At 68.8% G+C, this 56080-nt stretch carries 51 protein-coding genes, 1 tRNA gene and 1 riboswitch (1 of these 53 running past the window's edge); of the genes, 35 read left to right on the top strand and 17 right to left on the bottom strand.

The features are described 5' to 3' along the window. The first annotated feature begins 160 nt into the window (after positions 1 to 160). Positions 161 to 2116 (top strand): ribonucleoside-diphosphate reductase subunit alpha, encoded by a 1956-nt coding sequence (locus GRI72_RS12075; protein ID WP_407675123.1) that lies wholly within the window; start codon positions 161 to 163, stop codon positions 2114 to 2116. Between the two features lie 122 nt (positions 2117 to 2238). On the opposite strand, the gene GRI72_RS12070 is transcribed toward GRI72_RS12075, so the two are convergent. Next, positions 2239 to 2496 (bottom strand): DUF2171 domain-containing protein, encoded by a 258-nt coding sequence (locus GRI72_RS12070; RefSeq protein ID WP_160734168.1) that lies wholly within the window; start codon positions 2494 to 2496, stop codon positions 2239 to 2241. Between the two features lie 111 nt (positions 2497 to 2607). Next, positions 2608 to 2877 (bottom strand): hypothetical protein, encoded by a 270-nt coding sequence (locus tag GRI72_RS12065; protein WP_160734167.1) that lies wholly within the window; start codon positions 2875 to 2877, stop codon positions 2608 to 2610. Positions 2878 to 3043: 166 nt separating this feature from the next. On the opposite strand from GRI72_RS12065, the gene GRI72_RS12060 reads away from it, so the two are divergent. From GRI72_RS12060 to GRI72_RS12050, 3 genes are read left to right on the top strand one after another with little or no spacing between them, the layout of a single operon-like run. Then, complete coding sequence (locus tag GRI72_RS12060; RefSeq protein ID WP_160734166.1) at positions 3044 to 4111, top strand: ribonucleotide-diphosphate reductase subunit beta; 1068 nt, start codon at positions 3044 to 3046, stop codon at positions 4109 to 4111. A gap of 46 nt (positions 4112 to 4157) precedes the next feature. Beyond that, the gene (locus GRI72_RS12055) at positions 4158 to 4799 is read left to right on the top strand and encodes a hypothetical protein (RefSeq protein ID WP_160734165.1); all 642 of its coding nucleotides are present in this window, start codon (positions 4158 to 4160) and stop codon (positions 4797 to 4799) included. 50 nt (positions 4800 to 4849) lie between these two features. Further along, complete coding sequence (locus tag GRI72_RS12050; RefSeq protein ID WP_160734164.1) at positions 4850 to 5176, top strand: excalibur calcium-binding domain-containing protein; 327 nt, start codon at positions 4850 to 4852, stop codon at positions 5174 to 5176. A 4-nt stretch (positions 5177 to 5180) separates the two neighbouring features. Here GRI72_RS12050 and GRI72_RS12045 read toward each other — a convergent pair whose 3' ends face one another. Next, positions 5181 to 5840, bottom strand: a complete 660-nt coding sequence (locus GRI72_RS12045) for a thermonuclease family protein (RefSeq protein ID WP_337191188.1) — start codon at positions 5838 to 5840, stop codon at positions 5181 to 5183. 91 nt (positions 5841 to 5931) lie between these two features. Here GRI72_RS12045 and GRI72_RS12040 point away from each other — a divergent pair, with 91 nt between their 5' ends. From GRI72_RS12040 to GRI72_RS12030, 3 genes are read left to right on the top strand one after another with little or no spacing between them, the layout of a single operon-like run. Further along, positions 5932 to 7053 carry an 8-amino-7-oxononanoate synthase gene (locus tag GRI72_RS12040; protein ID WP_160734163.1) on the top strand — a complete coding sequence of 374 codons (1122 nt, stop codon included), beginning with the start codon at positions 5932 to 5934 and terminating at the stop codon, positions 7051 to 7053. 8 nt (positions 7054 to 7061) lie between these two features. Continuing rightward, on the top strand, positions 7062 to 7673 hold the full coding sequence (gene bioD, locus GRI72_RS12035) for a dethiobiotin synthase (RefSeq protein WP_337191187.1): 612 nt from the start codon (positions 7062 to 7064) through the stop codon (positions 7671 to 7673). Then, on the top strand, positions 7670 to 8917 hold the full coding sequence (locus tag GRI72_RS12030; RefSeq protein WP_160734161.1) for an adenosylmethionine--8-amino-7-oxononanoate transaminase: 1248 nt from the start codon (positions 7670 to 7672) through the stop codon (positions 8915 to 8917). The genes bioD and GRI72_RS12030 overlap by 4 nt, the downstream gene beginning before the upstream one ends. A gap of 51 nt (positions 8918 to 8968) precedes the next feature. Here GRI72_RS12030 and GRI72_RS12025 read toward each other — a convergent pair whose 3' ends face one another. After that, complete coding sequence (locus GRI72_RS12025; RefSeq protein WP_237487126.1) at positions 8969 to 9700, bottom strand: 2-keto-4-pentenoate hydratase; 732 nt, start codon at positions 9698 to 9700, stop codon at positions 8969 to 8971. A gap of 212 nt (positions 9701 to 9912) precedes the next feature. On the opposite strand from GRI72_RS12025, the gene GRI72_RS12020 reads away from it, so the two are divergent. The 5 genes from GRI72_RS12020 to GRI72_RS12000 all read left to right on the top strand — a co-directional run bounded on the left by GRI72_RS12020 (position 9913) and on the right by GRI72_RS12000 (position 15197). Next, complete coding sequence (locus GRI72_RS12020; RefSeq protein WP_160734159.1) at positions 9913 to 10938, top strand: LacI family DNA-binding transcriptional regulator; 1026 nt, start codon at positions 9913 to 9915, stop codon at positions 10936 to 10938. Between the two features lie 154 nt (positions 10939 to 11092). Then, positions 11093 to 11725, top strand: a complete 633-nt coding sequence (locus tag GRI72_RS12015) for an RpiB/LacA/LacB family sugar-phosphate isomerase (protein WP_160734158.1) — start codon at positions 11093 to 11095, stop codon at positions 11723 to 11725. 124 nt (positions 11726 to 11849) lie between these two features. Then, positions 11850 to 12623 (top strand): 2-dehydro-3-deoxy-D-gluconate 5-dehydrogenase KduD, encoded by a 774-nt coding sequence (gene kduD, locus GRI72_RS12010; RefSeq protein WP_160734157.1) that lies wholly within the window; start codon positions 11850 to 11852, stop codon positions 12621 to 12623. Positions 12624 to 12631: 8 nt separating this feature from the next. Next, positions 12632 to 13642 (top strand): PfkB family carbohydrate kinase, encoded by a 1011-nt coding sequence (locus GRI72_RS12005; protein WP_160734156.1) that lies wholly within the window; start codon positions 12632 to 12634, stop codon positions 13640 to 13642. After that, positions 13629 to 15197 (top strand): carboxylesterase/lipase family protein, encoded by a 1569-nt coding sequence (locus tag GRI72_RS12000; protein WP_160734155.1) that lies wholly within the window; start codon positions 13629 to 13631, stop codon positions 15195 to 15197. Before GRI72_RS12005 ends, GRI72_RS12000 begins: the two co-directional genes overlap by 14 nt. A 31-nt stretch (positions 15198 to 15228) precedes the next feature. Here the strand turns inward: GRI72_RS12000 and GRI72_RS11995 are convergent, their stop codons facing one another. Next, on the bottom strand, positions 15229 to 15579 hold the full coding sequence (locus GRI72_RS11995) for a cupin domain-containing protein (RefSeq protein ID WP_160734223.1): 351 nt from the start codon (positions 15577 to 15579) through the stop codon (positions 15229 to 15231). An 83-nt stretch (positions 15580 to 15662) separates the two neighbouring features. Further along, positions 15663 to 17009 carry a pectate lyase family protein gene (locus tag GRI72_RS11990; protein ID WP_160734154.1) on the bottom strand — a complete coding sequence of 449 codons (1347 nt, stop codon included), beginning with the start codon at positions 17007 to 17009 and terminating at the stop codon, positions 15663 to 15665. 172 nt (positions 17010 to 17181) lie between these two features. Between GRI72_RS11990 and GRI72_RS11985 the strand changes: the two genes are divergently transcribed. From GRI72_RS11985 to GRI72_RS11960, 6 genes are all read left to right on the top strand, one after another. Further along, positions 17182 to 19938: a TonB-dependent receptor gene (locus tag GRI72_RS11985; RefSeq protein WP_160734153.1), complete on the top strand. Its 2757-nt coding sequence runs from the start codon at positions 17182 to 17184 to the stop codon at positions 19936 to 19938. Between the two features lie 37 nt (positions 19939 to 19975). Next, positions 19976 to 20977, top strand: coding sequence for an alpha/beta hydrolase (locus GRI72_RS11980; RefSeq protein ID WP_160734152.1), 1002 nt, complete (start codon positions 19976 to 19978; stop codon positions 20975 to 20977). A 5-nt stretch (positions 20978 to 20982) separates the two neighbouring features. Continuing rightward, complete coding sequence (locus GRI72_RS11975) at positions 20983 to 22590, top strand: family 43 glycosylhydrolase (RefSeq protein WP_160734151.1); 1608 nt, start codon at positions 20983 to 20985, stop codon at positions 22588 to 22590. A 119-nt stretch (positions 22591 to 22709) separates the two neighbouring features. Continuing rightward, complete coding sequence (locus tag GRI72_RS11970) at positions 22710 to 23624, top strand: TRAP transporter substrate-binding protein (RefSeq protein ID WP_237487124.1); 915 nt, start codon at positions 22710 to 22712, stop codon at positions 23622 to 23624. A gap of 2 nt (positions 23625 to 23626) precedes the next feature. Further along, on the top strand, positions 23627 to 24094 hold the full coding sequence (locus tag GRI72_RS11965) for a TRAP transporter small permease (protein ID WP_160734149.1): 468 nt from the start codon (positions 23627 to 23629) through the stop codon (positions 24092 to 24094). Further along, complete coding sequence (locus GRI72_RS11960) at positions 24094 to 25377, top strand: TRAP transporter large permease (RefSeq protein ID WP_160734148.1); 1284 nt, start codon at positions 24094 to 24096, stop codon at positions 25375 to 25377. Before GRI72_RS11965 ends, GRI72_RS11960 begins: the two co-directional genes overlap by 1 nt. 4 nt (positions 25378 to 25381) lie before the next feature. On the opposite strand, the gene GRI72_RS11955 is transcribed toward GRI72_RS11960, so the two are convergent. Then, entirely contained in the window at positions 25382 to 26878 is a 1497-nt protein-coding gene (locus GRI72_RS11955; protein WP_160734147.1) for a UxaA family hydrolase, read from the bottom strand. A 154-nt stretch (positions 26879 to 27032) separates the two neighbouring features. On the opposite strand from GRI72_RS11955, the gene uxaC reads away from it, so the two are divergent. Both uxaC and GRI72_RS11945 read left to right on the top strand, forming a co-directional pair. Next, positions 27033 to 28433, top strand: a complete 1401-nt coding sequence (gene uxaC / locus GRI72_RS11950) for a glucuronate isomerase (RefSeq protein WP_160734146.1) — start codon at positions 27033 to 27035, stop codon at positions 28431 to 28433. Next, the gene (locus GRI72_RS11945; protein ID WP_337191186.1) at positions 28430 to 29782 is read left to right on the top strand and encodes a mannitol dehydrogenase family protein; all 1353 of its coding nucleotides are present in this window, start codon (positions 28430 to 28432) and stop codon (positions 29780 to 29782) included. The genes uxaC and GRI72_RS11945 overlap by 4 nt, the downstream gene beginning before the upstream one ends. A gap of 21 nt (positions 29783 to 29803) precedes the next feature. Here the strand turns inward: GRI72_RS11945 and GRI72_RS11940 are convergent, their stop codons facing one another. Then, on the bottom strand, positions 29804 to 31366 hold the full coding sequence (locus GRI72_RS11940; RefSeq protein WP_160734145.1) for an acetyl-CoA acetyltransferase: 1563 nt from the start codon (positions 31364 to 31366) through the stop codon (positions 29804 to 29806). Between the two features lie 109 nt (positions 31367 to 31475). On the opposite strand from GRI72_RS11940, the gene GRI72_RS11935 reads away from it, so the two are divergent. The 10 genes from GRI72_RS11935 to gcvPB all read left to right on the top strand — a co-directional run bounded on the left by GRI72_RS11935 (position 31476) and on the right by gcvPB (position 43026). Continuing rightward, a complete protein-coding gene (locus tag GRI72_RS11935; RefSeq protein WP_160734144.1) occupies positions 31476 to 32090 on the top strand; it encodes a flavin reductase in 615 nt (204 codons plus the stop codon). A gap of 63 nt (positions 32091 to 32153) precedes the next feature. Further along, complete coding sequence (locus GRI72_RS11930; protein ID WP_160734143.1) at positions 32154 to 33137, top strand: ArsR/SmtB family transcription factor; 984 nt, start codon at positions 32154 to 32156, stop codon at positions 33135 to 33137. Continuing rightward, positions 33134 to 34063 carry a methylenetetrahydrofolate reductase gene (gene metF / locus GRI72_RS11925; protein ID WP_160734142.1) on the top strand — a complete coding sequence of 310 codons (930 nt, stop codon included), beginning with the start codon at positions 33134 to 33136 and terminating at the stop codon, positions 34061 to 34063. The genes GRI72_RS11930 and metF overlap by 4 nt, the downstream gene beginning before the upstream one ends. Then, positions 34060 to 35106, top strand: coding sequence for a homocysteine S-methyltransferase family protein (locus GRI72_RS11920; RefSeq protein WP_160734141.1), 1047 nt, complete (start codon positions 34060 to 34062; stop codon positions 35104 to 35106). Before metF ends, GRI72_RS11920 begins: the two co-directional genes overlap by 4 nt. A 5-nt stretch (positions 35107 to 35111) precedes the next feature. Next, positions 35112 to 35630 (top strand): GNAT family N-acetyltransferase, encoded by a 519-nt coding sequence (locus tag GRI72_RS11915; protein ID WP_160734140.1) that lies wholly within the window; start codon positions 35112 to 35114, stop codon positions 35628 to 35630. Further along, complete coding sequence (gene metH, locus GRI72_RS11910; RefSeq protein ID WP_160734139.1) at positions 35627 to 38242, top strand: methionine synthase; 2616 nt, start codon at positions 35627 to 35629, stop codon at positions 38240 to 38242. Before GRI72_RS11915 ends, metH begins: the two co-directional genes overlap by 4 nt. A 57-nt stretch (positions 38243 to 38299) precedes the next feature. After that, positions 38300 to 38395, top strand: a riboswitch (glycine riboswitch). A gap of 143 nt (positions 38396 to 38538) precedes the next feature. Next, the gene (gene gcvT, locus GRI72_RS11905) at positions 38539 to 39675 is read left to right on the top strand and encodes a glycine cleavage system aminomethyltransferase GcvT (protein WP_160734138.1); all 1137 of its coding nucleotides are present in this window, start codon (positions 38539 to 38541) and stop codon (positions 39673 to 39675) included. Then, complete coding sequence (gcvH, locus tag GRI72_RS11900; RefSeq protein ID WP_160734137.1) at positions 39675 to 40046, top strand: glycine cleavage system protein GcvH; 372 nt, start codon at positions 39675 to 39677, stop codon at positions 40044 to 40046. Before gcvT ends, gcvH begins: the two co-directional genes overlap by 1 nt. 47 nt (positions 40047 to 40093) lie before the next feature. Then, positions 40094 to 41455: an aminomethyl-transferring glycine dehydrogenase subunit GcvPA gene (gcvPA, locus tag GRI72_RS11895; protein ID WP_160734136.1), complete on the top strand. Its 1362-nt coding sequence runs from the start codon at positions 40094 to 40096 to the stop codon at positions 41453 to 41455. Next, on the top strand, positions 41452 to 43026 hold the full coding sequence (gene gcvPB, locus GRI72_RS11890) for an aminomethyl-transferring glycine dehydrogenase subunit GcvPB (protein ID WP_160734135.1): 1575 nt from the start codon (positions 41452 to 41454) through the stop codon (positions 43024 to 43026). Before gcvPA ends, gcvPB begins: the two co-directional genes overlap by 4 nt. 30 nt (positions 43027 to 43056) lie before the next feature. Here gcvPB and GRI72_RS11885 read toward each other — a convergent pair whose 3' ends face one another. Next, a complete protein-coding gene (locus GRI72_RS11885; RefSeq protein WP_160734134.1) occupies positions 43057 to 44322 on the bottom strand; it encodes a lipopolysaccharide biosynthesis protein in 1266 nt (421 codons plus the stop codon). A 17-nt stretch (positions 44323 to 44339) separates the two neighbouring features. Beyond that, positions 44340 to 45134, bottom strand: coding sequence for a molybdenum cofactor guanylyltransferase (gene mobA, locus GRI72_RS11880; protein ID WP_337191185.1), 795 nt, complete (start codon positions 45132 to 45134; stop codon positions 44340 to 44342). A 73-nt stretch (positions 45135 to 45207) separates the two neighbouring features. On the opposite strand from mobA, the gene GRI72_RS11875 reads away from it, so the two are divergent. Further along, the gene (locus tag GRI72_RS11875; RefSeq protein WP_160734133.1) at positions 45208 to 45942 is read left to right on the top strand and encodes an Nmad3 family putative nucleotide modification protein; all 735 of its coding nucleotides are present in this window, start codon (positions 45208 to 45210) and stop codon (positions 45940 to 45942) included. Here the strand turns inward: GRI72_RS11875 and mmsB are convergent. The 7 genes from mmsB to GRI72_RS11840 form a co-directional block, all read right to left on the bottom strand. Beyond that, positions 45929 to 46795 (bottom strand): 3-hydroxyisobutyrate dehydrogenase, encoded by an 867-nt coding sequence (gene mmsB, locus GRI72_RS11870; protein WP_160734132.1) that lies wholly within the window; start codon positions 46793 to 46795, stop codon positions 45929 to 45931. The genes GRI72_RS11875 and mmsB overlap by 14 nt on opposite strands. A 216-nt stretch (positions 46796 to 47011) precedes the next feature. Further along, positions 47012 to 47809, bottom strand: coding sequence for an enoyl-CoA hydratase-related protein (locus GRI72_RS11865; protein ID WP_160734131.1), 798 nt, complete (start codon positions 47807 to 47809; stop codon positions 47012 to 47014). 109 nt (positions 47810 to 47918) lie between these two features. Then, on the bottom strand, positions 47919 to 48968 hold the full coding sequence (locus GRI72_RS11860; RefSeq protein WP_160734130.1) for an enoyl-CoA hydratase/isomerase family protein: 1050 nt from the start codon (positions 48966 to 48968) through the stop codon (positions 47919 to 47921). A gap of 29 nt (positions 48969 to 48997) precedes the next feature. Then, a complete protein-coding gene (locus tag GRI72_RS11855) occupies positions 48998 to 50143 on the bottom strand; it encodes an acyl-CoA dehydrogenase family protein (RefSeq protein WP_160734129.1) in 1146 nt (381 codons plus the stop codon). Positions 50144 to 50254: 111 nt separating this feature from the next. Next, on the bottom strand, positions 50255 to 50545 hold the full coding sequence (locus tag GRI72_RS11850) for an I78 family peptidase inhibitor (RefSeq protein ID WP_237487122.1): 291 nt from the start codon (positions 50543 to 50545) through the stop codon (positions 50255 to 50257). Continuing rightward, the gene (locus GRI72_RS11845; protein WP_160734127.1) at positions 50545 to 51039 is read right to left on the bottom strand and encodes a hypothetical protein; all 495 of its coding nucleotides are present in this window, start codon (positions 51037 to 51039) and stop codon (positions 50545 to 50547) included. Before GRI72_RS11845 ends, GRI72_RS11850 begins: the two co-directional genes overlap by 1 nt. A gap of 57 nt (positions 51040 to 51096) precedes the next feature. Then, complete coding sequence (locus GRI72_RS11840; protein ID WP_160734126.1) at positions 51097 to 52593, bottom strand: CoA-acylating methylmalonate-semialdehyde dehydrogenase; 1497 nt, start codon at positions 52591 to 52593, stop codon at positions 51097 to 51099. 104 nt (positions 52594 to 52697) lie between these two features. On the opposite strand from GRI72_RS11840, the gene GRI72_RS11835 reads away from it, so the two are divergent. The 4 genes from GRI72_RS11835 to GRI72_RS11820 form a co-directional block, all read left to right on the top strand. After that, positions 52698 to 53594: a LysR family transcriptional regulator gene (locus tag GRI72_RS11835; RefSeq protein WP_160734125.1), complete on the top strand. Its 897-nt coding sequence runs from the start codon at positions 52698 to 52700 to the stop codon at positions 53592 to 53594. Between the two features lie 41 nt (positions 53595 to 53635). Continuing rightward, positions 53636 to 53709, top strand: a tRNA-Gly gene (locus tag GRI72_RS11830). 167 nt (positions 53710 to 53876) lie between these two features. Then, entirely contained in the window at positions 53877 to 55190 is a 1314-nt protein-coding gene (locus GRI72_RS11825) for a sugar MFS transporter (protein ID WP_160734124.1), read from the top strand. 58 nt (positions 55191 to 55248) lie between these two features. Continuing rightward, positions 55249 to 56080, top strand: the 5' portion of a protein-coding gene (locus tag GRI72_RS11820) for an MFS transporter (protein WP_160734220.1). It continues 368 nt past the right edge of the window; only the first 832 of its 1200 coding nucleotides appear in the window; it begins with the start codon at positions 55249 to 55251; the stop codon falls past the right edge of the window.

The following is a 56080-nucleotide window of genomic DNA, read 5'->3' as shown; positions in this document are numbered from 1 at the left end:
TTCGCAACGGCGCGAAAGTGGGTGGGCAACGATGGATTTCAGGACCGGAGACGAAGCGGCAATGGGTCTCGACCGGCAGGATGCGGGCGATCTTTCCGAAGAAACGGCGGCCGGCAGCCGGCACGAGGACCAGGCCGGGCATGAGAAGGCAGCAGTGACGATGGAACAGGCAGACAAGGGCAGCGAGCAGCTGGTGGACGCATCCGCCGGCGAGGCAGCGGTCGCCGACAAGGCGAACGCCGCGCTGGCGCAGGCCGTCGCCGCGGCTGCCGAAGCCAATGCCGAAAAGCCCGACAGCAAGAAGATCCTCGACCGGCGGTTCGACATCGTGACCGACGAATCGCGCGATGCGAACCTGACCGAGTTCGGCAAGGAAACGCTGATCGACCGCTACCTGCTGCCGGGCGAGAAGTTCCAGGACCTCTTCGCCCGCGTCGCCGATGCCTACGCCGACGATCAGGACCATGCCCAGCGCCTGTACGACTATATTTCGAAGCTGTGGTTCATGCCCGCAACGCCGGTTCTGTCGAACGGCGGCACCAACCGCGGCCTGCCGATCTCCTGCTACCTCAACAGCGTGGAGGACAGCCTGGAGGGGATCGTCGGCACCTGGAACGAGAACGTCTGGCTTGCCAGCCGGGGCGGCGGCATCGGCACGTACTGGGGCCAGGTGCGCGGCATCGGCGAACCGGTCGGCCTCAACGGCAAGACCAGCGGCATCATCCCCTTCGTGCGGGTGATGGACAGCCTGACGCTCGCGATTTCGCAGGGTTCGCTGCGGCGCGGATCGGCCGCCTGCTACATCGACATCTCGCACCCGGAAATCGAGGAGTTCCTCGAAATCCGCAAGCCGTCGGGCGATTTCAACCGCAAGGCGCTGAACCTGCACCACGGCGTGCTGCTGTCGGATGCCTTCATGGAGGCAGTGCGCGAAGGGGCCGAGTTCGATCTCGTCTCCCCGCGCGACGGGAGCGTGCGCAAGACCGTCGATGCGCGCAGCCTGTTCCAGAAGCTGGTCGAAACGCGGCTGGCGACGGGCGAGCCCTATATCGTCTTCTCCGACACCGTGAACCGCATGATGCCCAAGCATCACCGCGACCTGGGGCTGAAGGTTTCGACCTCCAACCTCTGTTCGGAAATCACCCTGCCCACCGGGCGCGACCACCTGGGCGAAGATCGCACCGCGGTCTGCTGCCTCTCCTCGCTCAACCTCGAGAAGTGGGAGGAGTGGGAAGGCGACAAGCAGTTCATCGAGGACGTGATGCGTTTCCTCGACAACGTGCTGCAGGACTATATCGATCGCGCGCCGCCCGAAATGGCGCGGGCGAAATACTCGGCCATGCGCGAACGCAGCGTCGGCATGGGCGTGATGGGCTTCCACTCCTTCCTGCAGAGCAAGAACATCGGCTTCGAAAGCCCGATGGCCAAGGTGTGGAACCTCAAGATGTTCAAGCACATCAATGCCAAGGCGAACGAGGCATCGATGATGCTGGCCAAGGAACGCGGCCCGTGCCCGGATGCGGAGGAAATGGGCGCGATGGAGCGGTTCAGCTGCAAGATGGCGATTGCGCCCACGGCCTCGATCAGCATCATCTGCGGCGGCACCAGCGCCTGCATCGAACCGATCCCGGCCAATATCTACACGCACAAGACCCTGTCCGGGTCGTTCGTGGTCAAGAACCCCTACCTGGAAAAGCTTCTGCGCGAAAAGTCGAAGGATTCCACCAACGTGTGGAACTCGATCCTCGAACGCGGCGGTTCGGTCCAGCACCTCGATTTCCTGACCCCGGAAGAGAAGGCGACCTTCAAGACCAGCTTCGAGATCGACCAGCGCTGGCTGCTCGAATTCGCGGCGGACCGCACGCCCTATATCGACCAGGCGCAGTCGCTGAACCTGTTCATCCCGGCCGACGTCGACAAGTGGGACCTGATGATGCTCCACTTCCAGGCGTGGGAGAAGGGGATCAAGTCGCTCTATTACCTCCGCTCGAAATCGGTCCAGCGCGCCGGGTTCGCCGGCGGCGTGGAAGCAGACAACACGACCGACGCCGCGAAGTACGAGCTGAGCGCCGGCGGCGAGCAGACCGACTACGAGGAATGCCTCGCCTGCCAATAGCAGGCGCGCGGTGGGAACCGCAGCACGCCCCGCATGAAAAAACCCCGGCCGCGCCGTGATGGCGGGCCGGGGCCTCGCTGTCCGCTGTCGTCGGGGAAACGCAGCGGTTGAGCGTAAGCGGGTCAGATCGCCTGAGGGGTGCCTGCCTGGGTCGCATTGGTCCCAAGGCCATCCGGAATCCGTGCGTCTTCCTTCAGGTAGATGCGGTTGTCGTCGATCTTCTCGACTTCGTCGAGCGAGAGGAAGTGATGCATGTCGTCGGCGCTGTCGGAGCGGGTCAGCTTGATCGCGTCGTCCTTGACTTCGTCGACCGTGCCGACGTGCTGGCCCTTGCAGTCGGCCACTTCCATGTGTTCCTTGATGCGCAGCTTCTCGAACATAAAATCAAATCCTTTCAATTGCTTGTCTACCCTACCAACGGGGCGGGGGCGGGGTTCGTTCCGCGTTTCGGCGCACGCCAGCCACGGCTCGCTGGCCGGCGGGCCGATCGGTCAGAGCGGGCGGTCGGCGTCGGCCCGCGCGCGCCGCGCGGGATCGGTGGAGGTTTCGCCGACCACGGTATCGCCGGCCTGGCGCTCGCCGATCGCCCCGGTGTTGAGATCGTGGACGCCGCCTTCCGGCTCGCGGCCCTCGCCGGCGCCTTCGTTCTTCGTGCCTTCGCGGGTTTCGCCCTCGCGCGGGCCGGTGCGTTCGATGCCGCCCGGTTCGTGGCCCGGCTTCAGCGTGACGTTGCGGCTGTCGTTCGGTTCGTATTCGCCCATGGGGATTCTCCTTTCCCCCGATCAACCGGGCAGGGCGGGCCAACGTTCCGGGCGGTCGCCGCAAGGACGGCCCGGCTTATCCCCGCCGAATCGCTATCGCTTGCCTTCGAAAGCGGCACGTGATTGCCTAATAAGAGTCGCCAAGCGCCAAACCGGAGACCACAAGATGTCGTTGCTCGAAGCCCGCAAGACCTACAAGCCGTTCGAATACCCGTGGGCTTACGACTTCTGGAAACGCCAGCAGCAGATCCACTGGATGCCCGAGGAAGTGCCGCTGGGCGAGGACTGCCGCGACTGGGCGCAGAAGATCTCGGAGCACGAGCGCAACCTGCTGACGCAGATCTTCCGTTTCTTCACCCAGGCCGATGTCGAGGTGCAGGATTGCTACCACGACAAGTACGGGCGCGTGTTCAAGCCGACCGAGGTCAAGATGATGCTGACCGCCTTCTCCAACATGGAGACGGTGCATATCGCGGCCTATTCGCACCTGCTCGACACGATCGGCATGCCCGAGAGCGAATATTCGGCCTTCCTCGAGTACGAGGAGATGAAGGACAAGCACGATTACCTGCAGATCTTCGGGGTCGATACGGACGAGGACATCGCCCGCACCCTGGCCGCTTTCGGCGGTTTCACCGAGGGGATGCAGCTGTTCGCCAGCTTCGCCATGCTGATGAACTTCCCGCGCTTCAACAAGATGAAGGGCATGGGCCAGATCGTCAGCTGGTCGGTGCGCGACGAGAGCCTTCACTGCGAAGGCATCATCCGCCTGTTCCACGAATTCGTGCGCGAGCGCGACTGCTATACCAAGGCGGTGAAAGAAGACATCATCGACATCTGCCAGAAGTCGGTGCGGCTGGAGGATAACTTCATCGATCTCGCGTTCGAGATGGGCCCCGTCAGCGGCATGACGGCGAAGGAGATCAAGAAGTACATCCGCTATATCGCCGACTGGCGCCTGGGCCAGCTCGGCCTCCAGCCGATCTACATGGTGGAGGACCACCCCCTGCCCTGGCTCGCGCCGCTGCTGAACGGCGTGGAGCATGCCAATTTCTTCGAAACCCGCGCGACCGAGTATTCGAAGGGCGCCACGCGCGGCAACTGGCAGGACGTGTGGTCGAGCTTCGACAAGCGGCAGAAGGCGAAGAAGGGCGAAGAGGCGAACGACCAGGGCGACGAGGGCCCCGGGCTGTTCGGCGAAGACGGCGACAGCGGCACCGTCGCGGCGGAGTAAGGCCGGCTTGTCTGCCCGGGGGCGAAGGCGGATCGCAACGGGCGCCATGCGCGCGTGGCCCCTTGCCGCCCTGCTGGCCTGCGCCAGCCCGGCGCTCGCCTGTTCGGTCGTCCCCGGTTACCGCATCCCCACAAACCTCGAACTCGTCGCCGATGCCGACCTGATCGTGCTCGGCCGGGTGGTGGCGGGCGACGAGGCGGCGCAGAAGCATCTCGGGCGCCTGCGCGTCGATCCGATCGAGACGCTCAAGGGCGCAATGCCCGGCGGGCCGATCGCCATCGAAGGCGCGCGGGCGGTCGCGGCCGGGCAAGTGGACCTGTCCAATCCCCACGAACTGGCGCATGCTCACCCGGACAGCTTCACCGGCGCCTGCATCCGCCGGAACTTCGCCCGAGGCACGACCGTGCTGTTCTTCCTCCGCCGCGGGCCCGACGGCCGCTGGCACCCCGCCGGGGGGGCGTTTTCGCGCTGGGCCGAGGATGTCCCGATCGAAGGTGCGCCCTGGCCGCGGCTGGTGCGATTCTACGCCGAGGTCGCGGCCGTGCCCGTGCACCGCCGCCGGGCCATGCTGGAGGCGGAGCGCGACCGGCTGCTCGCCGGCGCCGATGACCCCGCGAACGCCCTCCTCGCGGCGGAGATCGCGCGCCAGATCGCGCGCCAGATCGCGCGCTTGCCCGCCCCCCGCTGACCCACGCGCCCGTTTACCTGCCGGCAAGCGGCGGCCGATATGCTGCGGCCATGGCACGTTACGGGCACCTTGTCGGCTGGATACTGGCCGCTGCCGGCCTGGGCGCCATCGCGGCCCTGCAAAGCGATTCGCTCGCCGGGTTCGGCCTGCTCGATCGCTCCAAGCGCTACAATTCGGGCACCGGGCCGTGGGCGCTGGCCGATCCTTCGCTGGAGGCGGCAAGGGCAACCGAGAACCAGGCCTATTACCCCGATTGCCGTGCCGCGCGCGCAGCGGGTGCGGCGCCTATCGGCATTGGCGAGCCCGGCTACCGGCCGGCGCTGGACGGCGATAGCCACGGCGTGGCGTGCGAGCCCTATCCCCGCCGCCGGTGGTAATGGCCTAGCACCAGGCGATGCGCGCGCCGCCCCAGCGTTCCGCCAGCCCTTCGGCCACCAGCCTCTCCCCCAGGCTCACGCCGCCACGGCGAACCTCGCGCAGTGTTCGGCCGAAGCGATCGGTGTCGCGGCCGACCCGTTCGAGCGAGAAGGCCCCCTGGTTCAGCAGTGCCGTGAGGCGCCGGGTCGCCCGTTCGCCCAGCTGCGCCTCGCGCCGGCAGCCGGGATCGGCGATTTCGGGCGCGTCGATATCGGCCACGCGGATCTTCGTGCCGCGATACCAGAACGTGTCGCCATCGACGACGCAGGTTTCGCGCACCGGGCCGGAACAGCGCGCGAAGCGGGCCTGCAAGGTGTCTTCCGCGCCAGCCGACGGCGCGGGACCGGGCGACGCACCGCCCGATGCCCCGATGGCCGGCTGGTCCGCCTCCAGCCGGGCCGGGGTACCGGGCCAGCGCTGCCGGATCAGCGTTTCGCGATCGGGCGCGTCGGCGATCTCGACCGGCTCCGGTCCCGAACCGATCGGCGCGCGCGGCGCATCGCCTCGCCAGAAGAAGACGGCGAGAAAGGTGACCAGGAAGCAAGCCGCCAGGACGCCGGCGAATTTCCACCCCGGCCCGCCGCCCGGGCGGCGATGATCCGAATAACGACGTCGCCCGGCCACGTGCCCCCCATCCCCTGGCTTGCCTGTCCCCGGTGTAAGGCGACCGGGGCCGACTCGGCAAGCGGCGCGATTGCGGCTAAGCGGCGCGGCGATGACGGCACTCGACACCTTGCAGCGCGACCTCGACACGCTCGAACGGAGCGGGCGCCGGCGGGCTCTCGTGCCGGTGCAGGGGCGCGATTTCGCGTCCAACGACTACCTCGGCCTCGCCGGCAGCACTCGCCTGCGCGAGGCCGTGGCCGAGGCCCTGGCGCGCGGCGTCCCGGTCGGTTCGGGCGGATCGCGGCTGCTGCGCGGCAATGCGCCGGAGCACGAGCGGCTGGAGGACGAAGCCGCGCGATTCTTCGGCAGCGAGGGCGCGGTCTTTCTCGGCTCCGGCTATTGCGCCAATGCCCTGCTCTTCTCCACCCTGCCGCAGCGCGGCGACCTGATCGTTCACGACGAGCTGGTCCATGCCAGCGCGCACGAGGGGATTCGCCTCGCCCGCGCGGACGCGGTGGGTTTCGCGCACAACGACCCCCAGGCCGCGGCCGAGGCGATCGCGCGCTGGCGACAGGCGGGCGGGCGCGGGACCGCGTGGATCGCGGTCGAGAGCCTCTACAGCATGGACGGCGACCGCGCGCCGCTGGCCGACTTCGCCGATCTCGCCGAGCGCACCGGGGCGATGCTGCTGGTGGACGAGGCCCATGCCACCGGCGTTTTCGGCCGCGACGGGCGCGGCCTGGCAGGCCGGCTGGACGGGGCGGAGAACGTGATCACGCTCAAGACCTGCGGCAAGGCCCTGGGCTGCGAGGGCGCGCTGCTCCTCGGCCCCGCACCGATGCGCGAGTTCATCGTCAACCGCGGGCGGCAGTTCATCTTCTCGACCGCGCCTTCGCCGCTGATGGCCGCGGCCGTGCGCGAGAGCCTGCGGATCCTGCGCGACGAACCCTGGCGGCGCGAGCGGCTGCATGCCCTGGTCGGCCGGGCGCAGGCCGCGCTCGCAGGGCTGGGCCTGGAGACGAGCGATAGCCCGATCCAGCGGGTCGTCCTCGGCGACGACCGGAAGACGATGGCCGCGGCCGCCGCGCTGCAGGATCGCGGCTTCGACGTGCGCGGAATCCGGCCCCCCACCGTCCCTGTCGGGACCGCGCGCCTGCGCATATCCCTGACGCTCAACGTGACCGAAAGGGATGTCGACGCGCTTGTCGGCGCCCTGGAGGAAATCCTGTGAAGCGACCCGTGATCGTTACCGGAACCGATACCGATATCGGCAAGACCGTGTTTGCCGCCGGGCTCGCCGCGGCGCTCGGCGCGCACTACTGGAAACCGGTCCAGGCAGGGACCGAAGGCGGCGGCGATGCGCACCGCGTGGCGGCGCTGGGCGTGCCGGAAAGCCGGATCCTGCCCGAAGCCTATCGCCTGGACACCCCCTGTTCCCCGCACCGCGCGGCCGAGCTGGAGGGGATCGAGATCGCGGTCGAGCGGCTGGAAGTGCCCCGGGTGGAAGGGCCGCTGGTGATCGAGGGTGCCGGCGGCGCGCTGGTGCCGGTCACGCGGCAGGTGCTCTACGCCGATCTCTTCGCGCGCTGGGCATATCCGGTGGTGGTCGTCGCGAGCACGCGGCTGGGGACGATCAATCACAGCCTGATGACGCTGGAGGCGCTGCGCGCCCGCCAGGTCGGCGTGCTGGGGATCGCCTTCGTTGGCGAGGCCAACGACGACAGCGAGCGGACGATCTGCGAGATCGGCGGGGTTCGCCGGCTCGGCCGCCTGCCGTGGCTGGAGCCGCTCTCCGCCGAGAGCCTGGCGCAGGCCTTCCGCGACAATTTCGAGCTGAGGGACTTCGCATGAGCGGATCGCCGATCTGGCATCCCTTCACCCAGCACGGGCTGGGCGAGCCGATCCCGCAGGTGGAGCGCGCGGAAGGCGCGATCCTCGTCACGGCCGACGGGCGGCGCGTGATCGACGCGATATCGTCGTGGTGGGTGACGACCCACGGCCATGCCCATCCGCGCATCGCCGCGGCCATTGCGCGCCAGGCGGAGCGGCTGGACCAGATCATCTTCGCCGGCTGGACCCACGAACCGGCAGAGGAGGTCGCGGCCGGCCTGCGCGCGATCATGCCCGGCAACCTCACCCGCGTGTTCTTCTCCGATTCGGGATCGACCAGCGTCGAGGTCGCGCTGAAGATGGCGCTGGGATACTGGCTGCACCGCGGGGAACCGCGCCACCGCATCCTGGTGCTTGAGCACGGCTATCACGGCGACACGATCGGGGCGATGTCGGTCGGCGCGCGCGGGGCCTTCAACCGGGCTTACGAACCCCTGCTGTTCGACGTCGAGACGATCCCGTTCCCGCACGATGCCGCGGCCCGGGCGACGCTTGATGCGCTGGAGCGCGCCTGCCGCCAAGGCGCGGCGGCCTTCATCGTCGAACCGCTGGTGCTGGGGGCCGGGGGAATGCTGACCTACCGGCCCGCCGTCCTGCGCGAAATGCACGCGATCTGCGCCCGCCATGGCGTCCTGTTCATCGCCGACGAGGTGATGACCGGCTGGGGGCGGACGGGGACCTTGCTCGCCTGCGAGCAGGCCGATATCGCGCCCGACATCCTGTGCCTTTCCAAGGGGTTGACCGGCGGCGCGATCCCGCTGGCAGTGACGATGGCGAGCGAGCCGATCTTCGCCGCGCACTACGCCCCGGACCGCGCGCGGATGTTCTTCCATTCCTCCAGCTATACCGCCAACCCGATCGCCTGCGCGGCGGCGGCGGCGAACCTCGCGATCTGGCGCGAGGAGCCGGTGCGCGAGCGGATCGCCGACCTGTGCCGCCGGCAGGGCGAGGCACTGGCCGCGCTGGCCGATCATCCGCGGGCCACCGCGCTGCGCCAGGTGGGCACGATCGCCGCGCTCGATGTCGGCGCGGCGGAAGGCTACCTGTCGGATCTCGCGCCGCGGCTCCTGCGGTTCTTCGCGGAGAACGACGTTCTCCTGCGGCCGCTGGGCAACACGGTCTATGTCATGCCGCCTTATTGTATCGGCGACGACGAGCTGCAGCGCGTCTATCGCGTCATCGCGCGCGCACTCGACGAGGTCTGACGGGGCGATCCACGGCCGGGCGATCGCCGCCGGCGATCCGGTTGGCAGGGATTACTGGCCGGCGACGATCCGGGCGTCGAGTTCGCCGAGCCCGGCGAAGCGCGCGGTCACGCGGTCGCCGGGCGCGACTTCGTGCACCCCGGTCACCGCGCCGCTGGAGATCCACCATCCGGCCTGCGGCGCGATCGAGCGGCGCGCGAGATTGGCGAGGAGGAAACGCGCGGCGCCGAACGGCCCGTCGAGCATCGTCGCCGTGGTCGCCCGGCCGACGGTTTCGCCGTTCACGTCCAGCGCGACCTCGATCGAGGCAAGGTCTTCCCAAGCCTCGCGCGCGACAGGGGCGCCGAGCACCAGCCCGGCATTGTTGCCGTGGTCCGACACGGTGACGCAGGGGCCGTCGCTGTTGATCGCGGGATAGGGCGAGGATGCGATTTCCATGCCGATCCGCACTTCGTCGATCCAGGCCATGGCCTCCTCGTTCGTCTGCGGCGGCGGTGCATCGGGGGCGGGGGGCGCGAGGCGGAGCATGAACTCCGCCTCCGCCGCGGCAAACCCGCCGGCGAACACCGGCATCGCAGCCGGCGCGTCGCCGCCCTCGACGATCGTATCGGCCAGGATCGGGCCGGCGAGGCGGTTGGCGCCGAGCACGCCATCGTCGGGTGGGTTGATCTTGCCGACTTTCCAGCCGCCGACGGGGCGGTCCCACAGGGACAGGGCGGCATCCTGCACGGCATAGGCCTCTTCGAGCGAGGCAGGCGCGGTCCCGCCTGGATAGGCGTCCAATGCGCGGCCCGAACGCCGGGCGTTTACAAATACTTCGGCAACTTCACGCGCGGCGACACCCAAGACGGAACCCTCCCCGAAACTGCATCACGGCCCCCGTTACTGGTCTATTAGGAAACCGGTGTCAAAACTTTTGTGGTACGGGGCCCTTTGGTGGCATCGAAACTTAATCTAAGAGGCCGGGGTGCCCCGGCGGGTGGGAGTTGGAGTGGATGGACAAGTCGGACAAGCAACCGACGATCAACGATGTCGCGCGCGTCGCGGGGGTCTCGAAGAAGACGGTGAGCCGGGTGATCAATCGCTCGCCCCTGCTCAAGATGGATACCCGCGAGAAGGTCGAGGCGGTGATCGCCCAACTGGGCTACGTGCCCAATCCGCAGGCCCGGGCGCTGGCCCTGCGGCGCAATTTCCTGCTCGGCCTGCTGCACGACAACCCGAATGCCCAGACGGTGCTCAACTTCCAGGAAGGGGTGCTCGACGCGATCCGCGAGACCGAGTTCGCGCTGGTCGTGCGGCCGGTCGATCGCCATTCGCCCGAGATGCTGGACGACATTCGCAACTTCCTCGAACTCCAGCGCCTCTACGGCGTGCTGATCCTGCCGCCGATTTCGGAAGACGACGAGCTGGCCGCGCTGTGCCGCGAAATGGGCTGCGGCTATGTCCGCATGGGTTCGGCCGCGCTCGACGAGGCGGAGCACCTGGTCCAGTCGAACGACCGCGAGATGGTCGCCGGCGTGGTCGATTACCTGGTAGGGCAGGGCCATCGCCGGATCGGGCTGATCGAGGGGCCGGCCGGCTTCCGCTCCGCTTTCGAACGGCGCGAGGGCTTTCTCTCGGCCATGCGCCGGCACGGCCTGGCGGTGCCGGACGAGGCGATCGTGCCGGGCAACTACCGGTTCGGTTCGGGTGTCGAGGGTGCCGACCGCCTGTTGCGGGCGGAGCCGCGGATCACCGCGCTTTTCGCGAGCAACGACGAGATGGCGGCGGGGGCCTATCACGCCGCCCGGGAGCGGGGGGTGGACGTGCCGCGCGACCTCTCGATCGTCGGCTTCGACGATTCGCCGATCGCGGCCCATATCTGGCCCCCGATGACGACGGTCGGCTGGCCGATCCGCGAAATGGGCAAGGCCGCCGCGCTCAAGCTGGTCTCCCCCGACCTCGCCGAGGCCCGCCCCTCGTGCTTCCCCGCGCGGCTCGTCACCCGCGCATCGGTCGCCCCGCCCGCTTCGGAAATCTGATCGGCCCGGTTGAAATCACCCCCGCTTTGCGGGTAGAAGCCTTTTTTGACACCGGTTTCCTAAGTCGACTCGAGCGTTCGGCTCGACTTCGACGCAAGAGGCCGGACACCGGAAGATTTCGCACCAGGAGCCCGACCGCGGGCAGGGAGAACCCATGAAGATCGCTCTGATCACCGAGAATAGCCAGGCCGCCAAGAACGGCATCATCCACGAGGCGCTGACGACCGTTGCCGAACCGTTCGGGCACGAGGTCTTCAACTACGGGATGTACACGGCGGAGGATTCGGCCTCGCTGACTTACGTGATGAACGGCCTGCTGGCCGGCATCCTGCTCAATTCGAAGGCGGCCGATTTCGTGGTCACCGGCTGCGGCACGGGCATGGGCTCGATGCTGGCGTGCAATTCGATGCCGGGCGTCTTCTGCGGGCTGGTGATCGACCCGACCGACGCCTTCCTGTTCAACCAGATCAACGCCGGCAACGCGATCTCGATGCCCTATGCCAAGGGCTTTGGCTGGGCGGCCGAACTGAACCTGCAGGACTGCTATCGCAAGCTGTTCGAGAACGAGGCCGGCGCCGGCTACCCGCGCGAACGGGCCGAGGTCATGCGCAAGAACCGCGGCATCCTGTCCGATCTGAAGGACGCGTCGTGCCACGACATGCTGACCGTGCTGAAGAACGTCGATCAGGACCTGCTGCGCGCGGCGATCGCGGGCGAGCGGTTCGCGGAGTATTTCTACGCCAATTCGCAGGACGAGGCGATCAGCGACTACCTGCGCAACCTTTGACGTTTCGGGCCGCGGGCCCTTCGGGAATCGCACGATCCGGGCCAACAGGTCGAACCGCCGGAGCCCGGGCCGGCCGCCGCGCGGGATGGCGTGGCCGCCGGACGCTGCTAGGAAAGGGAGAGTTATGGGAGCCAACCCCTTCGATCTCACGGGGCGCACCGCCGTCGTGACGGGCGCCAATACCGGCATCGGCCAGGGCATTGCCCTGGCCCTGGCGGAGGCGGGCGCCGATATCGCTGCCGTCGGCCGCAGCCGGGCCGACGAGACCGCGGAAAAGGTCCGCGCGCTCGGCCGCCGGTGCGAGCTGGTTTCGGCCGACCTGTCGTCGATCGAACCGGTGGCCGATGTCGTCGATACCGTGGTCGACAAGCTCGGCCGGCTCGACATCCTGGTCAACAACGCAGGGATCATCCGCCGGGAAGACGCGCTGCAGTTCTCCGAAGAGGACTGGGACGCGGTCATGGACACGAACCTGAAGTCGCTGTTCTTCCTCTGCCAGGCGGCCGCGCGGCACATGACGCAGTGGGCTGCGCAGGAGGGCGCGCGCGGCAAGATCGTCAACATCGCCTCGATGCTGACGTTCCAGGGCGGCATCCGGGTCCCCAGCTATACCGCCAGCAAGTCGGGCGTCGGCGGGCTGACCAAGCTGCTGGCCAACGAATGGGCGCCGCTGGGCATCAACGTCAATGCGATCGCGCCCGGCTATATCGCGACCAACAACACCGCCGCATTGCAGGCCGACGAGACGCGCAATCGCCAGATCCTGGAACGCATTCCCGAGCAGCGCTGGGGCGATCCGGCGGATATCGGCGGCGCCGCGGTCTTCCTCGCCAGCCGCGCCGCGGACTATGTCCAGGGCCATATCCTCGCGGTGGACGGCGGCTGGCTGGCACGGTGAGCGGGCCTGTGACGGCACCGGTCGTCTGTTTCGGCGAAATGCTCGTCCGCCTGTCGCCGCCGGCCGGATTGCCGCTGGCGCGCGCGAACGCGCTCGACGTGGCGGTCGGCGGGGCCGAAGCCAATGTCGCCGCGGCGCTGGCCAGCCTCGGCCAGGCAGCGCGAATGCTCACGGTCGTGCCCGACAATCCGCTCGGCCGGATGGCACGGTCCACCCTGGCGGCGGCCGGGGTGGACATCGCGGCGATGGCGACCGGCCCCGGCCGCATGGGCCTCTATTTCCTCGAACCGCCCGCCGGGCCGGTGGCCGGCCGGGTGACGTACGACCGCGGCGGCAGCGCCTTTGCCGAAGCGCGGCCGGACGACCTCGATTTCGCCGGTGCCCTTGGCGGCGCCGGCCTGCTGCACATGTCCGGCATCACCCCTGCTCTCGGCCCCCGCGGGGTCGAGCTTGCCCGGGCGGCCCAGGCCGCGGCCCGCGCGGCGGGCGTGCCGATCTGTTTCGACGGCAACTATCGCGCCAACTTGTGGGAGGCGTGGGATTCGAACCCGCGCGAGATCCTGCGCGAAATGGTGGGCGCGGCGCGGGTGCTGATCGGGAACCACCGGGACATTTCGCTGCTGCTCGGAGAAACCTTTTCCGGCGAAGGGCCCGACCGGCGGCGCGAGGCGGCCGAAGCGGCCTTTGCCGCGTTCCCTTCGCTGGAGCTGATCGCCTCGACCGCGCGCCATGTCGAAACGGGGCAGGTCCACCGGCTCGCGGCCCGGGTCGACCGGCGCCACGATCACTGGCAGACCGAAGAGGTGCGGATCGAGGGCGTGATCGATCGCATCGGAACGGGCGACGCCTTCGCCGCCGGCCTCATCCTGCGTTATCTGGACGGGGCCACGGCGCAGGACATGGCCAGGTCGGCGCTCGCGATGGCGGTGATGAAGCATGGCTTCACCGGCGACATGATCCTCGCCACCCGGACAGAACTCGATGCCTTCGATGCCGGCGGCGGCGATGTCCGGCGCTAGGATCGACCGGCGCGCGTTCGTCGTCGCGGGCATGGCGGCGGGAGCCGGTGCCGCGGCCGCGCCGGCCTGGGCCGCGCGTTCGCCCGCGCGCCCGCAGGCCGGGCCCTATCGCGGACTGCGCACGGGCACCGTCGCGGCTTTCCTCGGCATCCGGTATGCGCGTGCCAGCCGCTTCGCGGCACCCCGGCCGGTGCCCGCGCCGACCGGCCCGGTCGATGCCACCGGGTTCGGCCCGATCGCCCCGCAACTGGGGCTGCAGGATCATTCCCAGAGCGAGGATTGCCTGTTCCTCAACGTCTGGACGCCCGACGCGAACCCGCGCGCGCGGCGGCCGGTCATGGTCTATTTCCACGGTGGGGCCTATACCTCGGGAACAGTCACCGACCCGCTGACCCACGGGCACCGCCTGGCCGAACAAGGCGATGTCGTCGTCGTGACGGTGAACCAGCGGCTGAACGTGTTCGGTTACGGCTGGTTCTCGCCCTGGGGCGACCGGTTCGCCGACAGCGGCAACCTGGGCCAGCTCGACCTGGTCCAGGCGCTCGAATGGGTGCGCGCGAATATCGATGCGTTCGGGGGCGATCCCGCGCGGGTCATGGCATTCGGGCAGTCGGGTGGCGGCGCCAAGATCGCGACCCTCATGGCCATGCCCGCCGCCGACGGCCTTTTCCATGCAGCCGCGACGATGAGCGGCCAGCAGGTAACGGCCAGCGGCCCTGCCAATGCGCGGGAGCGCACGCGCGCGTTCCTGGGCGAGATCGGCGTGCGCGAAGGGGACATGGAGACACTGCTTTCCCTGCCGGCGGAACGGCTGGTGGAAGGCCTCGCGGCGCGCGATCCGATCCTGGGCGGCCGGGTCTATTTCGGGCCGGTGCTCGACATGACCAACCTGCCGCGCCACCCCTTCTGGCCCGACGCAGCCCCCCGGTCGCTGCACGTGCCGATGATCCTCGGCAACACGCGCGACGAGACACGGGCGTTCATCGACCCGCGCGGCCCGGTGCTCACCGGCCTCGACTGGTCGAACATCGCCGAACGGCTGGCACCCCAGATCCGTATCGACCTCGACCCGCGCTGGGTCGTCGCCCGGTATCGCGCGCGCTACCCGGACTGGTCGCCCGCGCGCCTGTTCTATGCCGCCACGACCGCGGGCCGGAGCTGGCCGGGCCAGGTGATAGAGGCCGACGCCCGCGCCCGCGCCCGCGCCGGCGCGCAGGCGACCTGGGTTTACCAGCTCGATCGGCCGTCACCGGTCGATCCGCTGCGCGGGGCGGCTCATACCGACGACATTCCCTATGTCTTCGGGACGCTGGACGCGCCCGGCAGCTATTCGGGCACGGGGGGCGGCGCGGCCGAGACGAGCGCGGCGATGATCGCGGCGTTCACCGGCCTTGCGCGGACGGGGCGGCCGGGCCTGGCGCACTGGGATGCCTACCGCCTGCCCGAGCGCGCCACGCTGGTGATCGGCGACGGGTCCACGGCGATGGTCGCCGATCCGCGCCGCTGGGAGCGCGAGCTCTGGGCGACGGCTCCCTATATCCAGCCCGGGAGCTGAGCCGGCGGGCGCTGTGCCGGTGGCACCGCGGCTAGTCGCGCGGCGCCACGGGATAGGCGATGATGATCGACAGCGGTTCGTCGCCGACCTGCCGGATGCCGACGACGGCCCCTTCGTAGAGGTACGCCGCCATGCCGGGGCGCAATTCCGCCTCCTCCCCATCCGAGATCACGACGCCGCGGCCGGCGGTGACGTAGTAGACTTCGTCGTGCGCGATCGGATGCTCGCCGACCGCCGCACCCGGGTCGAGGACGCGGCGGCGGAACTCCATCGTGCGCGGCTGCGGGGCCGCGTCGCTGATGCGATAGGCGGTGGACATTCCGATCGCGCCATGCGGCGGCGCCTCGCGCACCATCACGTCACTTTCGGAAACGACCACCATCGGCGGGGCCGCGGCGGGGCCCGCCCCGGATGCCGCCACGCAGGCCGGGAGGGTCAACGCCGCGGCCAGGGCCCAGCCGCGCCTCACCGCGCGCCCCCACGCATTTCGCGGTCGCGAGGCGACAGGTGCTCCTGCGCCCCGGCCTTCTGGCCGGGATAGCGGCCGCTGAGCGGCGTCATCGTGTCGAGGTTCCACTCGGCCTCGCGGAAGGGGGCGCGAGTCTCGGCAATCTCGGGATAGCCGCCGACCTCGTCTTCCGAATCGATGATCTCCCCGCGTCCTTCGGCGATGTAGAAGAGCACGCGGATTTCCTCCTCGCCCCGGTCCCAGGGGCGCGCACCGGCGGTGGCGAGCAACGTGGTCTCCACGTCCTGCGAGGGAAGGACATCGAACCCGGAAAGATCGGCCAGCGGGGCGTCTGCGCGAATCAGGCGCGCCCGGGTGTGGCCGTAGCGTCCGAACTCGGGCAGCGCGTTGCCGTGGCGATCGACCGCCACGTTGTCGCGGCCGTAATAGGCGAGGTCGCCCACGCCGCCGAGCATGAGGAAGGGCAGGCCTTCATCCGTGTCGTTGCCCCCGCGCATGACATTGCCGACCGCGGTGATCTCCCCCGTGACGTGGGGCTGGCCGGCCCATTCGAGGTCCATCAGGTTGTAGTGCACGGCGCGCAGCTGCGGATTGTAGATCAGGTTGTTGACCAGCGCGACCTGCGCGCCGCCTTTCACCAGGGGCGAGCGTTCGACATTGTGCGCCCAGATATTGCGGTCGAAGACGATGCCGGTGGCGTTGTCGTGGATCAGCGAGCCTTTCGAATGCTCGCCCTTCGGATGGCTCGAATCGGCAAGCCCCTCGGCCGCGAGGTTGAGGCGGAAGGTCACGTTGTGGCTCGTGCCCTTGCGCCATTCCTCGATCGTATCGCCGGTGAAGCGCGGCCCGCTGGCCGACATGTTCTCGTCGATCGCCCACATGAACGTGTTGTTCTCCACCAGGACGTTCGCCGCCCCGGCCGTGGAGAAGGCATCGGTTTCCCATCCGCTCCGCTTGGCCTGGCCGGCCGCGCCGGTCAGAACCCGCAAGTGGCTGATCTTCACATCGTGCGTCTTCACGTCGATCCCGCCGCGCAGCAGCGTGACGCCGGGGGAGGGGGCCGTCTGCCCGGCAATGGTGACATAAGGTTCGCTGATCCGCAGCGTGGAGCGATCGAGGTCGATCGCGCCGCCCACTTCGAACACGATGATTCGCGGCCCCTTGGCGGCGAGCGCTTCGGCCAGGCTGCCGGGCCCGTCCTTGGCGAGGGTGGTCACCCGGATGATGCGGCCGCCCTTGCCGCCCTCGGTCGGGTCGGGCGGAGCGGCCTGGGCAGGGGCGGCAAGAAGCAGGCCGAAGGCCCCGGCAAGAGCGACCAGGCGGGTTGCAATTTTCGATTTCATGACATCTCCTCTCCGACTTAACTTGACAAGGCTGGCCCGCTTAGGCAATGAAGAATGACACCGGTTACCAAAAAAGGCCGGAGTTGGGAATGATCGGATGTCGGATGGGTGTGGCGCTGAGGCGCCCGCAAGCTCACCCCAAAAAGACACCGGTGCCATTTTGGGAGGAGTTATGAAGTACTCACTCGTTTCGCGTCGTACGAAGGCGGCCCTGCTGGCCGGCGGCGCGCTCGTTCTGCCGCAGGCGCTCCACGCACAGGACGCCGGCACGCTCGATGCCGAGGAAGTCGGTGACGAGGCAGTGGCCGACGTTGCCGACGAAGGCAATGTCATCGTTGTTTCCGGTTTTCGCGAATCGCTGAACGCGGCTGTCGCCGCCAAGCGCGAGGCGGTCGGCCAGGTCGACGTCATCGTCGCGGAAGACATCGCGAAGTTTCCCGACACCAACCTCGCCGAATCGCTTCAGCGCATCCCCGGCGTCGCGATCGAACGCGACGCGGGCGAGGGGCGCCAGATCACGGTTCGCGGCCTTGGCGCACAGTTCACCCGCGTGCGGGTGAACGGGATGGAGACGATCGCGACATCGGTCGACGGCGCATCGTCGAACCGCGACCGCGCGTTCGATTTCAACGTGTTCGCCTCCGAGCTGTTCAACTCGATCGTCGTCAACAAGACGGCCTCGGCCAAGCTGGACGAGGGTTCGTTGGGCGCGGTGATCGATCTGAGCACCGGCAACCCGCTGGCCTATGGCGCGGGCACGAAGCTCGTCGTCACCGCCCAGGGGCGGTATAACGATCTCAACGACGACATCTCGCCGCGCCTCGCCGGCCTTGCCGCCTGGAACAACGCGGACGAGACCTTCGGCGTGTCGGCCTCGGTCGCATGGTCGAAGTACGAGACGGCCGAGCTGGGCAACAACTCGGTCCGCTGGGCCAACAACGCCACGTTCCGTTCGGTCGGCGGAGTCGATTGCGAGGCCAATCCGGCCGACCCGGGCTGCGTCGAAGTGCGCGAAGCCTTCCACCCGCGCATCCCGCGCTACGGCCTCGTCAATCACGAGCGCGAGCGGCTCGGCGCCACGGCGGCGGTCCAGTTCCGCCCGACCGACAGCACCGACATCGAGATCAACGCGCTCTACTCGAACTTCAAGGAAGACCGGGACGAGTACTGGGGCGAAGTGCTCCTGCGTTCGAACGAGGACGAGATCGACGTCGTCGACTACACGATCGACGGCCCCAACCTCGTCAGCGCCGACCTGTCGAACGCCTGGATCCGCAACGAACGCTACCACCGCGAGAGCGAGACCGATTTCTACCAGGTCTCCGGCCGGTTCGAACAGCGTTTCGGCGACTTCACGGCCACGCTTTCGGGCGGCTTCTCGAAGTCGGACGCGACGATCCCCGTCGAGACCACGATCATCTTCGACGATCGCGACGGCGACTACAGCTACGACTATTCCGACATGAAGTTTCCCCGGCTGACGTTCGGCACCGACGTGACCGATCCGGGCAACTTCCAGCTGGCGGAGTTCCGCGACCGGCCGAGCCGGGTCGAGAACAAGTTCAAGACCATCGCGCTCGATCTCGAGTACGAGCCGGTTCACGGCCTGACGCTGTCGGCCGGGCCGTTCTATCGCAAGTTCGAGTTCTTCACCACGAGCGCGCGGCGCGACAGCCAGTATTGCTCGGCCTTCGATTGCGCGCCCGGGGCCTACGGTGCGCCTGTCACGCCCGACCTGGCCGAGCTGTTCGAACTCGGCGACGCCGGGCAGCCTGCGGGCAACACCAATGCCTGGATCGTGCCCGATCTCGACGCGGCGGTCGCGTTCCTCGATCTCTACAACATTCCGGCCGCGACGCGCGAAGGCGATGAGCGGGGCGTGAGCGAGGAAGTGACCGGCGGTTACTTCCAGACCGACTTCGAGATCGACCCGGGCGTGCGGATGACCGGCAACTTCGGCGTGCGCTATGCCCATACCGACCAGTCCTCGCAGGGCTTCGTCTCGGGCCAGTACGTCAACGTCGATCGCAGCTACGACGATTTCCTGCCGGCGGCGAACCTGAACATCTTCCCGGCGGACAACTTCATCGTCCGCGGTGCGATCGCGCAGGTCATCACGCGGCCCACGCTCGGCTCGCTGACGCCGGGCGGCTCGGTGGACGAGTTCAACTTCCGCATCAGCTCGGGCAATCCGTTCATCGAGCCGTACCGGGCGTGGAACTACGACCTCTCGCTCGAATGGTACTTCGCCCCGGGCGCGATCCTGTCGCTGGCGGGCTTCGTGAAGGACATCGAGAGCTTCCCGGTCAGCGCCTCGCGCGAGATCACCTATGCGCAGAGCGGCCTGCCGACTTCGCTCCTCACCTCGGGGACGCCGGCCTACGATGCCGTGGTCAATGGCACCGATCCCGGTCGCCTGTTCGAATCGCGCACCACGCTCAACGGCGAAGGGGCCGTCATCAAGGGGCTGGAACTGGGGCTGAACCTGCCCTTCTCCGCCTTTACCGGCGCAGACTTCGTCAGCGATTTCGGTATCCTCGGCAACGTCACCTACGTCGACAGCAACCGCGACGAGGAATTTGAGGACGAGATCTACGAGATCACCTTCCCGGGCGTGTCGAAGTACTCGGCCAATGGCACGATCTACTACGACAACGGGCGTTTCTCGGTCCGCGTCTCGGGTGCCTATCGCAGCGACTACAACACCGGTGGCAGCGGCAACGGCAACTTCCTCGAAGGCTTCGGTTCGACCTTCAACCTCGATGCCTCGATCCGCTACAAGCTGACCGACAATATCGAGCTGCTGGTGGACGGGAACAACCTGACCGACCAGTACCGCTACCGCTGGACCGACGATCCGACGCGTCGGAACTACGAGAACAATCACTTCGGACGGATCATCATGGTCGGCGCGCGCGTCGAATTCTAGGATCCCGCCCGAGGGAAGCGATTGAGGGGGCTCGCGCATGAACAGTGATCGGAGATCGGTGCTCGGCGCGGGCCTCACGCTTTCCTTCCTGGGGGCGACGGGGCTTTCCGCCCAGACGCCTCCCCCCTCGGCCGGCGGTGCCTTGCCGCCGGGCCTTCCACAGCCGGTCGAGACGATCGATCTCTGGCCGCAAGGCGCCCCGGGCATGCCCGCGCGCGCGCCGGTCGAACAGGTCGCGGAGCGTTCAACCGATCCGCTGGTCACCGACCGCGCGGTGCGCGGCATCGCCGTGCCTCGCCTGTCGGTGTTCCGGCCCGACCGGCCCAACGGCGCCGCCGTACTCCTGATTCCCGGCGGGGGCTATCGCCACGTCGTCGTGGACAAGGAAGGCTACGAGATGGCGCGCTGGCTCGCGGCGCGCGGTTTCACCGCCTTCGTCCTGTTCTATCGTCTGCCCTACGACGGATGGGCCGCGGGGCCGCACGTGTGCCTGGCCGATGCACAACGCGCCATGCGCGTCATCCGCAGTCGCCACGCCGATTTCGCGATCGACCCGGAACGGGTCGCGGCGATGGGCTTTTCGGCCGGCGGCCACTTGTGCGCCGACCTCGCCACCCGCTTTGCAAGGCGCGTCTACGAGCCGGTGGACGCGGCCGATCGCCTGGGGGCGAAGCCGATCTGTGCGGCGCCGGTCTATCCGGTGGTGGCGATGCAGGCCCCGCATGCCCACCCCGGCTCGCGCGAGCGCCTTCTCGGCGCTTCGCCGTCCGCGGCGCTCGAAGCGGCGCACTCACCCGATCGGAACGTGCCGGCCGACGCCCCGCCGTTCTTCCTTCTTCATGCCGAGGACGACGATGTCGTCCCGGTCGAGAACAGCCTGATCCTTCGCGCCGCGTTGAAGGAGAAGGGCATTCCCGTCGAAACCCATCTCTTCCGGCACGGGGGGCACGGCTTCGGCCTGCGCAAGGCGATCGGCAAGCCGGTCGCGGCCTGGCCCGAGCTGTGGCGCGAATGGGCGCGCGGAACAGGATTGAGCTGACGATTATGGACCGTAGAACTCTTCTCGCCAGTGCCGGCGCTGCCGGGCTCGCCGCCCCGCTGGGCCTTTCGCTTCCCGCCGCGGCGCAGGGCGGCCGGGCCGCCGGGCCGCGCACCTACCGGCGCGGGTTCGACAACCAGCGCGTGCCCGACCAGGGCGATGGCACGTTCCTGAACCCGGTCATTTCCGGCGATCGCCCCGACCCGGCGATCCTGAAGGACGGCGACGACTATTACGTCACGTTCTCCACCTTCGATGCCTATCCCGGTCTGACGATCTGGCATTCGCGCGACCTGGTGAACTGGCGCCCGCTCAAGCCCGCGCTGCACCGCAATATAGGGTCCGTCTGGGCGCCCAGCCTGCACAAGGATCGCGGCCGCTACCTCCTCTACATCCCGGTCAAGGCGAGCCCGCGCAACGACATCTTCGTCACCTGGGCCGACGCGATCGAGGGGCCGTGGAGCGACCCGGTGCCGCTGGGCCTGCACGATCATATCGATCCGTGCCATGCCGTCGCCGAAGACGGCAGCCGCTGGCTGTTCCTTTCGGGCGGCGACCGCGTGCGCCTGTCGGACGACAACCTCTCGCTGGCGGGCGAGGTCGAGCATGTCTACGACCCGTGGCGCTATCCTTCCGACTGGATTGTCGAGGGCTTCGCGCCCGAAGGCCCGAAGATCTACCGGATCGGGGGCTGGTTCTACATGCTCACCGCGGTCGGGGGCACGGCGGGGCCGCCGACCGGGCACATGGTCATCGCCGCGCGTTCGCGCTCGCTCCATGGGCCGTGGGAACACCATCCGGGCAACCCGCTCGTGCGCACGACCTCGATCGACGAGGCCTGGTGGTCGCGCGGCCACGCCTCGTTGGTCGAAGCGCCGGATGGCAGCTGGTGGTCGCTCTACCACGGGTACGAGAACGGGTTCTGGACGCTCGGTCGCCAGTGCCTGATGGACCCGGTGCGCTTCACCCCCGATGGCTGGTTCGAAATGACCGGCGGCGACCTGTCGCAGCCGATCGCCAAGCCCGCGGGGGGCGAGGCGCAGCCGCACGGCATGGCGCTGTCCGACGATTTTTCGGGGCCGCTCGCCTTGGGCAGCAAGTGGGCGTTCTTCCGCCCCGCCGCGGACGAGGCGGATCGCGTCCGCGCGGGCGGCGGTGTCCTTCGGCTTGCCGGCAAGGGCGATGCCCCGTCGAGCGGCTCGCCCCTGCTGGTGACGGCCGGCGACCGCAGTTACCGTTTCGAATGCGATATCGAGATCGCGCCCGGCGGCCGGGCGGGGATGGTCCTGTTCTATGACGACAAGCTCTATTGCGGGCTCGGCTTCGACGCAGAACGGTTCGTGACGCACCAGTACGGGATCGAACGGGCGCGCCCGGCCAACCCCCACGGCGGCCGGATGCGGATGCGGGTGACGAACCGCGAACACATCGTCACCTTCGACACCAGCGGCGATGGCGGGCGGACCTGGCACCGCTTCGACCGCGGAATGGAGGTTTCGGGGTACCACCACAATGTCCGCGGGGGCTTCCACATGTTGCGCCCCGGCCTCTATGCAGCCGGGCCGGGCGAGGCGAAGTTCCGCGATTTCCGCTTCACGGCGCTGGACGACTGAGGATGGGGGGCGGCCGTTTCTCGTCCTCCGTCGTTCGCGGCGCGATCTCCCGGCGTCGGCTGCTGGCCGGGGGGCTGGCGCTTTCGGCCGCCTCGGCCCTTCCGGGGTGCAAGCCGCGCATGTCCGGCCTGCTGACCGGGGCGGACGCCCACCCGGCCGATTATCCCACGGTCAAGGCGGTGGAGTTCATGGGCCGCTACCTGTCCGAACGGACCGGCGGGCGGCTGGGGATCAAGGTCTATGCCGGCGGCCAGCTGGGAAGCGAGACCGATACGCTGGAGATTACCAGCTTCGGCGGGCTCGATCTCAACCGCGTCAACTTCGCGCCGCTCAACTCGATCGAGCCGATGACGTTGCCGTTCTCGCTGCCGTTCGTGTTCGAATCGGTGCCGCACATGCGGCGCGTGGTCGATAGCGAGGTGGGTGACGAAGTTCTCGCGGCGATGGAGCCGCATGGCCTGATCGGCCTGTGCATTTACGATTCGGGGGCGCGCAGCTTCTACAACACGCGCCGCGCGATCCGCACGCCCGACGACATGGCGGGGCTGAAGCTGCGCGTGCCGGCGTCCGACCTCTACGTCGCGATGATCAACGCGCTGGGGGCGAACGCGGTGCCGATCCCGTTCGGCGAGGTGTACCAGTCGCTGGCCCAGGGCGTGATCGACGGGGCGGAGAACAACTGGCCCTCTTTCGTCAGCGCCCGCCACTACGAGGTCGCGAGCCATCTGAGCCTGACCGAACATCTGCTGACGCCCGAGGCGCTGGTGATGAGCAAGGCGAGCTGGGACCGCCTCTCGCCCGGCGATCGGGACCTGGTGCGCGAGGCGGCCCGGTTGTCGGTGGCCGAGATGCGGCGCCTGTGGGACCGGCGCGTGACCGAGGCGAAGGCAACGATCGCCGCCTCGTCCGTGGCGGTCAACGAGGTCGAGAAGGAACCGTTCGCCGCGCTGATGCGCCCGGTCTGGGAAGAGTTCATCACCACGCCGCGGCAGAAATCGATCGTCGAACGCATCCTCGCGATGAGGGAGGGTTGATAATGGCTGCGACAATCGCGCGCTGGCTGATCGGCTTCGGCGCCGCGGGGCTGATCGCCATGACGGCGATCATCGCCTGGCAGGTCTTCGGCCGCTTCGTGCTCGATTCGAGCCCGTCCTGGACCGAGCAGGCATCCCTGATCCTGATGATCTGGTACGTCATGTTCGCCTCTGCCGCCGGCGTTTACGAGGGGTTCCACATCCGCATCGCCCTGCTGGAAGAGCGGCTGGGCGAGCGCAGCCGCGGTCTTGCGCGGGCGGTCGCGCTCGTCGTCGCGATCGTCGGAATCGTGCTGCTGATCTACGGCGCGCAGCTGTGCTGGGCCGTGCGCGGCAATGCCGTCCCCTCGCTGGGGATCAGCCGGGCGGCGGCCTATGTACCGCTGCCGATCGCCGGCCTGCTGATGACCGTTTTCGCAATTCCCCGGATCGTGCGCGGCCGCGTTCCGGCAGAGGAGAGCAAGGCCTGATGGAACTCCTGGTCCTCTTCGGCGTGCTGTTCATACTGCTGGCGATCGGCGTGCCGGTGGCCTTTTCGCTGCTGGCGGCGGCGCTGTGCTGCTTCGCGGCGATGGGCATTCCCCCGATCGTCGCGGTCCAGCGGGTCGCGGCGGGCATCAGCGTTTTCACGCTGATGGCGATCCCGTTCTTCATCTTCGCCGGCGACCTGATGTACCGGGCGGGTATTGCCGACCGGCTGGTGCGCGTGGCGGACGCCGCCGTCGGCCGGGTCCGCGGCGGCCTCGGCATCGTCGATGTCGGTGCCTCGATGATGTTCGGCGCGGTCTCGGGTTCGGCCATTGCCAGCGCCTCCGCGATCGGTTCCACGATGGTGCCGCTGATGCGGGACAAGGGCTATCCCGGCGATTACGCGGTCAACGTCACCGTCACCGCGGCGATCGTCGGCCTGCTGATCCCGCCGTCGCACAACATGATCATCTATTCGGCGGCATCGGGGATCGGCGTTTCGATCGGCGACCTGTTCCTGGCCGGCATCGTCCCGGGCCTGCTGACGGGCGCGATGCTGATGCTCGCCGCCTGGCTGGTCGCCCGGCGCCGCGGCCTGCCGGTGGGGCGCTTCCCCGGCTGGCGCGAGTTCATCCGCGCCGCGGCCTACGCCATCCCCGGGCTGATGACGGCGGTGATCATCATGGGCGGCATCCTCAGCGGCTTCTTCACCCCGACCGAGAGCTCGGCCGTGGCGGTCGTCTATACCGTCGCGATCGGCGCGCTCGTCTATCGCAGCCTCGGCTGGCGGGGTACGTGGGAAGCGGCGGCCAAGTCGGTCCGGACCGCCTCGATGGTCCTGTTCATCATCGCCGCGGCGACGGCCTTCGGCTTCGCGCTCGCCCTGCTGGAAGTGCCGGCGGCGCTGGCCTCGCTGATCGCGCTGATGACGGAGAATCCGCTACTGACCCTGCTGATCATCAACCTGATGCTCCTGGCGCTGGGCACGTTCATGGACATGGCGCCGCTGATCGTGATCACCACGCCGATCTTCCTGCCGGTGGCCATGGGCGTCGGGGTGGACCCGGTGCATTTCGGGATCATCATGATGCTGAACCTGGGCATCGGCCTCGTCACGCCGCCCGTGGGATCGGTGCTGTTCGTCGGCTCGGCCGTGGGCAAGGTGCCGGTGACCGCGCTGGTGCGCACGATCTGGCCGTTCTACCTGACGCTGGTCGCCGCCCTGCTGCTGATCACATACGTCCCGGCGCTGTCGCTCTGGCTGCCGCAGGCCATCGGGCAATAGCGCGCTAGAGCGTAACGCCGCGCTTCCAGATCGAGATCACGCGCTGGCCGCTGCGTTCGGCAGCCGTCGGCTCGCCGCTGGCGATGGCGAGCAGCCGGCGGGCGAAATCGCCTGCGACGGTTTCGCGCCCTTCGTCCAGCATTCGCCCGGCGTCGAAATCGATCCACCCCGCCTTGTCGCGCGCAAGGCGCGAGTTGGAGGCGACCTTGACCGTCGGCACCGGGAAGCCGAGCGGCGTCCCCCGGCCTGTGGTGAAGAGGATCATCGTCGCGCCCGCCGCGGCCAGCGCGGTCGAGGATACGGCGTCGTTGCCAGGCGCCTCCAGCAGCGTCAGGCCGGGCCGCGTCGCTTGCCTGCCATAGTCGATCACGTCGACCAGCGGGGCCTGTCCGCCTTTCTGCACCGCGCCCAGCGATTTTTCCTCCAGCGTGGTGATGCCGCCGGCGATATTGCCGGGGGAGGGGTTCTCGGAAACCGGCTGCCCCTGGTCGAGGAAGTAGCGCTTGAACCGGTTGAGCAGGTCGCCCGCGGCCGCGAAGACCTCGGGCGAGGTGGCGCGGGCGAACAGCGCCTGCTCGGCGCCGAAGATCTCTGGAATCTCGGTCAGGATGGCCTTCGAGCCGCTGGCCGCCAGGCGGTCGCTGAACAGGCCCAGCAGCGGGTTCGCGGTAAGACCGGAAAGCGCGTCCGAACCGCCGCACTTGAGACCGACGGCCAGAGCCGATGCGGGCGCCGTCTCACGCTCCACGGGGGCGAGGAGATCGACCAGCTCGTCCACCGCGCGCACGGTTTCCACCCGCTCGTCCCCCGCGTCCTGGGCCCGCACGACGCGCAGCTTGCCGCGGCTGGCGGGATCGACGGCCGCGACCAGTTCGTCGAGCTGGTTGGACTCGCAGCCCAGGCCGACCAGGACCACCCCGCCGGCGTTGGGGTTGGCGCACAGGCCGGCCAGCGCGCGGCGCGTGCCGGCGAGATCGTCGCCCAGTTGCGAGCAGCCGTGGGGATGGCCGAAGCCCGCGATCGCGTCGATCCGCCCGGCATGGCGCGCAGCGCATTCGCGCGCCACGTCTTCCACCAGCGGCGCGACGCAGCCGACCGTGGGCAGGAGCCAGACCTCGTTGCGGGTCGCGAAACGCCCGTCTTCCCGGCGATAGCCCTGCCAGGCGGGCAAGGGTTCCGCCGTTACGGCCGCCTGCGCTGCCCCGGCAGGGCGATAGGCGACTTCGCCTGAAAGCGCGGTGGCGAGGTTGTGCCGGTGCACGTGCTCGCCGGGGGCTGCCGCGCGCGTGGCGTGGCCGATCGCCGCGCCGAAGCGGATCACCGGTTCCCCCTTGGCCAGGCCGGCCAGCGCGAACTTGTGACCGGCCGGCACATCGTCGCGGATACGTATTTCCGCCCCCTCGACCTCGACCGCCGCGCCGGCAGGCAGCGCCTCCAGCGCAGTGGCCACGTTATCGGCCTGGTGGGCCCGGATCGCCTGAATTCGCGCGGTTCGTGTCATGGGGCGGCTGGTTCCAGGTGGTTCGAAAGCGAGGCACTTCGGCCCCGAAAGTGTCTGATTTGCGCCATTGATACCGGTTTCCAAAACCTGCGCCAAGTGGCATATCCCCCGCACCGCGAACCGACATGCGAACCACGCAGGAGAAGACGCCCCGATGCCGCGCCCGCTGACCCTTCACCCCGACCGCCTCCTGCCGGCCGAACCCGCCGTGCGCGGCATTGCGCGCGAGCTCTATGCCTCGGTCGCCGACTTGCCGATCGTCAGCCCCCACGGCCACACCGATCCCGTCTGGTTTGCCACCAATGCGCCGTTCGGCAATGCGACCGAGCTGCTGCTCGTGCCCGATCATTACCTGTTCCGGATGCTCTATTCGCAGGGCGTCAGGCTGGAAGACCTCGGCATCGCCGGGCACGAGGCCGATCCGCGCGCGGCCTGGCGCATCCTGGCGAAAAACTACCACCTGTTCCGCGGAACGCCGTCGCGCATCTGGCTCGACTGGGTCTTTGCAGAGGCTTTCGGGATCGACGTGCGGCTCGATGCCGAAACGGCCGACCACTATTACGACACGATCACCGAGAAGCTCGCGACCGATGCCTTCCGCCCGCGCGCGCTGTTCGACCGCTACAATATCGAGGTGATTGCGACGACCGAGGGGCCGCTCGACACGCTCGACCATCATCGCGCGATCGCGGCAAGCGACTGGGGCGGCCGGGTCATCACCGCCTATCGCCCCGACCCGGTGGTCGATCCGGAGTTCGAGGGGTTCGCCGACAATCTCGCCCGGCTGTCGCAGGTTTCGGGCGAAGACTGTTCGCACTGGGCCGGATACCTTGCCGCCCACCGCGCGATGCGCGCCGCGTTCAAGGCTGCCGGCGCGACATCGACCGACCACGGGCATCCCACCGCGCGGACCGCCGATCTCCCGGCGGAGGAGGCGCAGGCGCTGTTCGACCGGGTCAAGGGCGGCGAGGCCTCGGCCGCAGACGCGGAACTGTTCCGCGCGCAGATGCTGACCGAAATGGCCGCGATGAGCGTGGAGGACGGGCTGGTCATGCAGATCCACCCCGGCAGCTTCCGCAATCACAACGCCGCGCTGTTCGAACGATTCGGGCGCGACAAGGGCGCGGACATCCCCACCCGCACCGACTATGTTCACGCGCTCAAGCCGCTGCTCGACCGGTTCGGGGCGGAGCGCGACCTGTCGATCATCCTCTTCACGCTCGACGAAAGCGCCTATGCCCGCGAACTGGCACCGCTGGCGGGTCATTACCCGTGCCTGCGCCTCGGCCCGGCGTGGTGGTTCCACGACAGCCCGGAGGGGATGCGGCGCTTCCGCCTGATGACGACCGAGACGGCCGGCTTCTACAACACGGTCGGCTTCAACGACGATACGCGGGCCTTCCTGTCGATCCCCGCGCGCCACGATGTCGCCCGGCGGATCGACTGCGGTTTCCTGGCCCAGCTGGTGGCCGAACACCGGATCGAGGACTGGGAAGCGGCCGAACTGGCGCGCGAGCTGGCCTACGACCTCGCCAAGCGGGCCTATCGCCTGTGAGGCTCGGCCCCGCCACGCTGGACCGGCTGCCGGACGAGATCGCGCAGTGCGGCTACGACCGGGCGGCCCAGGCCATCGGCGTGGTCCATTTCGGGATCGGCGCATTCCACCGCGCGCACCAGGCATGGTACATCGACCGCGCGATGGCCGCGGGCGACCGCGACTGGGCGATCGGCGCGCTCACCCTGCGCTCGCCCACGGTCGCCGGGCAACTGGCCCCGCAGGACGGCCTCTATACCCTGACCGAGCGTTCGGGGGCGGACGCGCGGACCCGCGTGATCGGCGCGGTGCGGGAAGTGCTTTTCGCCCGTCCCCATGCCGAGCGTGCGATCGGGCGGATCGCCGCGCCCGAATGCCGGATCGTCAGCTTCACCGTGACCGAGAAGGGCTATTGCCGGGCCGAGGACGGTGGGCTCGACCACGACCGAGCGCAGGAGAGCTTCTACCCCGTCCTGGGCGAAGCGCTGGTGCGTCGCGCGGCCGGGGGGCTGGCGGGGATCACCCTGCTTTCCTGCGACAACCTGGCCGGCAATGGCGCAGTTCTCCATGCGCTGGTGCGCGAATGGCTCGCCGCGCGCGCACCCGATGCGCTGGCCTGGTTCGAGGACAACTGCACGAGTCCGTCGACAATGGTGGACCGGATCGTGCCGCGCACGACCGGCGCCGACCTGGAGGCGCTCGAGGAACGGCTGGGACAGGAAGATCGCGGCGCGGTGTTCACCGAACGCTTCAGCCAATGGGTGATCGAGGACGACTTCGCCGCCGGGCGCCCCCGCTGGGAAGCGCTGGGAGTGCAGATGGTGGCCGACGTCGCCCCGTACGAGGCGGCCAAGCTGCGCATGCTCAACGGTGCCCACTCGCTGCTGGCCTATTGCGGGCTCAGGGCCGGCCACACTTACGTGCACGAGGCCGCGGCCGACCCGGCCCTTCGCCAACTGGCCGAACGGCTGATGGTGGCGGAGGCGATGCCGACGCTCGACCCCGCGCCGGGACAGGACCTGGCCGCCTATGCGCGCGACCTGCTGGCGCGCTTCGCCGACCCGGCCCTGCGCCACCGGCTGGACCAGATCGCGATGGACGGCACGCAGAAGATTCCGCAGCGCTGGCTCGACACGGCCGTCTGGCATTGCGCGCGCGGACAGGTGCCCGGCGCGCTGTGCAAGGCGTTCGATGCCTGGCGCTGGCATCTCGGCGACGCGCGGTTCGTCGACGACCCGGCCGGCGAAAGGTTGGTCGCGGCGGCGGGCGAGGGTAGGCAGGCCGTGCTCGATGCCTGCTTCGGCGGCGACGGGGGCGATCCGCTGTGGCCCGACTACGCGCAGGTTCGCGCGCTTTTCACGGGCGACTGAACCGGCTGCGGCCCGCCCCCGTTAGGCAGGGCCGAGCTTGCCGATGGTCCGCCCGTCCTCCGCGCGCGAGAGCCGGAGCGGGGCGCCGAAGGGCGCGCCGCCTTCGAACAACGCCCGCGTTTCGGAATCGTCCAGGTCGGCATTGGCGGCGATCCGCTCCCCCGCCGCGTTCCGCCCCAGGACGATGGCGCGCGGCCCGGCCTCGGTGCCCGGGGGGCTGTCGACGATCGTGTACGTCTCGACGGTCAGCCGATCCTGCTCCCCGGCGGCCTTGGGCACGGCGGCGGGCTGTCGCGGCAGGTCGATCGTGCGATCGTGCCCCGACCAGTCGGCCGGCTCGGTCGAATAGAGCGCGGCCGAATACTTGCTCATGAACCCGCCGTTGGCGCCGACGAGCGCATAGCTGCCGGGCATGGCGCGGGCGCGGGCGACGGCTTCGGCGATCGCGTGGGTCGAATAGTTGTTCCCGGGCCCGCCGAAGAACGGCAGGCCGCCGGTCAGCGTCAGTCCGCGCGGGTCGCCTGGCGCGAGATCGAAACGATCGGTGAGGTTGAACACCGGGATCGCGAAGCAGGAGTAGAGGTCGATATGGCGAACCTCGTCGAAGCTGCGCCCGCAGCGGCCGAGAGCCGCCTCGACCGCCGCGATCGAGGCGGGGCTGCGGGCGAGGTCGGCGCGTTCCATCGGCGCGGGCTCGCTCGCCGCGGCCACGGCGTGGACATGGACCCAGCGGCTTTCGGCAATGCCCAGCGCGCGCGCCTTGCCGGCCGAGGCGACGATTACCGCCGCCCCCTGGTTCACCTGGTCGCGGGCGACGGTCATCCGCGCATAGGGTTCGGCGACGATCCGGTTGCGATCCGTCACCGCGGCCAGTTCGTGCGCGGTGCGCGCGCGCGGCGCGGCAGCGTGGGGATTGGCCGCGGCGACCCGGGTGAAGGGCGCCAGGAGATCGCCGATCGCCTGGCGATAGGCCTGCGGCGAAAGGCCGCGTTCCGCGCGGCGGGCATTCTCGAACAGGGCGTAGTGCGCCAGCGCGCTGGTCGCGCCGTGGTGCAGCAATTCGGCATCGAACAGGCTTTCCAGCCCGTAGCCGCGATCCTCGATCGAGCCGCCGACGTGTTCGCTCCAGTCGCGCGCCTCGCCCGCGGCGCGCAGGGCGCGCACGGTGGAAATCGCCTCGGCCCCGGCAATCGCCGCGACCTCGCTGCGCCCGGCCGCGATCTCGCCGGCCAGCTCGCCCAGCAGGTTCTGCCCGGTCTGGCCGCCGGTCGTTTCCAGGATCGCCCGCGCCGGATCGGCGCCGATCCGGCGGGCGATCGCGCGCGGCGGGTTGTCGGCCCTGCCGAAGGGCGCGCTGGCGTCGGGTCGCGAGATCTCGAACTGGCGAATGGCGCCGATCGTGTCGATCGACCGCGCGAGCCGCGCCTGCCCGCCGGCGTCGACGCCGCTGTCGGCGATTGCGGCGGCCAGGGCATCGCCCGCCAGGTCCATCGGCGATCGCGCGCGGTAGCCTGCATCGTTCGTCCGTTCCGATACCTGCCCGACGCCGATGATGACCGGTGTATTCTCCGCTGGTTCGCCCATGCTGGATATTCTCTCCCGTCTCCATGCCGGCCATGCCCTGCCGCCGCCGTGCGGCAGGCGGCGCAGCGGGCCATTGCCAGCTTCGGGGATGGACCCTAGTGCAAGCCGAGTGATCGACAAGACCGCCTTTCGCAACGCCCTCGGCAGTTTCGTGACGGGGGTGACGATCGTCACCGCGCGCGATGGCGAAGGCAGGCCCGTCGGGCTGACGGCCAACAGCTTCAATTCCGTCTCGCTCGATCCGCCGATGGTGCTGTGGAGCCTCTCGCTCGGCAGCGCCAGCCTGCCGGCATTTCGCGACGCGACCGCCTGGGCGGTCCATGTCCTCGCCTGCGACCAGCAGGACATGTCCGATCGCTTCGCCCGCCGCGGGGTGGACAAGTTCGCCGGCCTGACGGTGACCGACGGGCCCGAGGGCGCGCCGCTGATCGAAGGCTACGCCGCGCGGTTCGGCTGCCGCGCCCGGTTCGAATATGAAGGTGGCGACCACGCGATCTTCCTCGGCGAAGTGGTGGATTTCGACCGCAGCGAGGCGGACCCGCTGATCTACCACGGCGGCCGCTACGGCCGGATCATGCCGCGGGGGGCGGACGAGGCCGAGGCGCAGGACCATGCCCGGCTCGCCGCGCTCGGGCTCGCGCGGGCCGATGGCGACAGCTGGCGGCTGACCGAACAGGGCCGGGCGCAGCTCGCCCTGCTCCAGCGGATCGCGCGGCAGGAATAGCGCGGACACCGGTTTCGCAAGGCGCTTGCACATATAACAATATCTTTATATGCGTTTCGAACCATGCGTATCGAAACGATCATGCGGGCGCTTGCCGACCCGACCAGGCTGCGGATCATGCGCCTGCTTTCCGCCATGGAACTGGCGGTCGGCGAACTCGCGCAAGTCCTGGGGCAGAGCCAGCCGCGCGTGTCGCGCCATGTCGGCATCCTGTGCGATGCCGGGCTGGCCGAACGCCAGCGCGAGGGGAGCTGGGTGTTCCTGCGCGCCCGCGTCGGCAAGGAACGCGGCAGCCCGGTGGGCGAGGCAGTGGCGCGCCTGCTCGCCACGGCCGAACGCGAAGACCCCGATTTCGCCGCCGCCTACGCCGACGATCGCCGCCAGCTCGCCGCGATCCGCGCCGCCCGCGAAAGCAGTGCCGAAACCTATTTCGCGCGCCATGCCGAGGTGTGGGACGAACTGCGCCGGCTGCACAGTCCGGACGAGCAGGTGGAGGCCGCGCTGGTCGAGGCGCTCGGCGATGCGCCGCTCGGCCGCCTGCTCGACATCGGCACAGGCACCGGCCGGATGGCGGAACTGTTCGCCGAACGCGCAGAGGGGGTCGTCGCCCTCGACAAGAGCCTCGACATGTTGCGCTTCGCCCGCGCCAAGCTGCAGAACCTGCCGTCGGACGCGGTCGAGCTGGTCCAGGGCGATTTCGCCGCCCTGCCTTTTTCCGCGCGCGGGTTCGACACCGTGCTGCTGCACCAGGTGCTCCACTTCGCGCAGGACCCTGCCGCCCCGCTGGCGGAGGCGGCACGGGTCACCCGGCCCGGCGGGCGGATCGCGATCGTAGATTTTGCCGCCCACGACCGCGAGGAACTGCGCGACCGGCACGCGCACGTGCGCCTGGGCTTCACCGACGCCGCGATCGCGTCGCTGCTGGCGGAGGCCGGCTTCGACCCTGCTCCGCCGATCGCGCTCGAAGGCGGGGAACTGGTGGTCAAGATCTGGATCGGCCAGCGCCTCGGCATGCCGGTCGGTACCCGCCAGAAGGCCAGCCGATGAGCCCGACTTTCGATCAGATGCAGGAAGCGCGCACGGCGCTCGACGCGCCGCTTTTCTCCGGCCTTGCGGGCGATATCGACGTGTCGTTCGAATTCTTCCCGCCCAAGACCGAGAAAATGGCCCAGACGCTGTGGGACAGCGTCCAGACGCTTGCGCCGCTGGGGCCGCGCTTCGTCTCGGTGACTTATGGCGCCGGCGGCACGACGCGCGAACGCACGCACGAACAGGTCGTGCGCATCAGCCGGGAAGCGCATATCCCGGCCGCCGCGCACCTGACCTGCGTCGAGGCGACGCGCGAGGAAATCGACGATATCGCGCGGCATTACTGGGACAGCGGGATACGCCACGTCGTCGCCCTGCGCGGCGATCCGCCCGATGGCCAGTCGCACTATGCCCCCCATCCGGGCGGCTATGCCAATGCCGCGGAGCTGACCGCCGGCCTGAAGGCCGTCGCGCCGTTCGAGATCTCGGTCGCCGCCTATCCCGAGGTTCATCCCGACGCGCGCGACGCCGCGGCCGATCTCGACAACCTGAAGCGCAAGTTCGACGCCGGGGCGACCCGCGCGATCACGCAGTTCTTCTTCGAACCGGAATGCTTCTTCCGTTTTCGCGACAGGGCCGTGGCCGCCGGGATCGACGGCGAGATCGTGCCCGGCGTGATGCCGGTGATGAGCTTCGCCAGCGTCCAGCGCATGGCGACACTGTGCGGCACGGCGATCCCGGGTTGGATGGCCGGGCTGTTCGAGGGCCTCGACGAACGGCCCGCCGCGCGCCAGCTGGTGTCGGCCACGATCGCGGCCGAGCTGTGCCGGCGGCTCTATGCCGGCGGGGTGCGCCAGTTCCACTTCTACACCCTCAACCGCGCCGAGCTGAGCTATGCCATCTGCCACATGCTCGGCCTGCGCCCCGGCGGAGGTGGGCGATGAGCGCGCGCGAACGCCTCGCGGCCGAGGCGGCCCGCCGAATCCTGATCTTCGACGGCGCCTTCGGCACCCAGATCCAGGCCCGCTCGCTGGAGGAGGCGGACTATGCCGGCTCGCTCGGCCTCGCTGCCGACCAGAAGGGCAACAACGACATCCTCGCCCTGACCCGGCCCGACGTGATCGCCGACATCACCCGCGCCTATCTCCAGGCCGGGTCGGACATCGTTTCGACCAATACCTTCTCCGCCAACCGCATCAGCCAGGCGGACTACGCGGCCGAATCGCAGGTGGAGGCGATCAACGTCGCCTCCGCCCGCATCGCGCGCGGCCTGGCCGACGAGTTCGAGCAGGCCGACGGCCGGCCGCGCTTCGTCGCCGGCGCGATCGGGCCGACGAACAAGACGCTCTCGCTCAGCCCCGATGTCGAAGACCCGGGCTTTCGCGAGATCGACTTCGATTTCCTGACCGAGGTCTATCGCGAACAGGCCGCCGCGCTGGTCGCGGGCGGGGCCGACTTCATCCTGATCGAGACGATCTTCGACACGCTCAATGCCAAGGCCGGGATCATGGCCGTGCGCCGGCTGGAGCGCGAGCTGGGGCGCGACGTGCCGATCATGCTGTCGATGACGCTGACCGACCTTTCGGGGCGCAACCTGTCGGGGCACACGGTCGAGGCGTTCTGGTATGCGGTGCGCCATGCCAACCCGGCGACGATCGGGCTCAACTGCAGCTTCGGCGCCGAACAGCTGCGGCCGCATGTCCAGTTGCTCTCGGGCATCGCCGATACCCTGCTGATGGCCTATCCCAACGCCGGCCTGCCCAACGAACTGGGCGAATACGACGAGGCGCCCGAGACGACGGCCGCGCTGGTCAGGGGCTGGGCGGAAAACGGGCGGGCCAATATCCTGGGCGGCTGCTGCGGTTCGACGCCCGAGCATATCGCGGCCATTGCCGCCGCGGTGGAAGGGCTTGCCCCGCGCGCGATCCCGGCCCGCGACACGAAGATGCGGCTCGCCGGTCTCGAACCTTTCTCGATCGCGGCATAGAGACCATGCACGACTGTATCATCCGCGAGGCCGGACCGGCCGATATCGAAACCCTGGCGATCGTCGGGGCGGCGACGTTCCTCGAGACCTTCGCCGGCGTCCTCGACGGCGGCGCGCTGATCGAACATTGCCGCACGCGCCATTCGGCCGCGGCCTATCGCGCCTACCTCGATGGCGGCGCGCGCGCCTGGCTGGCGGAGCTGGACGGCGCGCCGGTCGGCTATGCGCTCCTCGCCCGGCCCGAACTCGAGGCGGCGCGCGCCGGCGACGTGGAACTCAAGCGGATCTATCTCCTCTCGCGCTTCCACGGCAGCGGGGTCGCGCGCGACCTGTTCGATGCCGTCCTTGGCGCGGCGCGGGGGCACGAACGGCTCCTGCTGGGGGTCAAGGCGGACAATGCGCGCGCGATCGCCTTCTACGGCGGGCGCGGCTTCGCCCGGATCGGCACGCGCCGGTTCGACGTCGGCGGCAAGCTGTACGACGATGTCGTCATGGCGCGCGAGCTGGAGGGCGCGGGCCAGTGACCGATTCCGGATCGTCCCGCTTCGTCAATATCGGCGAACGCACCAATGTGACCGGCTCCGCCCGGTTCAAGAAACTGATCATGGACGGCGATTACGTCGCCGCGGTCGAGGTCGCCCGGCAGCAGGTCGAGAACGGCGCCCAGGTCATCGACGTCAACATGGACGAGGGGCTGCTCGACGCGGTCGAGGCGATGACCACCTTCCTCAAGCTGATCGCGGCCGAACCCGACATCGCGCGGGTGCCGGTGATGATCGACAGTTCCAAGTGGGAGGTGATCGAGGCCGGGCTCAAGTGCGTTTCGGGCAAGCCGATCGTCAATTCGATCAGCATGAAGGAAGGCGAGGCGCAGTTCCTCGAACAGGCGCGCCTGTGCCTCGATTACGGGGCTGCCGTCGTGGTCATGGCCTTCGACGAGGTCGGCCAGGCCGATACCCGGGACCGCAAGGTCGAGATCTGCACCCGCGCCTACGACCTGCTGACGGGGATCGGCTTCCCGCCGGAAGACATCATCTTCGATCCCAACGTCTTCGCGGTCGCGACCGGGATCGAGGAGCACGACCGCTACGCGCTCGATTTTCTTGAGGCCACGCGCGCGATCAAGGCCGCCTGCCCGCATGTCCATGTCAGCGGGGGCCTGTCGAACCTTTCGTTCAGCTTCCGCGGCAACGAGACCGTGCGCCGGGCGATGCACTCGGTCTTCCTCTATCACGCGATTCCCGCCGGGATGGACATGGCGATCGTCAACGCGGGGCAGCTCGACGTCTACGACGCGATCGATTCGCAGCTGCGCGAGGCCTGCGAGGACGTGATCCTGATGCGGCGGCCGGACGCGACCGAGCGGCTGATCGCGCTCGCCGAAAGCTACAAGGGCAAGGACGCGAAGGCCGAGAAGGCGGCGCAGGAATGGCGCGGCTGGCCGGTCGAGCGGCGGCTCGAACACGCGCTGGTCAAGGGTATCGACGCCCACGTGGTGGAGGATACCGAGGAAGCCCGGCTCGCCTGCGCCGAGGCCGGGGGCCGCCCGATCGAGGTGATCGAAGGTCCGCTGATGGACGGGATGAACGTCGTCGGCGACCTGTTCGGAAGCGGCAAGATGTTCCTGCCGCAGGTGGTGAAGTCCGCCCGCGTGATGAAGAAGGCCGTCGCCCACCTGATCCCCTATATCGAGGCCGAGAAAGCCGAAGGCGCCCGGGCCAAGGGCACGATCGTCATGGCCACGGTAAAGGGGGACGTGCACGATATCGGCAAGAACATCGTCGGCGTCGTCCTCCAGTGCAACGGCTACGAGGTGATCGACCTGGGCGTGATGGTCCCCTGGGCGAAGATCCTCGAAAGCGCGAACGACAACCAGGCGGACATGATCGGGCTGTCGGGCCTGATCACCCCCTCGCTGGACGAGATGGTGACCGTGGCGGAGGAAATGCAGGCCGCCGGCATGTCGATCCCGCTGCTGATCGGCGGCGCGACGACCAGCAAGGTCCATACCGCGCTGCGGATCGACCCGGCCTACGATGGGCCGGTGATCCACGTGCTCGACGCCAGCCGCGCGGTCGGCGTCGCCAGCCGGCTGCTGTCGGACACCCAGCGCGATGCCTTCGTCGGCGATACCGCCGCCGACTACGCGAAAGTGCGCGATGCGCGCGAGGGAAAGAACAAGAGCGTCCTGCTGAGCCTGGAGGAGGCGCGGGCCAATTTCTACGACGCCTATCTCAGCGACAAGCCGGCGCCGCCCGAGATGCCGGGGCTGCATGTCTTCGACGACTGGCCGCTGGCGGACCTGCGCGAATATATCGACTGGACGCCGTTCTTCCGATCGTGGGAACTGCACGGCACCTGGCCGTCGATCATGAACGACGAGGTCGTGGGCGAAACCGCGCGCAGCCTGAAGGAAGACGCCGACCGCCTCCTGGAGCGGATCGTGGAGGAAAAGTGGCTGACGGCGCGCGGCGTCGCCGGGCTGTGGCCCTGCGCGCGCGACGGCGACGACGTGACCGTGCACCTCGGCGACGGGGAGCGGCACGTCGTCCTGCCGTTCCTGCGCCAGCAGGTGAAGAAGTCGCGCGACCGGGCCAACATGTGCCTGGCCGACTTCATCGATCCGGCCGGCGACTGGATCGGCGGCTTCGCGGTCGGCATCCACGGGATCGACCCCTATTCCGCGCGCTTCCGCGAGGAGAAGGACGATTACTCCGACATCCTGCTCAAGGCCCTGGCCGACCGGCTTGCCGAAGCGTTCGCCGAACGGCTGCACCAGCACGTGCGGACCGAGCTGTGGGGCTATGCCCCGGGCGAGCAGCTGACCAACGAGGCGCTGATCAAGGAAGAGTATCGCGGCATCCGGCCCGCGCCCGGCTATCCCGCCTGCCCCGATCACAGCCTGAAACCGATCCTGTTCGATCTGCTCGACGCGCCGGCCAATGCGGGGCTGGAGCTGACGGAGAGCTTCGCCATGTGGCCCACGGCCGCCGTCAGCGGCTTCTATTTCGGCCACCCGGAGGCGCAGTATTTCGGGGTCGCCCGGATCGGGCGCGACCAGCTGGAAGACTATGCGGCGCGCCGCGGGGTCGATCTGTCCACCGCCGAACGCTGGCTGCGGCCCAATCTCGATTGACCGTGGCGCCGGGATCGCGCAGGGAATGATCCGTCGACCGGGGGAGCGATTCCCCGGTAACGTCGCGCGGGAGAGTTCGCGGGCCGGCCGGTCCGCGACGCCGAAGGAGCAACCGCCCCGGAAACTCTCAGGCACCCGGACCGCGCGCCGGACGACACTCTGGAAAGCGCCCTGCCCCGGCAGGGCCACCGAAGGTGTAAGCCGGCGCGCCGGCCAAGCTCTCAGGTTTCCCGACAGAGGGGGCAGGTGAAAGGGCGCGTCGCGGCGAAGCGTCGTCACGCCAGTCGGGGCAAGAGATGAGCGAATCCGAAGACCATACCGATCCGGCGAAGCTGCCGCTCGATGCCTGGCACAGGGCACAGGGCGCACGCATGGTGCCTTTCGCGGGTTACGAGATGCCGATCCAGTACGAAGGGATCGTGGCCGAACACGAATGGACCCGCAGCCATGCCGGCCTGTTCGATGTCAGCCACATGGGCCAGCTCCTCGTCAGCGGCGAGGGGGCGGCCGATGCGCTCGAGGCCTTGCTGCCCGGCGACATCGCCGCGCTGAAGCCCGGGCGCCTGCGCTATTCGCTGCTGCTGGACGCGAACGGCGGCATTCTCGACGACCTGATGGTGACCAACGTTACCGCCGAAGGGGGCGAGCCGACCTATTACCTGGTCGTCAACGGCGCGACCAAGTGGGACGATATCGCCCACTTGCGCGAGCACCTGCCCGACGAGATCACTCTCACCCACCTGGAAGACCAGGCCCTGCTGGCGGTCCAGGGGCCGGAGGCGGAAACCGCGCTGCGCCGCGTGTTTCGCGATGCGATGGGCGATCTGAAGTTCATGCAGGGCACGCGCTTCAGCTTTGGCGACATCGATATCGGCATCAGCCGCTCGGGCTATACCGGCGAAGACGGTTTCGAGCTGTCGCTTCCGGCCGAACATGCCGAGACGCTGGCCGGCCGGCTCTGCGCCGAGATCGAGATCAAGCCGATCGGGCTGGGGGCGCGCGATTCGCTGCGGCTGGAAGCGGGCCTTCCCCTCTACGGCCACGACCTTTCGCCCGAGACCGACCCGGTCAGCGCCGGCCTGGCCTTCGCGATCGGCAAGCGCCGCCGGGCCGAAGGCGGCTTCCCCGGCGCCGAACGGGTGCTCCGCTTGCTCGAGGACGGAACCGATCGCCTGCGCGTCGGGCTGGCGCTGGAAGGCCGGCTCCCCGCGCGCGAGGGGGCCCGCGTCTTCGCGGGCGAGACCCCGGTGGGCGAGGTGACCAGCGGCGGGTTCTCGCCCACGCTCGGCCACCCGGTCGCCATGGCCTACGTCGCGCGCGAACGCGCCGCGCAGGGCGCCGAACTGGAAATCGAAGTCCGGGGCAAGCGGCTGCCGGCGCGCGTTACGGCGATGCCGTTCGTTCCCCACAAGTACTACCGCGGAGACAAATGATGGCCCGATATTTCACCGAAGAACACGAATGGATCGACGTCGAGGGGGATACCGCCACGGTCGGCATCACCGATTACGCGCAAGGCCAGCTGGGCGATATCGTGTTCGTCGAACTGCCCGCGGTCGGTACCCCGGTGGAAAAGGGGAAGGACGCGGCGGTCGTCGAAAGCGTCAAGGCGGCGAGCGACGTCTACGCCCCGATCAGCGGCGAAGTGACCGAGATCAACGATTCGCTCGACGGCGATCCGGCGCTCGTCAACTCCAGCCCCGAGGAAGACGGCTGGTTCTTCAAGCTGACCATCGCCGACAAGGCGCAGCTCGAAGGGCTGATGGACGCTGCCGCCTACAAGAGCTTCGTCGACGGCCTTTGAACGCGACAGGAAACCCCCGCCGCCGCGGGGCGCAGGAAAGCAGGACTATGCGTTACTTACCCCTGACCCAGGCCGATCGATCGGCGATGCTCGACCGAATCGGCGTTTCGTCGATCGACGATCTCTTCGTCGACGTGCCGGAGGAGGCCCGCCTGTCGGGGCCGATCGGGGGCCTGCCGCTCCACGCCGGCGAAATGGCGGTGGAGCGACACATGCAGCGCCTGTCGCGCAGGAACCTCGCGGCCGGCGATGCGCCGTTCTTCCTGGGGGCGGGCGCCTATCGCCACCATGTCCCGGCCAGCGTGGACCACGTGATCCAGCGCGGCGAGTTCCTGACTGCCTATACGCCCTACCAGCCGGAAATCGCGCAGGGCACGCTGCAGATGCTGTTCGAGTTCCAGACGCAGGTCGCGCGGCTTTACGGCTGCGCGGTGGCCAATGCCTCGATGTACGACGGCTCGACCGCCTGCTGGGAAGCGGTCGCGATGGCGGGGCGGGTCACCCGGCGCAAGCGGGTCGTGCTCTCCGGCGCGCTGCACCCGCACTATGCCGAAGTCGTGCGCACGATGGCCAAGTTCACCGACGACGAGATCGCCGATGCGCTCCCCTCGCTCCAGGGCACGCCCGACAACGAGGGGCTGATTGCCCGGATCGACGACGAAACCTCGTGCGTGGTCGTGCAGTACCCCGACATCCTCGGCCGTATTCCCGATCTCGGCGCCATTGCGGAGGCTGCCCATGCCAAGGGCGCGCTGCTGGTCGCGGTCAATACCGAGCCGGTGGCCCTGGGGGCGATCAAGTCGCCGGGCGAACTGGGCGCGGATATCGTCGTCGGCGAAGGGCAGGCGATCGGCGTGGGGCTGCAGTTCGGCGGCCCCTATCTCGGCCTGTTCGCGGTGCGCGATGCCAGGCACGCGCGCCAGATGCCGGGGCGGCTGTGCGGCGAGACCGTCGATGCGGAGGGGAAGCGCGGGTTCGTCCTGACCCTCTCCACCCGCGAACAGCATATCCGCCGGGAGAAGGCGACCAGCAACATCTGCACCAACAGCGGGCTCTGCGCGCTGGCCTTCAGCGTGCACATGACCCTGCTGGGCGAGGAAGGGCTGCGCCGCCTGGCCGCGTGCAACCATTCGCTGGCCTGCGAGGCGGCCGACCGGCTGGCGCAGATCCCCGGCGTGGAGCTCCTGAACGACAGCTTCTTCAACGAATTCACCCTGCGGCTGGGCACCGACGCCCGCCAGGTCGTGCGCCGCCTGGCCGACGACGGGGTGCTGGCCGGCGTCTCGCTGGGCCGGCTCTTCCCCGGGGTCGATGCCCTGGAAGACGGGCTCCTGGTCGCGGTCACCGAAACCACAACGCGCGAGGACATCGAGACGCTGGCCTCCGCCCTGCAGGAGGCGCTGGCATGAACGCCCCGAACAAGTCCGGCTGGAAGCCCGAGATGACCGCTGCCGCCGACGGCATGCACGAAGGCCCGGCCACGGCCACCGGCAACCGCGCGCTGATGCTGGAAGAGCCGCTGATCTTCGAGATCGGCCATGCCGAAACGACCGGAGTCGACCTGCCCGAGATCGCGCCGGGCGGACCGAACCGGCTCGGCGGGATGGAGCGGCGCGACCCGATCGGCCTGCCGGGCCTTTCGGAGCCGGAGACGGTGCGGCACTACACCCGGCTCAGCCGGCAGAACTACGCGATCGACCTCGGCCTCTTCCCGCTCGGCTCGTGCACGATGAAGCACAACCCGCGCCTCAACGAGAAAGTCGCGCGCATACCCGGCTTTGCCGACGTTCACCCGCTCCAGCCGGTATCGACGGTGCGCGGCGCGCTGGAAGTGATCAACGAGCTGGCCCACTGGCTGATCGAGCTGACCGGGATGCACGGCGTGGCGATGAGCCCGAAGGCAGGCGCGCACGGAGAGCTTTGCGGCATTCTGTGCATCCGCGCCGCGCTGGAGGCGCGCGGCGACGCGCGCGAAGTGATCCTGGTGCCCGAAAGCGCGCACGGGACCAACCCGGCCACGGCCGCCTTCGCCGGTTACCGGGTGGAGAACATTCCCGCCAATGCCGATGGCCGGGTGGACCTGGAAGCCCTGAAGGCGCGGCTCGGCCCGGATGTCGCCGGGGTGATGATCACCAATCCGAACACCTGCGGCCTGTTCGAACGCGACATGAAGGCGATTTCCGATGCGGTCCACGCCGCGGGCGGCTTCGTCTATTGCGACGGGGCGAATTTCAACGCGATCGTGGGCAAGGTGCGGCCGGGCGACCTCGGCGTCGATGCCATGCACATCAACCTGCACAAGACGTTTTCCACCCCCCATGGCGGCGGCGGGCCGGGTTCGGGCCCGGTCGTCCTGTCACAGGCGCTTTCGCCGTATGGACCGTTGCCGTTCACCGCGCGCACGGCCGACGGGGTCGTGCACCTGGTGGAGGAAGAGAACGCGGCCGAGTTCGACCATACCAGCGCCTTCGGCCGGATGACGGCCTTCCACGGCCAGATGGGCATGTTCACCCGCGCGCTGGCCTACATTCTCAGCCACGGGGCCGACGGGCTCGCGCAAGTGGCGGAAGACGCGGTTCTCAACGCCAATTACATCCTGCGCAGCCTGGATGACCTGCTCGATGCGCCGTTCGGCGACAGCGGGCCCTGCATGCACGAGGCGCTGTTCGGCGATCGCGGTTTCGCCGAAGGGCTTTCGACGCTCGACCTCGCCAAGTCGCTGATCGACGAGGGCTATCATCCGATGACGATGTATTTCCCGCTCGTCGTCCACGGGGCCATGCTGATCGAACCGACCGAAACCGAGAGCAAGGCCGGCCTCGACCAGTTCATCGAGGCTTTCCGCAGCGTGGCCGAACGGGCGAGGGCAGGCGACGGCGCGATGAAGCAGGCGCCCTACTATGCCCCGCGCCGGCGGCTGGACGAGACGCAGGCCGCGCGCAAGCCGGTCCTCGCGTGGCAGGGGGCGAAAGGGGACTGATCCTGCCGGGGCGCCGCCCTGCCCGCGCGGCTAGCCGATCCCGTCGCTCTTGCGCTCGACTGTGATCTTGATCTGCTGGAGCGAGATGATCGCGACCCAGAATCCGATCACCGCCAGCGCGCTGGAGCCGAGCACGGTGAAGGCCGCCCCTTTCAACCCGTTCCAGCCCATCGCCGTTTCCAGCAGCAGCAGGGCCAGTACCGTGGGCACCGCGCGCACCAGGAAGGCGGTGCCTGCGCGGCCGGCCGAGACGAGCAGCGATTCCAGGCTCGCGCCGACCAGTTCGATCGCGCCGGCAATGGCCAGGATCACCATGGCCCAGTAGACGACGCCGAATTCCGGCCCCGCGATCGCCTCCAGCCCCCAGCGGCCGAAGACCAGCGCGAAGAGCACGGCCAGCGCGCCGCCGATCAGCGCGATATTGGCCATGCGGCGGGCCATGTCGTGCGCCTCGTCCTGCGCGTGGACCAGCTCGGGATAGATCGCCTTCGACACCGTCTGCGCCAGTTGCACCAGCGCCTGGCCCAGTTGCGAGGCGACGCGGAACCCGCCCGCGAAGGCCTCGCCCCCGATCGCGCCGACCAGCAGGATCATCACCTGCTTGCCGCCGACCGTCAGGCTGCCCGACATGTTGGTCGACCATACGAAGCGCCAGGCGCCCGGGTGCTCGCGGGGGAGGCGCCAGAGGCTGATCTGCGAGAAATCGATCTTCTCGCGCCAGGCCGCCGCCGCCCACAGCGCCAGGGCCACGGCCACTTCCGCCGCCGCCCAGGCGAGGATGAAGCCCAGCACACTCGGCATGAACAGCGCGGCCAGGATCGCCCCGAGCGCGCGGATCATCGGCTGCACCGCCTCCGCCGCGGTGGCGCGGCCGAACTGGAAGCGCAGGCGCAATAGCCCGGTCGGGGTCGATCGCATCGAAAGCAGCGAGACGATGCAGTACCCGAACGCCACCCACAGGAGATCGCCGGGCAAGGGCAGCCAGTGCTGCGCGCTCCAGACCAGCGCGGCCGCGATCGCGGTGCCGATCACGACGCTGAGCATGTCGAGCGCGATCGCGAAACCGGTCGCCTCGCCCGCGCCGCGCGGCTCGCTGCCCCAGCGGACGACGAACTGCCAGGTCTGGAAGTTGGCCAGACCGGTGACGGTCTGCCCGATCGCGATGATCAGCGCGAAATAGCCGAATGCCTCCATCCCCAGCGTGCGCGTGGCCAGGGCGAGATAGACGAGGCTGAGCACGGCATTGACCGCGCGGCCGCTCAGCAGCCAGCCGATATTGCGCAACAGCCGACGCATGGCCCGTTACGGCGGCGTCAACCCGCCGCCGCCTCCCGCTTGGCCAGCAGGCGTTCGGTCACTTCGAACGTCCGTTCGTTGTCCACGTCCACCGCGTATTCCCCGCGCGAGAGGACGATGGGGACCAGCTTGAAGCCGAACCGGCGCGATACCTGCGCGAAGAGCTTCTCCTTCGAACCCCAGCCGAGGTAGAAGCGAACGAGGTTGAGCACGCCGAAAGCCTTGGCGATCCGGCGCGGATATTTCACGAACTGCCCGCCGCCCCGCATGATCTCGGCCGCCGAAAGCGCGCGCTCGCTGCCGATCCAGTAGGTGTTGCAGTTGGAATAGCTGCCATCGGAAAACTGGTAGAAGCGCGATTGCCCTTCCGGGTCCGCCGCCTGGACGTCTTCCTTGCGCGCGAGCGCCGCGGCGGCACCGGCATCTTCTGCCAGGGCCTTCTCGATGAATTCGCCGTAGCCTTCGGGGGTGACGAGGCAATTGTCGGCGGTGGTGATAAGGAGCGGGAACCGCGCATCCTCCGCGCCCGAGAACACGCTGTCGACCAGGTTGAAGGCGCCGGGCCGGAATGACAGCCGCCCTTCGTCCACCAGCTTCGCGACCAGCGGAATGGCGGCGATCTCGTCCGGCTCGTGCGCGACGATGCGGATTTCGCCGACTTGCGGGCAGGCAGATACCGCCTCCACCACATGTTCGATCATCGGCTTCCCGCCCACCGGCACGACGCATTTCTGCGCGACGCCGGCCCGCGCGGCCAGGGGATCGAGAACGCCGGAACGCTTGCCGGCCATGATGAGTGCAGTGACGGTCACGCCCCGCTCCCTAGACCCATGGGCCGGATTGGCAACCCTTGCCAGCCTGCGCGCCGCGCGGCAGGGGCGGCGAATGCGCGTGATCTTTAGCCGCAAGGGGTTCGACAGCGCGGCGGGTGGCGGCGCTTCGCCTATCGTCGATGGCCGCCCGGTCAGCCTGCCGATCCCGGCCGGCGGGCCGTCGCGCACGACCTATGGCGCGCTGGGGTTGGGCGAGCACGTGCGCCGCGCCAGCCGGGGGCGCCTCGGGGCCGGGGATCGCTGTCACCACGACCCGATGTTCCTGCCCGGCGGCACCTGCCTGTTCGGACAATGCGGCGCCGCCCAGACCCACCTGGCCAACCGCGGGGTGGGGCCGGGCGACGTGTTCCTGTTCTTCGGCCTGTTCCGGGACGAGCGCACGGGCGAGCCGCACCACCGCATCTTCGGCTATCTCGCGGTGGAGGAGGTCGTCGCCCTCGCCGATTGCGCGCCGGAGCGGCGGGATGCGCTGCTCCGCCACGATCACCCCCACGCGATCGGCATGAGCGCGACGAACGACACGGTCTACTGCGGCCCGGGGCAGGTGGCGGGGCGGGCCGGCGACGCGCTGCGATTGACCGTTCCCGAAGGCCCGCCTTCGCTCTGGCAGCGGCCGGGCTGGCTCCGCCGCGGGGGGCTCAGCTATCACGACCGGGCCGATTGCTGGTTGCGCGCAGGCCGCCTGAAAAGCGTCGCGCGCGGGCAGGAATTCGTCGCCGATATCGGCCGCCGCAAGGCCCCGCGCGAATGGCTCGCGCGGGTGCTGGACGAGATCAGAGCGACTTGATGATCGCGCTGAAGTCGAGCCCGGCATTGTCCTCGGCGAACTGCTCGTAGAGCTCCTTCGCATGGCGGCCCAGCGGGGTCGAGGCATCGGCGGTTTGCGCCGCCTCCATCGCCAGCTTCAGATCCTTGAGCATCAGGCCAGTGGCGAAGCCGCCCTGGTAGCCATTGTCGGCCGGGCTTTCGACACCGACGCCGGGCAGGGGAGTGTAGGCATTCAGGGACCAGCAATAGCCCGAGGACTGCGAGCTGATCTCGTAGAACTTCTGCGGGTCGAGGCCGAGCTTCTCGGCCATTTTCATCGCCTCTGCCGTGCCGATCATCGAAATGGCGAGCAGCATGTTGTTGCAGATCTTGGCGGTCTGGCCGGCGCCTGCGTCGCCCGCGTGGATCACGGCCTTGCCCATCGCGTTCAGCACCTCCTCGGCGCGCGCGAAGGCCTTCTCGGTGCCGCCGACCATGAAAGTCAGCGTCCCGCCATTCGCCGCCGCGATCCCGCCCGAGACGGGGGCATCGACCATGTCGTATCCGGCCGCTTCGGCCTTGGCGTTAATCTCCTTGGCGGTGGCGACATCGATGGTCGAGCAATCGAGCAGCACCGCGCCTTCGGGGGCCTTGCCGATCACGCTGTCGGTATAGACCGATTTCACGATCGCGCCGTTGGGCAGCATCGTCACCACGCCTTCGACGCCGCGGACGGCCTCGGCGGCATCGGTGAATGTCGTGCAGCCGTTGTCGCCGGCCGTCGCCAGCGCCTCTTCCGACAAGTCGAAGGCGCTCACCTCGTGCCCCGCCTTCACGAGGTTCGCGGCCATCCCGCCGCCCATGTTGCCGAGGCCGATGAAGGCGATTTTCATGTTCTCATCCTCTCGCAAATTTCTGCGGATCGTTTTCGGGCGGTTGACGAAGGTGACAGGGCGTCAACCAGATTGTGCCCCACAAGCCATTGATCTGGAGCGCATATTCGCCAAGGTTACACCCGAGCCGTTACCGCAGGTCCTTTCACTATCGCCCGGCCGGTGCCGGACCTATCAGCTGCCCCGCCGCGTAGGAAAGCGCTGGACCCGGCGAAGCTACCTGCCCTTCCACTTGCCCTCGCGCTTTTCGACGAAGGCGGCCATGCCTTCCTTCTTGTCCTCGCTCGCAGCGAGGATCTGGAAGATGCGGCGTTCGATGACGAGGCCCTGATCGAGGCTGGTTTCGAACGCGGCGTTGACCATTTCCTTGTTCGCGATCGCGGCCATCGGCGGCATGGAGGCGATCTGCGCGGCGGTCTTCAGTGCCTCGTCGAGCAGGCTCTCGTGCGGCACGACGCGCGCGACCAGGTTGCTGCGTTCGGCTTCTTCGGCGTCCATCATCCGGCCGGTGAGGCACATTTCCATCGCTTTCGACTTGCCGATGGCCCTGGTCAGGCGCTGCGAACCGCCCATGCCCGGCGCGACGCCCAGCTTGATCTCGGGCTGGCCGAACTTGGCGTTCTCGCTCGCGATGATGAAATCGGCCATCATGGCGAGTTCGCAACCGCCGCCCAGCGCGAAGCCGTTGACCGCCGCGATCCACGGCTTGCGCGTCTTCTTCACGATCTCGCTGGTCCAGGGGCTGAAGAAATCCTCCAGGTAGAAGTCGGCCGCCGCCTTCTCGCTCATTTCCTTGATGTCGGCGCCCGCGGCGAAGGCCTTGTCGCCCGACCCGGTCAGGACCGCGCAGAGCTGTCCCCGGTCCGCCTCGTAGGCGGCGAAGGCGTCGATCAGTTCTTCGAGCACCTTGCTGTTCAGCGCGTTGAGCGCCTTGGGGCGGTTGAGCGTTATCAGCGTGACCGCCCCGTTCGCTTCCGGGCGCTGTTCGACGGTGATGGTTTCGTAGTCGGCCATGCGGCTATCTCCAGTTCGGTCGTCCTGAACCCGCTAGCGGGTCGATGCTTCTATCTTCGCCGCCCCCGCATGGGGCGATGCCGAAAACGCGTTCAGCACGGCGATGTGACTATTGCAGCGGTGTCCACTCCTCGCCCTCGGGAAGCGGGGCGAAAATGCTGTCGAGCAGTTCCTCGCTCACGTCCTCCGGGCGTGCCGGGTTCCATTGCGGGTCGTTCGTCTTGTCGACGATCACCGCGCGCACCCCCTCGGCGAAATCGGGCCGGGTCAGCACGCGGCTGGCGATGCGATATTCCATGCGCATGTTGTCGGCGAAGCTCTCGAGCTTTTCACTCTCGCTCAACTGGCGCAGCGCGACCTTGCAGGTCTGCGGGCTCTTGCCGCGCAGCGTGGCAAGCTCCTTGGCCGCCCATTCGCCCTCGTCCGCTTCGAGGCTGGCGAGGATGTCCTCGTAGCGGTCCGAGGCGAAGTGTTTCTTGATCAGCGCGGCGTTCTCTTCCAGCCGCGCCGGCGGCGGGGTGACCGAAAGTTCGGACAGGATGCCGCCGATCCGGTCGGGATGCTCGATGATGCGCGCTTTCGCCTCGGCGAGTTTCTCGGCCGGCAGGTAATGCGTGGCAATGCCCGCCCAGACGCATTCGGCCCCGTCGAGCCGCGCGCCGGTGAGCGCGAGGAACTGGCCCAGCCGCCCGCCGAGGCGCGAGAGGTGCCAGCCGCCGCCGACGTCGGGGAACAGGCCGATGCCGCTTTCGGGCATGGCGAAGCGCGTGTTCTCGGTCGCGACGCGATACTTGCACGGCAGCGCGATGCCCACGCCGCCGCCCATCGTGATGCCGTCCATGAAGGCGACGATCGGCTTGGCATATTCGAACATCTGGTGATTGAGCCGGTATTCGTCGTGGAAGAATTCGCGGCCGCTTTTCCCGCCGTCGTTCAGCGCCGAGTGGCGCAGCAGGTTGATGTCGCCACCCGCGCAGAAGCCGCGCCCCTCGGCATGGTCGAGGATCACCGCCTCGATCGCATCGTCGCCGGCCCATTCGGCCAGCGCCGCGCTCATCGCGTGGCACATGTCGAGCGTCAGCGCATGCAGCGCCTTGGGCCGGTTGAGCGAGAGATGGCCGGTGCGGCCATGCGCGTGGATGTTGAGGTTCTCGGTCATTGGATTTCTCATGTTGCCGCGGGTCGCGGTTACTGGCGCAGCAGGTCCCGGCCCACGATCATGCGCATGACCTGGTTGGTCCCTTCGAGGATCGAATGGACGCGCAGGTCGCGCCAGAAACGTTCGATCGGGTATTCCTTCAGGTAGCCGTAGCCGCCGAACAATTGCAGCGCGTCGTTCACCACATTGCTGCCGCTGTCGGTCGCGAGCCGTTTCGCCATGGCGGAAAACTTGCTCTTGTCGGGCGCATTGTCGGTCACCTTGGCCGCCGCGAGGTAAAGCAGCGCGCGCGCCGCCTCCAGCTCGGTCGCCATGTCGGCGAGCATGAACTGGGTGTTTTGGAAATCGGCGATCGGCTGGCCGAACTGCTGGCGTTCCCGGGTGTAGTTCACCGCCTCGTCAAGACAGCGCTGCGCTCCGCCGAGCGAACAGGCGCCGATGTTGAGCCGCCCGCCGTCGAGCCCCATCATCGCGAAACGGAACCCTTCGCCTTCGTCGCCGATCCGGTTGGCCACGGGGATCCGCGCGTCCTCGAAGATGACCTGCGCCGTGGGGCTGGCGTTCCAGCCGAGTTTCTTTTCCGGTTTGCCGAAGCTGACGCCGGGCGTATCCTTTTCCACCACCAGGCAGGTAATGCCCCTGGTCTTGTGCTCCCCGGTGCGGACCATGACGACGTAGATATCGTTGAACCCGCCGCCGGAAATGAACTGCTTGGTCCCGTTGAGCACGTAGTCGTCGCCGTCGCGGCGTGCCGTGGTCTTGAGGCCGGCGGCATCCGAACCGCTGCCCGGCTCGGTCAGGGCGTAGCTGGCGATCTTCTCCATCGTCACCAGCTGCGGCAGGTACTTTTCCTTCACCGCCTGCCCGCCGAAGCGGTCGATCATCCAGGTCGCCATGTTGTGGATCGAGACATAGGCGCTCGTCGCCGGGCAGCCATAGGCCATGGCTTCCATGATCAGCGCGGCCTCCAGCCGGCCGAGCGCGATTCCGCCGCTTTCTTCCGAGACGTAGATCGCGCCGAAGCCCAGTTCCCCCGTTTTCTGGATCACGTCGCGCGGGAAGTGGTGGTTCTCGTCCCACTCCGCCGCGAAAGGCGTGATATTGTCCGCGGTGAAGCGCTGCGCCATCTCCTGGATGGCGAGCTGGTCGTCGGTCAGCTGGAATTGTCCGGTCATTGGCAGGCTCTGGCTGCGCGGCGCCCGGGGGCGGCCGCGGCTGGGGAAGAAGGGCGGCGCGGCACCGGCCGGATCGCCGGCCGGGCCGCAGCGCCCCGGTTCGAAACTGCGTCAGCCGCAGGTGACGTCGGTGATCGTCATCGCCTCGTCGTACATCACGTTGACCCGGTCCGGCCGGAAATCCATCGTGAAGGCGGCGCCGGGCGGGCCCCAGCGAAGCTCGCGGGCGCCGGTCGCCTCGACGATCTGCGTGCCGACCCGGCCCGTCGCCTTCTGGCCGACGAACCCGCTCGCGGCATCGGCGTCGCAAGTCCCGGGGGCGCTGCCGGGGTCGCCGGGGGTCGCACAGGCGGCAAGCGCCGCGGCCGGGGCCAGGGCGGCGAGGGGGTAGAGTTTCGACATCATGCGTCTCCTTCGCTCGGGCATTGGGTGTACCGCAGGGGTTCGGGCATCGCGCCTTCGCCATATTCGGTGCGGACCAGTTCGGCGCCGCCCCCGGCGGAAGCGAGCGCCATGTCGCGGGTCCATTCCATTCCCTCGCCGGTAAAGTCGAAGGTGGCGCGAATGGAATCGCCGTCCCGCTCCGCCACCTCGTCCAGCGTGGCGCGCGATTCGTAGAAGGTGACCGACCGGTCATCGACCTCGATCAGGCCCTTGGCATCGCCGCGGGTCGAGGTGCAGTCGGCCGCGACCAGGCCCCAGCGGCCGTGCAGCGCGGCGGGGATGCCGGTGCCGCCGGCCGTATCAAGCGGGGCGGCGCCGTCGCCTATCCCGCCATCGGGTTCGACGGGCATTGCTTCTTCGGAAGCCGGCGGCGCTTCGCCTTCGTTCGCGGGGTTGCCGCAGGCGGCGAGCGCCAGGGCGGGCAGGGCCGCAAGGAATGGAATCGATCGCATCGAATTCTCCTGTCTTCGCTGTTCGGCCGGTGCCCATCGCGCCGGCTGGCCGGCCCGTCAGCCCATCGTCGGGATCACGAAGGCGTTCGATCCGTCGCCCCCGCCGTCGGGCCAGCGCTGGGTGACCGTCTTCACCTTCGTCCAGAACTTCAGGCCTTCGGTGCCGTACTGGTTGGTATCGCCAAAGGCGCTGCGCTTCCAGCCGCCGAAGGAATGGTAGCTGACGGGAACGGGGATCGGCACGTTGATCCCCACCATGCCGACGTTTACCCGCGCGGCGAATTCGCGCGCCGCGTGGCCGTTGCGGGTGAAGATGGCGACGCCGTTGCCATACTGGTGTTCGCTCGGCAGGCGCAGCGCTTCCTCGAAATCGTGCGCGCGCACGATCTGCAGCACGGGGCCGAAGATCTCCTCCTGGTAGGATTCCATCTTCGGGGTGACCCGGTCGAGCAGCGTCGGCCCGACGAAGAACCCGTTCTCGTGGCCCTGCAGCGAGAAGCCGCGCCCGTCGACGACGACTTCGGCGCCTTCGCGTTCGGCCGTGTCGATCCACTGTTCGATCCGGGCCTTGTGCTCGGGGGTGACGACCGGGCCGTAATGCGCGTCGGGATCGTTCGATACCCCCACGCGCAGCCCCTCGATCGCGGGGACCAGCTTCTCGCGCAGGCGATCGGCCGTGTCCTCGCCCACGGGCACGACGACCGGCAGCGCCATGCAGCGCTCCCCCGCCGACCCGAAGGCGGCGCCGGCGAGGTCGTTGACCACCTGGTCGAGGTCCGCGTCGGGCATGACGATGCCGTGGTTCTTCGCCCCGCCCATGGCCTGGACCCGCTTCCCGTTCTCGACCCCGCGCCTGTAGACATAGTGCGCGATGTCGCTGGAGCCGACGAAGCTGACCCCGGCGATGTCGGGATGGTCGAGGATCGCGTCGACCATTTCCTTGTCGCCGTGGACGACCTGCAGCAGCCCTTCGGGCGCGCCGGCCTCCAGGAACAACTCGGCCAGGCGGACCGGCACACTCGGGTCGCGCTCGCTGGGCTTGAGGATGAAGGCATTGCCCGCCGCGATCGCCATCCCGAACATCCACATCGGGATCATCGCGGGGAAATTGAACGGGGTGATCCCGGCCCCGATGCCCAGCGGCTGGCGCATCGAATAGACATCGATGCCCGGGCCCGCGCCGATCGTGTATTCGCCTTTCAGCACCTGCGGGATGCCGCAGGCGTATTCGATCACCTCCAGCCCGCGCTGCACGTCGCCCTTGGCATCGTCGACCACCTTGCCGTGTTCGCTGGAAAGCATCTCGGCCAGGTCCTGCATGTTGGCCTCGATCAGTTCCTTGAAACGGAACATGACGCGCGCGCGCTTCTGCGGATTGGTCATGGCCCAGCCGGGCTGGACGTCCCTGGCCGCCGCGACCGCCCGGTCGAGCAGCGCGGCATCGCCCAGCGCGACCTCGGCCTGGACCTCGCCGGTCGAGGGGTTCCAGACCTGGTGCTTGCGCCCCGAGCCGCCGCCGGCGTCCCCGACTACGAAATGATCCACCTGGCGCATGGCTGTCTCTCCTTCCGGGCTATGGCTGCTGCTCGATCTGGCGCGGATCGTGCCGATTGCAAGCGGGCAGACAACCTTCAATCCTGCAGGTAGAGGCTGCAGGGATGCAGGATATCAACTGGAACGACCTGCGCGTGTTCCTCGCCGTGGCCGAGGCGGGGCAGATCGCGCGCGCCGCGCGGACGCTGCGGCTCGACCCGACCACGCTCGGCCGCCGGCTGCGGCGGCTGGAACGGCAGCTCGAAACCCCGCTGTTCGAACGCACGCGCGAAGGGCAGACGCTGACCAAGGCCGGGGAGGGCCTGCTGGCCAAGGCCGAGGCGATGGCGCGCGCGGTGCGATCGATCGACAGCGTGCGCCAGCGGCGCTCGGGCCTCGGCGGCAACTTGCGCCTCAGCGTGTCGGAGGGGTTCGGCAGCCGCTTCCTCACCCGCTATCTCCCCGCCTTCGCCCGGAGCCACCCGGACCTGTCGATCGAACTCGTCGCCAGCAGCGGGTTCCTCAGCCCGTCGCGGCGCGAGGCGGATCTCGCGGTCATGCTGTCGCGGCCGCAGGCGGGGCCCGTCATCGCGCGCAAGCTGGCCGATTACAGCCTGCGGCTCTACGCCAGCCCGGATTACCTTGCCCGGCACCCGGCTCCCGCGCAGCCGGCCGACCTCGCGCGCGGCCATCGGCTCGTCAGCTATATCCCGGAACTGCTCTATGCGCCCGAGCTCAACTATCTCGACGATTTCCACGCGGGCCTGTCGGCGGATATCCGCTCGACCAGCATCAACGCGCAAAGCCGCCTGATCGAGGAAGGGGCCGGGATCGGCGTGCTCCCGTGCTTCATCGGCGACCAGGCCCCCGGGCTGGTGCCCGTCTGCCCCGACCGCGCGATCGTGCGCAGCTTCTGGATCGTCACCCATCGCGACATGCACGGCTTGCCACGGGTACGCATCGCGCGCGACTGGCTGCTCGAATGCGTGCGCGCGGGCCATTCGCTGCTTATCCCCGATTGACCGGCGCGCCACCTTCAGGCAAATGCGCGCCTTCCCGGAGCGCGGGTGTAGCTCAATGGTAGAGCAGCAGCTTCCCAAGCTGACGACGAGGGTTCGATTCCCTTCACCCGCTCCATCCCTTCCTTCTTCGGGGGGAATGGCACCGTTACGTTTCCTGAGCCCCAACCAGCGCACCCCATCTCCCCGGACCGCGGCGCTGTCTGACAACGTTGACAGACACTGCTCGCTTCCATAAGCCAGGGTCTGTACGGCGCGCGGGGAAGCGGTCGGCGAGGGAGGGTGATGGTGGCGAGCGACACGGCGGCCGTGGCGGCGGAGCATGTTTCGGCGGGCGATACGCGGCCGGCGGAAGGGCAGGGGCAGGTCCATGCGCCGAGCCTGCCGCCTTTCGTCTTCGCGCTGTTCTTCATCTTCGGCGGAATCACCAGCCTCAACGATGTGCTGATTCCCAAGCTGAAGGAGCTGTTTACGCTCAACTACACCCAGGCCATGCTGGTGCAGTTCTGCTTTTTCGCCGCCTACCTGGTGATCGGCATTCCGGGCGCGAAACTGGTCAAGCGGATCGGCTACATGCGCGGGGCGGTCGCGGGGCTGATGACGATGACCGCGGGCTGCCTGCTGTTCATTCCCGCCAGCACCACCGCCCTCTATCCGCTGTTCCTGCTTGCGCTGTTCATCCTGGCAAGCGGGGTGGTGATCGTGCAGGTCGTGGCGAACCCGCTGATCAGCCTGCTCGGCCCGCAGGAAACCGCGCATAGCCGGCTGACGTTCGCCCAGGCGTTCAATTCCTTCGGCACTTTCGTCTTCCCGCTGGTCGGCGCGGGGCTGATCCTCGGCCAGCTGGCCGACGTCTCGGCGGAGGACTTCGAAGGCGCCGCGCTGGCGGCCTATCGCACCGCCGAATCGGCGATGATCGTGAAGACTTACCTCGGCCTCGCGTTGGCGATCACCGTGGTCGCGGGCGCGGTCTGGCTGTTCCGCAACCGGCTGCAGGGCGAAAGGCACGAGGCCTCGAGCGGGCTGGCGGGGCTGGACCTGCTGAAACGCCCGCGCTTCGGCTTCGGGGCGCTGTGCATCTTTCTTTATGTCGGCGCGGAAGTCGCGATCGGCTCGATCGTGATCAACTACCTGATGCTCGACGACGTACTGGGCGAGCCCGAGCACGTCGTCGGCTGGATGGTCGCGCTCTACTGGGGCGGGGCGATGGTCGGCCGGTTCATCGGGTCGGCCCTGCTGCGGGTGATCAGCCCGGGCAAGATCCTCGCCGCGGTGGCGGCCGGCGCGATCGCGCTGATCGCGCTCTCCACCAACAGCAGCGGGACGCTGGCCGCCTACAGCCTGCTGGCGATCGGGCTGATGAACGCGATCATGTTCCCGACCATATTCTCGCTCGCCTGCGAGCGGCTCGGGAGCCGGGCTGCGGACGGGTCGGGCATCATCAACGTCGCGATCTTCGGCGGCGCGGTCATCCCGCTGGCGACCGGCGCGCTGGCCGACCTCAGCGGCAGCCTGGCGTTCTCGCTCGTGCTGCCCGCGGCCTGTTATGCGGTGATCGCGGCTTTCGGGATCTACGCGCGACGACCGGCAGCCGCCTGATCGCGGCGCAACGCCGCGGATTGCCTTGCCGGCCCCGGACCGGCAAGGCTGGCGCGTGATGGTCCCGGCCCAGCCCCGCACGCGCAGCGCGATCCTCCTCCTCGCCGTCGCGCTGGCCAATGCCGGCGGCGTGATCGCCTATCTCCCGCTGTTCAGCCTTCTCCTGCCCATGCGGGTGGAGGTGCTGGACGAAGCGGCCAAGATCGACCTGCTCACCGCGACGGCGATCGTCGGCGGGATCGTTGCCAGCGGGGCCAACGTGTTCTTCGGCTGGCTGAGCGACCTCTCGGCCGCGCGGGGCGGGGGCCGCCGGCGCTGGGTCATGGGCGGGCTGGCGGCGCTCGCGCTGTCCTACGTGGTTCTCGTCCTCGCCCGCACGCCGGCGCAATTGGTGCTGGCGGTCGCCTTCGCGCAGGCGGCGATCAACGCGGTCCTGGCCCCGCTGTTCGCGATCGTCGCCGAAGAAGTCCCCGCCCGCCGCAAGGGACTGGCGGGCGGATTGCTGGCGCTGGGAAACCCGGTGGCGGCGGCCTTCTCGGTCGTTCTCCTGGCCGCGTCCGGCCTGGTCGAGATGGCGCGGTTTGCACTCGTGCCGGCGGCGGCGCTCGTCCTGATACTGCCGCTGCTGGCCCTGCGGCCGGAACGGCAGGCGCTCGCGCCCGAATTCGCCGTGCCGTGGGACCGGCGCGACATCGTGATCGCCTCGATCTCGCGCCTCCTCGTCCAACTGAGCTGCGCCACGCTCACGCTCTACCTGCTCTATTACTTCAAGACGCTGGTGCCGGCGGGCAGCGACGCGGCCGGGCTGGTCGGCACGGTGCTGACGATTTCCTACATCATCCCCCTGCCGGTGGCGCTGGCGCTCGGCCGCTGGTCGGATCTCTCGGGCA

This window comes from Pelagerythrobacter marinus, from assembly GCF_009827515.1.
Classification (GTDB): domain Bacteria; phylum Pseudomonadota; class Alphaproteobacteria; order Sphingomonadales; family Sphingomonadaceae; genus Pelagerythrobacter; species Pelagerythrobacter marinus.
Note: the sequence above shows the minus strand (reverse complement) of the source record. Positions and strands in the feature narration are given on the sequence as shown.

Coding starts and splice junctions, on each gene's coding strand:
- GRI72_RS12015 (WP_160734158.1), top strand. CDS start 11,093: ATGAAGATCGCTCTGATCACCGAGAATAGCCAGGCCGCCAAGAACGGC.
- GRI72_RS11930 (WP_160734143.1), top strand. CDS start 32,154: ATGCGTATCGAAACGATCATGCGGGCGCTTGCCGACCCGACCAGGCTG.
- uxaC (WP_160734146.1), top strand. CDS start 27,033: ATGCCGCGCCCGCTGACCCTTCACCCCGACCGCCTCCTGCCGGCCGAA.
- mmsB (WP_160734132.1), bottom strand. CDS start 46,795: ATGAAAATCGCCTTCATCGGCCTCGGCAACATGGGCGGCGGGATGGCC.
- GRI72_RS11845 (WP_160734127.1), bottom strand. CDS start 51,039: ATGCGATCGATTCCATTCCTTGCGGCCCTGCCCGCCCTGGCGCTCGCC.
- GRI72_RS12020 (WP_160734159.1), top strand. CDS start 9,913: ATGGACAAGTCGGACAAGCAACCGACGATCAACGATGTCGCGCGCGTC.
- GRI72_RS11975 (WP_160734151.1), top strand. CDS start 20,983: ATGGACCGTAGAACTCTTCTCGCCAGTGCCGGCGCTGCCGGGCTCGCC.
- GRI72_RS11990 (WP_160734154.1), bottom strand. CDS start 17,009: ATGAAATCGAAAATTGCAACCCGCCTGGTCGCTCTTGCCGGGGCCTTC.
- GRI72_RS11835 (WP_160734125.1), top strand. CDS start 52,698: ATGCAGGATATCAACTGGAACGACCTGCGCGTGTTCCTCGCCGTGGCC.
- GRI72_RS12070 (WP_160734168.1), bottom strand. CDS start 2,496: ATGTTCGAGAAGCTGCGCATCAAGGAACACATGGAAGTGGCCGACTGC.
- GRI72_RS11855 (WP_160734129.1), bottom strand. CDS start 50,143: ATGACCGGACAATTCCAGCTGACCGACGACCAGCTCGCCATCCAGGAG.
- GRI72_RS11920 (WP_160734141.1), top strand. CDS start 34,060: ATGAGCGCGCGCGAACGCCTCGCGGCCGAGGCGGCCCGCCGAATCCTG.
- GRI72_RS11840 (WP_160734126.1), bottom strand. CDS start 52,593: ATGCGCCAGGTGGATCATTTCGTAGTCGGGGACGCCGGCGGCGGCTCG.
- GRI72_RS11825 (WP_160734124.1), top strand. CDS start 53,877: ATGGTGGCGAGCGACACGGCGGCCGTGGCGGCGGAGCATGTTTCGGCG.
- GRI72_RS11940 (WP_160734145.1), bottom strand. CDS start 31,366: ATGGGCGAACCAGCGGAGAATACACCGGTCATCATCGGCGTCGGGCAG.
- GRI72_RS11980 (WP_160734152.1), top strand. CDS start 19,976: ATGAACAGTGATCGGAGATCGGTGCTCGGCGCGGGCCTCACGCTTTCC.
- GRI72_RS11865 (WP_160734131.1), bottom strand. CDS start 47,809: ATGGCCGACTACGAAACCATCACCGTCGAACAGCGCCCGGAAGCGAAC.
- GRI72_RS11970 (WP_237487124.1), top strand. CDS start 22,710: ATGTCCGGCCTGCTGACCGGGGCGGACGCCCACCCGGCCGATTATCCC.
- gcvPB (WP_160734135.1), top strand. CDS start 41,452: ATGAACGCCCCGAACAAGTCCGGCTGGAAGCCCGAGATGACCGCTGCC.
- GRI72_RS11875 (WP_160734133.1), top strand. CDS start 45,208: ATGCGCGTGATCTTTAGCCGCAAGGGGTTCGACAGCGCGGCGGGTGGC.
- GRI72_RS12065 (WP_160734167.1), bottom strand. CDS start 2,877: ATGGGCGAATACGAACCGAACGACAGCCGCAACGTCACGCTGAAGCCG.
- GRI72_RS12060 (WP_160734166.1), top strand. CDS start 3,044: ATGTCGTTGCTCGAAGCCCGCAAGACCTACAAGCCGTTCGAATACCCG.
- GRI72_RS12055 (WP_160734165.1), top strand. CDS start 4,158: ATGCGCGCGTGGCCCCTTGCCGCCCTGCTGGCCTGCGCCAGCCCGGCG.
- gcvPA (WP_160734136.1), top strand. CDS start 40,094: ATGCGTTACTTACCCCTGACCCAGGCCGATCGATCGGCGATGCTCGAC.
- kduD (WP_160734157.1), top strand. CDS start 11,850: ATGGGAGCCAACCCCTTCGATCTCACGGGGCGCACCGCCGTCGTGACG.
- GRI72_RS11995 (WP_160734223.1), bottom strand. CDS start 15,579: ATGGTGGTCGTTTCCGAAAGTGACGTGATGGTGCGCGAGGCGCCGCCG.
- metF (WP_160734142.1), top strand. CDS start 33,134: ATGAGCCCGACTTTCGATCAGATGCAGGAAGCGCGCACGGCGCTCGAC.
- GRI72_RS12000 (WP_160734155.1), top strand. CDS start 13,629: ATGTCCGGCGCTAGGATCGACCGGCGCGCGTTCGTCGTCGCGGGCATG.
- GRI72_RS11985 (WP_160734153.1), top strand. CDS start 17,182: ATGAAGTACTCACTCGTTTCGCGTCGTACGAAGGCGGCCCTGCTGGCC.
- GRI72_RS12050 (WP_160734164.1), top strand. CDS start 4,850: ATGGCACGTTACGGGCACCTTGTCGGCTGGATACTGGCCGCTGCCGGC.
- GRI72_RS11965 (WP_160734149.1), top strand. CDS start 23,627: ATGGCTGCGACAATCGCGCGCTGGCTGATCGGCTTCGGCGCCGCGGGG.
- gcvT (WP_160734138.1), top strand. CDS start 38,539: ATGAGCGAATCCGAAGACCATACCGATCCGGCGAAGCTGCCGCTCGAT.
- GRI72_RS11860 (WP_160734130.1), bottom strand. CDS start 48,968: ATGACCGAGAACCTCAACATCCACGCGCATGGCCGCACCGGCCATCTC.
- GRI72_RS11915 (WP_160734140.1), top strand. CDS start 35,112: ATGCACGACTGTATCATCCGCGAGGCCGGACCGGCCGATATCGAAACC.
- GRI72_RS11885 (WP_160734134.1), bottom strand. CDS start 44,322: ATGCGTCGGCTGTTGCGCAATATCGGCTGGCTGCTGAGCGGCCGCGCG.
- GRI72_RS12075 (WP_407675123.1), top strand. CDS start 161: ATGGAACAGGCAGACAAGGGCAGCGAGCAGCTGGTGGACGCATCCGCC.
- GRI72_RS11955 (WP_160734147.1), bottom strand. CDS start 26,878: ATGACACGAACCGCGCGAATTCAGGCGATCCGGGCCCACCAGGCCGAT.
- GRI72_RS11960 (WP_160734148.1), top strand. CDS start 24,094: ATGGAACTCCTGGTCCTCTTCGGCGTGCTGTTCATACTGCTGGCGATC.
- GRI72_RS12030 (WP_160734161.1), top strand. CDS start 7,670: ATGAGCGGATCGCCGATCTGGCATCCCTTCACCCAGCACGGGCTGGGC.
- GRI72_RS12040 (WP_160734163.1), top strand. CDS start 5,932: ATGACGGCACTCGACACCTTGCAGCGCGACCTCGACACGCTCGAACGG.
- gcvH (WP_160734137.1), top strand. CDS start 39,675: ATGGCCCGATATTTCACCGAAGAACACGAATGGATCGACGTCGAGGGG.
- GRI72_RS11850 (WP_237487122.1), bottom strand. CDS start 50,545: ATGTCGAAACTCTACCCCCTCGCCGCCCTGGCCCCGGCCGCGGCGCTT.